This window comes from Caulobacter vibrioides OR37 (genome assembly GCF_000372645.1).
GTDB lineage: Bacteria > Pseudomonadota > Alphaproteobacteria > Caulobacterales > Caulobacteraceae > Caulobacter > Caulobacter vibrioides_E.
This window is the reverse complement of record NZ_APMP01000021.1, coordinates 1-54,601: the sequence shown is the minus strand read 5'-3', so window position 1 is coordinate 54,601 and position 54,601 is coordinate 1. Positions and strand designations below refer to the sequence as shown.

The 54,601-nt window shown below is 68.5% G+C and carries 57 protein-coding genes and 2 pseudogenes (1 of these 59 cut by a window edge); 36 read left to right on the top strand and 23 right to left on the bottom strand.

Annotation, left to right across the window (positions count from 1 at the left end):
• Window positions 1-90, bottom strand: partial view of a hypothetical protein gene (locus OR37_RS14830; protein ID WP_131368830.1) — the beginning only. The gene continues 273 nt to the left of window position 1, outside the view; the window shows 90 of its 363 coding nt (coding positions 1-90); the start codon lies at window positions 88-90; the stop codon falls past the left edge of the window.
• A gap of 34 nt (window positions 91-124) precedes the next feature.
• On the opposite strand from OR37_RS14830, the gene OR37_RS14825 reads away from it, so the two are divergent.
• Complete coding sequence (locus OR37_RS14825; RefSeq protein ID WP_004621533.1) at window positions 125-1,048, top strand: DMT family transporter; 924 nt, start codon at window positions 125-127, stop codon at window positions 1,046-1,048.
• Window positions 1,049-1,055: 7 nt separating this feature from the next.
• Here OR37_RS14825 and OR37_RS14820 read toward each other — a convergent pair whose 3' ends face one another.
• Complete coding sequence (locus OR37_RS14820) at window positions 1,056-1,409, bottom strand: darcynin family protein (RefSeq protein WP_004621530.1); 354 nt, start codon at window positions 1,407-1,409, stop codon at window positions 1,056-1,058.
• A 62-nt stretch (window positions 1,410-1,471) separates the two neighbouring features.
• Here OR37_RS14820 and OR37_RS14815 point away from each other — a divergent pair, with 62 nt between their 5' ends.
• The 7 genes from OR37_RS14815 to OR37_RS14785 all read left to right on the top strand — a co-directional run bounded on the left by OR37_RS14815 (window position 1,472) and on the right by OR37_RS14785 (window position 8,670).
• A complete protein-coding gene (locus OR37_RS14815) occupies window positions 1,472-2,146 on the top strand; it encodes a TetR/AcrR family transcriptional regulator (protein ID WP_004621528.1) in 675 nt (224 codons plus the stop codon).
• A 93-nt stretch (window positions 2,147-2,239) separates the two neighbouring features.
• Window positions 2,240-2,638, top strand: a complete 399-nt coding sequence (locus tag OR37_RS14810; protein ID WP_004621527.1) for a hypothetical protein — start codon at window positions 2,240-2,242, stop codon at window positions 2,636-2,638.
• A gap of 358 nt (window positions 2,639-2,996) precedes the next feature.
• Complete coding sequence (ptsP, locus tag OR37_RS14805) at window positions 2,997-5,261, top strand: phosphoenolpyruvate--protein phosphotransferase (RefSeq protein ID WP_004621525.1); 2,265 nt, start codon at window positions 2,997-2,999, stop codon at window positions 5,259-5,261.
• A 158-nt stretch (window positions 5,262-5,419) separates the two neighbouring features.
• Entirely contained in the window at window positions 5,420-6,517 is a 1,098-nt protein-coding gene (locus tag OR37_RS14800) for a helix-turn-helix domain-containing protein (protein ID WP_004621522.1), read from the top strand.
• A gap of 86 nt (window positions 6,518-6,603) precedes the next feature.
• Complete coding sequence (gene ispG / locus OR37_RS14795; protein WP_004621520.1) at window positions 6,604-7,758, top strand: flavodoxin-dependent (E)-4-hydroxy-3-methylbut-2-enyl-diphosphate synthase; 1,155 nt, start codon at window positions 6,604-6,606, stop codon at window positions 7,756-7,758.
• Between the two features lie 10 nt (window positions 7,759-7,768).
• Window positions 7,769-8,176, top strand: coding sequence for a hypothetical protein (locus tag OR37_RS14790; RefSeq protein WP_004621518.1), 408 nt, complete (start codon window positions 7,769-7,771; stop codon window positions 8,174-8,176).
• Window positions 8,177-8,220: 44 nt separating this feature from the next.
• A complete protein-coding gene (locus tag OR37_RS14785) occupies window positions 8,221-8,670 on the top strand; it encodes a MaoC family dehydratase (RefSeq protein ID WP_004621516.1) in 450 nt (149 codons plus the stop codon).
• An 8-nt stretch (window positions 8,671-8,678) separates the two neighbouring features.
• On the opposite strand, the gene OR37_RS14780 is transcribed toward OR37_RS14785, so the two are convergent.
• The 5 genes from OR37_RS14780 to OR37_RS14760 all read right to left on the bottom strand — a co-directional run bounded on the left by OR37_RS14780 (window position 8,679) and on the right by OR37_RS14760 (window position 12,851).
• A complete protein-coding gene (locus tag OR37_RS14780; RefSeq protein WP_004621514.1) occupies window positions 8,679-9,446 on the bottom strand; it encodes a pseudouridine synthase in 768 nt (255 codons plus the stop codon).
• A gap of 58 nt (window positions 9,447-9,504) precedes the next feature.
• Window positions 9,505-10,575, bottom strand: coding sequence for a peptide chain release factor 1 (prfA, locus tag OR37_RS14775; protein WP_035017480.1), 1,071 nt, complete (start codon window positions 10,573-10,575; stop codon window positions 9,505-9,507).
• A 189-nt stretch (window positions 10,576-10,764) separates the two neighbouring features.
• Window positions 10,765-11,601 (bottom strand): serine aminopeptidase domain-containing protein, encoded by an 837-nt coding sequence (locus OR37_RS14770; protein ID WP_004621509.1) that lies wholly within the window; start codon window positions 11,599-11,601, stop codon window positions 10,765-10,767.
• Between the two features lie 61 nt (window positions 11,602-11,662).
• Complete coding sequence (locus OR37_RS14765) at window positions 11,663-12,136, bottom strand: hypothetical protein (RefSeq protein WP_004621507.1); 474 nt, start codon at window positions 12,134-12,136, stop codon at window positions 11,663-11,665.
• Between the two features lie 37 nt (window positions 12,137-12,173).
• On the bottom strand, window positions 12,174-12,851 hold the full coding sequence (locus OR37_RS14760) for a LysE family translocator (RefSeq protein WP_235046584.1): 678 nt from the start codon (window positions 12,849-12,851) through the stop codon (window positions 12,174-12,176).
• Between the two features lie 53 nt (window positions 12,852-12,904).
• Between OR37_RS14760 and OR37_RS14755 the strand changes: the two genes are divergently transcribed.
• Entirely contained in the window at window positions 12,905-14,287 is a 1,383-nt protein-coding gene (locus tag OR37_RS14755) for an aminotransferase-like domain-containing protein (protein WP_004621503.1), read from the top strand.
• A gap of 11 nt (window positions 14,288-14,298) precedes the next feature.
• Here OR37_RS14755 and OR37_RS14750 read toward each other — a convergent pair whose 3' ends face one another.
• The 3 genes from OR37_RS14750 to OR37_RS14740 form a co-directional block, all read right to left on the bottom strand.
• Complete coding sequence (locus OR37_RS14750; protein ID WP_004621501.1) at window positions 14,299-14,826, bottom strand: AAA family ATPase; 528 nt, start codon at window positions 14,824-14,826, stop codon at window positions 14,299-14,301.
• A gap of 46 nt (window positions 14,827-14,872) precedes the next feature.
• A complete protein-coding gene (locus tag OR37_RS14745; protein WP_004621500.1) occupies window positions 14,873-15,400 on the bottom strand; it encodes a GNAT family N-acetyltransferase in 528 nt (175 codons plus the stop codon).
• 86 nt (window positions 15,401-15,486) lie between these two features.
• Complete coding sequence (locus tag OR37_RS14740) at window positions 15,487-16,701, bottom strand: YihY/virulence factor BrkB family protein (protein ID WP_004621497.1); 1,215 nt, start codon at window positions 16,699-16,701, stop codon at window positions 15,487-15,489.
• A gap of 91 nt (window positions 16,702-16,792) precedes the next feature.
• Here OR37_RS14740 and OR37_RS14735 point away from each other — a divergent pair, with 91 nt between their 5' ends.
• The gene (locus OR37_RS14735; RefSeq protein ID WP_081612957.1) at window positions 16,793-17,554 is read left to right on the top strand and encodes an MOSC domain-containing protein; all 762 of its coding nucleotides are present in this window, start codon (window positions 16,793-16,795) and stop codon (window positions 17,552-17,554) included.
• Between the two features lie 3 nt (window positions 17,555-17,557).
• Here OR37_RS14735 and OR37_RS14730 read toward each other — a convergent pair whose 3' ends face one another.
• Both OR37_RS14730 and OR37_RS14725 read right to left on the bottom strand, forming a co-directional pair.
• A complete protein-coding gene (locus tag OR37_RS14730; protein WP_004621495.1) occupies window positions 17,558-17,848 on the bottom strand; it encodes a type II toxin-antitoxin system RelE/ParE family toxin in 291 nt (96 codons plus the stop codon).
• The gene (locus tag OR37_RS14725; protein WP_035017479.1) at window positions 17,845-18,111 is read right to left on the bottom strand and encodes a type II toxin-antitoxin system ParD family antitoxin; all 267 of its coding nucleotides are present in this window, start codon (window positions 18,109-18,111) and stop codon (window positions 17,845-17,847) included. The genes OR37_RS14730 and OR37_RS14725 overlap by 4 nt, the downstream gene beginning before the upstream one ends.
• Window positions 18,112-18,184: 73 nt before the next feature.
• On the opposite strand from OR37_RS14725, the gene prmC reads away from it, so the two are divergent.
• The 9 genes and pseudogenes from prmC (at window position 18,185) to OR37_RS14685 (ending at window position 26,425) form a co-directional block, all read left to right on the top strand.
• On the top strand, window positions 18,185-19,054 hold the full coding sequence (gene prmC / locus OR37_RS14720) for a peptide chain release factor N(5)-glutamine methyltransferase (RefSeq protein WP_004621491.1): 870 nt from the start codon (window positions 18,185-18,187) through the stop codon (window positions 19,052-19,054).
• 37 nt (window positions 19,055-19,091) lie between these two features.
• Window positions 19,092-19,301: pseudogene (locus OR37_RS22430) on the top strand (hypothetical protein).
• The gene (locus OR37_RS14715) at window positions 19,298-20,377 is read left to right on the top strand and encodes a DUF4167 domain-containing protein (RefSeq protein WP_004621489.1); all 1,080 of its coding nucleotides are present in this window, start codon (window positions 19,298-19,300) and stop codon (window positions 20,375-20,377) included. Before OR37_RS22430 ends, OR37_RS14715 begins: the two are co-directional and overlap by 4 nt.
• Before the next feature lie 300 nt (window positions 20,378-20,677).
• Entirely contained in the window at window positions 20,678-21,232 is a 555-nt protein-coding gene (locus OR37_RS14710) for a hypothetical protein (RefSeq protein WP_131368829.1), read from the top strand.
• A gap of 89 nt (window positions 21,233-21,321) precedes the next feature.
• On the top strand, window positions 21,322-22,089 hold the full coding sequence (locus tag OR37_RS14705) for a M48 family metallopeptidase (RefSeq protein WP_035017475.1): 768 nt from the start codon (window positions 21,322-21,324) through the stop codon (window positions 22,087-22,089).
• A 98-nt stretch (window positions 22,090-22,187) separates the two neighbouring features.
• Window positions 22,188-24,767, top strand: coding sequence for an ATP-dependent chaperone ClpB (gene clpB, locus OR37_RS14700; RefSeq protein ID WP_004621482.1), 2,580 nt, complete (start codon window positions 22,188-22,190; stop codon window positions 24,765-24,767).
• Between the two features lie 217 nt (window positions 24,768-24,984).
• Complete coding sequence (locus OR37_RS14695) at window positions 24,985-25,317, top strand: hypothetical protein (RefSeq protein ID WP_004621481.1); 333 nt, start codon at window positions 24,985-24,987, stop codon at window positions 25,315-25,317.
• Window positions 25,317-25,739, top strand: a complete 423-nt coding sequence (locus OR37_RS14690; protein ID WP_004621478.1) for a hypothetical protein — start codon at window positions 25,317-25,319, stop codon at window positions 25,737-25,739. Before OR37_RS14695 ends, OR37_RS14690 begins: the two co-directional genes overlap by 1 nt.
• Window positions 25,736-26,425, top strand: coding sequence for an HTTM domain-containing protein (locus OR37_RS14685; protein WP_004621476.1), 690 nt, complete (start codon window positions 25,736-25,738; stop codon window positions 26,423-26,425). The genes OR37_RS14690 and OR37_RS14685 overlap by 4 nt, the downstream gene beginning before the upstream one ends.
• 110 nt (window positions 26,426-26,535) lie before the next feature.
• Here OR37_RS14685 and OR37_RS14680 read toward each other — a convergent pair whose 3' ends face one another.
• Together OR37_RS14680 and bla are read right to left on the bottom strand one after the other, a co-directional pair.
• Entirely contained in the window at window positions 26,536-26,883 is a 348-nt protein-coding gene (locus OR37_RS14680; protein WP_035017474.1) for a hypothetical protein, read from the bottom strand.
• A gap of 215 nt (window positions 26,884-27,098) precedes the next feature.
• Complete coding sequence (gene bla, locus OR37_RS14675) at window positions 27,099-27,980, bottom strand: class A beta-lactamase (RefSeq protein WP_004621473.1); 882 nt, start codon at window positions 27,978-27,980, stop codon at window positions 27,099-27,101.
• A 96-nt stretch (window positions 27,981-28,076) separates the two neighbouring features.
• Between bla and OR37_RS14670 the strand changes: the two genes are divergently transcribed.
• Window positions 28,077-28,991 (top strand): LysR family transcriptional regulator, encoded by a 915-nt coding sequence (locus tag OR37_RS14670; protein ID WP_004621472.1) that lies wholly within the window; start codon window positions 28,077-28,079, stop codon window positions 28,989-28,991.
• Between the two features lie 148 nt (window positions 28,992-29,139).
• Window positions 29,140-29,730 (top strand): OmpA family protein, encoded by a 591-nt coding sequence (locus OR37_RS14665; protein WP_004621470.1) that lies wholly within the window; start codon window positions 29,140-29,142, stop codon window positions 29,728-29,730.
• A gap of 222 nt (window positions 29,731-29,952) precedes the next feature.
• Here the strand turns inward: OR37_RS14665 and OR37_RS14660 are convergent, their stop codons facing one another.
• On the bottom strand, window positions 29,953-30,753 hold the full coding sequence (locus OR37_RS14660) for an SDR family NAD(P)-dependent oxidoreductase (protein WP_004621468.1): 801 nt from the start codon (window positions 30,751-30,753) through the stop codon (window positions 29,953-29,955).
• A gap of 102 nt (window positions 30,754-30,855) precedes the next feature.
• On the opposite strand from OR37_RS14660, the gene OR37_RS14655 reads away from it, so the two are divergent.
• Both OR37_RS14655 and OR37_RS14650 read left to right on the top strand, forming a co-directional pair.
• On the top strand, window positions 30,856-31,359 hold the full coding sequence (locus tag OR37_RS14655; protein WP_004621466.1) for a winged helix-turn-helix transcriptional regulator: 504 nt from the start codon (window positions 30,856-30,858) through the stop codon (window positions 31,357-31,359).
• 58 nt (window positions 31,360-31,417) lie between these two features.
• Complete coding sequence (locus tag OR37_RS14650; RefSeq protein ID WP_004621464.1) at window positions 31,418-32,794, top strand: M20/M25/M40 family metallo-hydrolase; 1,377 nt, start codon at window positions 31,418-31,420, stop codon at window positions 32,792-32,794.
• 128 nt (window positions 32,795-32,922) lie between these two features.
• Here OR37_RS14650 and OR37_RS14645 read toward each other — a convergent pair whose 3' ends face one another.
• Window positions 32,923-33,192, bottom strand: a complete 270-nt coding sequence (locus OR37_RS14645) for a GNAT family N-acetyltransferase (RefSeq protein ID WP_004621463.1) — start codon at window positions 33,190-33,192, stop codon at window positions 32,923-32,925.
• Window positions 33,193-33,239: 47 nt separating this feature from the next.
• Window positions 33,240-34,427 carry an acetyl-CoA C-acyltransferase gene (locus OR37_RS14640; protein WP_004621460.1) on the bottom strand — a complete coding sequence of 396 codons (1,188 nt, stop codon included), beginning with the start codon at window positions 34,425-34,427 and terminating at the stop codon, window positions 33,240-33,242.
• A 236-nt stretch (window positions 34,428-34,663) separates the two neighbouring features.
• Here OR37_RS14640 and OR37_RS14635 point away from each other — a divergent pair, with 236 nt between their 5' ends.
• The 3 genes from OR37_RS14635 (at window position 34,664) to OR37_RS14630 (ending at window position 36,209) form a co-directional block, all read left to right on the top strand.
• A complete protein-coding gene (locus tag OR37_RS14635; protein WP_004621459.1) occupies window positions 34,664-35,164 on the top strand; it encodes a winged helix-turn-helix transcriptional regulator in 501 nt (166 codons plus the stop codon).
• Between the two features lie 239 nt (window positions 35,165-35,403).
• The gene (locus OR37_RS21115) at window positions 35,404-35,847 is read left to right on the top strand and encodes a hypothetical protein (RefSeq protein WP_200864141.1); all 444 of its coding nucleotides are present in this window, start codon (window positions 35,404-35,406) and stop codon (window positions 35,845-35,847) included.
• Between the two features lie 71 nt (window positions 35,848-35,918).
• The gene (locus OR37_RS14630; protein WP_004621457.1) at window positions 35,919-36,209 is read left to right on the top strand and encodes a hypothetical protein; all 291 of its coding nucleotides are present in this window, start codon (window positions 35,919-35,921) and stop codon (window positions 36,207-36,209) included.
• A gap of 116 nt (window positions 36,210-36,325) precedes the next feature.
• Here OR37_RS14630 and OR37_RS21860 read toward each other — a convergent pair whose 3' ends face one another.
• The 5 genes from OR37_RS21860 to flgK all read right to left on the bottom strand — a co-directional run bounded on the left by OR37_RS21860 (window position 36,326) and on the right by flgK (window position 41,294).
• Window positions 36,326-36,469 (bottom strand): hypothetical protein, encoded by a 144-nt coding sequence (locus OR37_RS21860; protein WP_004621454.1) that lies wholly within the window; start codon window positions 36,467-36,469, stop codon window positions 36,326-36,328.
• Window positions 36,466-36,915: a hypothetical protein gene (locus OR37_RS14625; RefSeq protein ID WP_004621452.1), complete on the bottom strand. Its 450-nt coding sequence runs from the start codon at window positions 36,913-36,915 to the stop codon at window positions 36,466-36,468. The genes OR37_RS21860 and OR37_RS14625 overlap by 4 nt, the downstream gene beginning before the upstream one ends.
• A 55-nt stretch (window positions 36,916-36,970) precedes the next feature.
• Window positions 36,971-38,191, bottom strand: a complete 1,221-nt coding sequence (gene mnmA / locus OR37_RS14620) for a tRNA 2-thiouridine(34) synthase MnmA (RefSeq protein ID WP_004621450.1) — start codon at window positions 38,189-38,191, stop codon at window positions 36,971-36,973.
• Window positions 38,192-38,258: 67 nt separating this feature from the next.
• Complete coding sequence (locus tag OR37_RS14615; protein ID WP_004621448.1) at window positions 38,259-39,182, bottom strand: flagellin; 924 nt, start codon at window positions 39,180-39,182, stop codon at window positions 38,259-38,261.
• A 3-nt stretch (window positions 39,183-39,185) separates the two neighbouring features.
• Window positions 39,186-41,294, bottom strand: a complete 2,109-nt coding sequence (gene flgK, locus OR37_RS14610; RefSeq protein ID WP_004621446.1) for a flagellar hook-associated protein FlgK — start codon at window positions 41,292-41,294, stop codon at window positions 39,186-39,188.
• Window positions 41,295-41,718: 424 nt separating this feature from the next.
• Between flgK and OR37_RS21995 the strand changes: the two genes are divergently transcribed.
• The 10 genes from OR37_RS21995 to flhA all read left to right on the top strand — a co-directional run bounded on the left by OR37_RS21995 (window position 41,719) and on the right by flhA (window position 54,250).
• Window positions 41,719-43,593: a flagellar hook-length control protein FliK gene (locus OR37_RS21995; RefSeq protein ID WP_035017471.1), complete on the top strand. Its 1,875-nt coding sequence runs from the start codon at window positions 41,719-41,721 to the stop codon at window positions 43,591-43,593.
• A 10-nt stretch (window positions 43,594-43,603) separates the two neighbouring features.
• Window positions 43,604-44,323: a flagellar hook assembly protein FlgD gene (locus tag OR37_RS14600; RefSeq protein ID WP_004621442.1), complete on the top strand. Its 720-nt coding sequence runs from the start codon at window positions 43,604-43,606 to the stop codon at window positions 44,321-44,323.
• A 120-nt stretch (window positions 44,324-44,443) separates the two neighbouring features.
• A complete protein-coding gene (flgE, locus tag OR37_RS14595; protein ID WP_004621441.1) occupies window positions 44,444-46,210 on the top strand; it encodes a flagellar hook protein FlgE in 1,767 nt (588 codons plus the stop codon).
• A gap of 168 nt (window positions 46,211-46,378) precedes the next feature.
• The gene (gene sciP / locus OR37_RS14590; RefSeq protein WP_004621438.1) at window positions 46,379-46,660 is read left to right on the top strand and encodes a CtrA inhibitor SciP; all 282 of its coding nucleotides are present in this window, start codon (window positions 46,379-46,381) and stop codon (window positions 46,658-46,660) included.
• A 270-nt stretch (window positions 46,661-46,930) separates the two neighbouring features.
• Entirely contained in the window at window positions 46,931-48,595 is a 1,665-nt protein-coding gene (fliF, locus tag OR37_RS14585; protein ID WP_004621436.1) for a flagellar basal-body MS-ring/collar protein FliF, read from the top strand.
• Window positions 48,595-49,617 carry a flagellar motor switch protein FliG gene (gene fliG / locus OR37_RS14580; protein WP_004621434.1) on the top strand — a complete coding sequence of 341 codons (1,023 nt, stop codon included), beginning with the start codon at window positions 48,595-48,597 and terminating at the stop codon, window positions 49,615-49,617. Before fliF ends, fliG begins: the two co-directional genes overlap by 1 nt.
• Before the next feature lie 13 nt (window positions 49,618-49,630).
• Window positions 49,631-50,266, top strand: coding sequence for a FliH/SctL family protein (locus tag OR37_RS14575; RefSeq protein ID WP_004621431.1), 636 nt, complete (start codon window positions 49,631-49,633; stop codon window positions 50,264-50,266).
• 15 nt (window positions 50,267-50,281) lie between these two features.
• Entirely contained in the window at window positions 50,282-50,614 is a 333-nt protein-coding gene (fliN, locus tag OR37_RS14570) for a flagellar motor switch protein FliN (protein WP_004621428.1), read from the top strand.
• A 33-nt stretch (window positions 50,615-50,647) separates the two neighbouring features.
• The gene (flbD, locus tag OR37_RS14565; protein ID WP_004621427.1) at window positions 50,648-52,015 is read left to right on the top strand and encodes a sigma-54-dependent transcriptional regulator FlbD; all 1,368 of its coding nucleotides are present in this window, start codon (window positions 50,648-50,650) and stop codon (window positions 52,013-52,015) included.
• Window positions 52,016-52,147: 132 nt separating this feature from the next.
• Window positions 52,148-54,250 (top strand): flagellar biosynthesis protein FlhA, encoded by a 2,103-nt coding sequence (gene flhA / locus OR37_RS14560; RefSeq protein ID WP_004621423.1) that lies wholly within the window; start codon window positions 52,148-52,150, stop codon window positions 54,248-54,250.
• Between the two features lie 68 nt (window positions 54,251-54,318).
• Here the strand turns inward: flhA and OR37_RS22425 are convergent.
• Window positions 54,319-54,453 (bottom strand): annotated as a pseudogene (locus tag OR37_RS22425) (hypothetical protein); the annotation flags it as partial.
• Window positions 54,454-54,601: the final 148 nt, after the last annotated feature.

Genomic DNA, 54,601 nt, shown 5'->3' with positions numbered 1-54,601 from the left:
TTCCGGGCCTGGGTCATACTCGCTCATGGCGCGAGCATAGGCACAGGTCGCGTCGCGAGTCTTCGCCAAACCTCCGGGAGCTTCCGCCAAGCCAGGCTTCGCGCGAGCTGCTAACTCCGGGCCCATGAACACCTCTCGCAACATCCTCCTTGGCCTGCTGTGCGGCCTCGTCGCCGGCGCGTTCTGGGGCGGGGTGTTCCTGGCGCCCAAGCTGCTCTCCGACTTCACCCCGCTGCAGATGACGGCGGGGCGCTACATCGCCTATGGCCTCGTCTCGGTCCTGCTGCTGGCGCCGTCGTGGAAGACCGTGATGGCCAAGACGACCGTCCGGGACTGGCGCGACCTGGTCGCGCTGAGCCTGCTCGGCAACCTGATCTATTATGTCGGGCTGTCGATCGCGGTGAAGAGCGCGGGCGTGGCCCTGGCCTCGCTGATCATCGGCCTCTTGCCGGTCACCATCACCCTGGTCGGCGCGCGGCCGGGGGAGGGGACGCCCGTGCGGCGGCTGCTGGCGCCTCTGGCCCTGATCGTCGCCGGCGGGGCCTGCATCAATCTCGACGCCTTCGCGGCCGCCGGCCGCTCGGGAATGGGGCGAACCCTGATCGGCCTCGCCGGCGCGCTGTTGGCCCTGTCCATGTGGACCGCCTACGCGGTCTGGAATGCCCGGCGCCTGGCCGCGACGCCCCGGTTCAACAGCCACGAGTGGTCGCTGCTGACCGGCGTCGCCACGGGTCTGCTGTCGCTTGTGCTGGTGATCCCGGCCTTCCTGCTGGGCGGAGAGGCCCACGCGCCCGCGGCCTGGGGAGGGTTCTGGGCCGTCGGTTTCGCCGTCGCGATCGGCGCCTCGGTGATCGGCAACGGCCTGTGGAACGCCGCCAGCCGGCTTCTGCCGCTGTCGCTGTCGGGTCAGCTGATCGTATTCGAGACCGTGTTCGCCCTGCTATACGGCTTCCTGCGCGAGGGCCGCTGGCCGCGCCCCCTGGAGAGCGCGGCCATCGTGCTGATCCTGGCCGGCGTGCTGTGGTCGGCCCGCCGGCATCGGGCGTGAGGAGGTCTTACGCCGCCGCGCCGATCAGCTTGGCGTCGTAATGGTCGGCATAGGCGTTCTCGATCGCCGGGATGATGTCGACGATGTGGAAATAGTGGTCCCAGAACGGCGTCTCGCGCAGGCCCTCGACGATCGCGCGATAGGCCGCCTGGTCGGCGGTTTCCCAGACCAGCACGTCCGAGACGCGGGCGTCGTAGAACTCGGCGTCGTAGAAGCGCAGCTTGACCGCCGGCTGGGCCGCCAGCAGCGGATCGATATGGGCGTCGAAGAAGGCGAAGCGGTCTTTCGGCGCCAGGGCCAGCCAGGCGGGCGTGGTCCGCACCAGCATGAAAAGCGTCATGGTTTGAGGTTCGGTGCTCATGGGAGCTGTCTCCGGTCGCGGCCGTCATTGACCGCGCCAAAAATATGAGCTTTTCATCACATATGGCCAACTCGCATCTCGACCGGGGAGGGGAAGATCCCCTGAGCCCCCGCAAACGCCCGCGCCAGAGGCGTTCGGCCGCGACCGTCGAGGTGATCCTGGACGGCGCGGCTCGCATTCTGGAGCGTGAGGGGCTGGAGCGGTTCAACACCAATGTCGTCGCGGCCGTGGCCGGGGTCAGCGTCGGTTCGCTGTACCAGTACTTCCCGGGCAAGGACGCGCTGATGGCCGCCCTGGTGCGCCGTGACGCCGCCCGTTTCGCCGCCGAGGTGGAGGCGGCGGTCGCCGCGCGTCCGGGCGAGGACTGGCGCGAGGCGGTGTCGCGCTTGATCGCGGTCGCCGTGGGACACCAGCTGGACCTGCCGAACCTGGCGCGCATCCTGGACTTCGAGGAGGCGCGCCTGCCGCTGGACGAGGAAACCGAGGCCGCCGAACGGGCGATGCTGGCGGCGATCATCGGGGTCCTGCAGCGCGGCGGAGAGGCTCTGGCGGGCCTGGATCTGGTCGAGGCGGCCGCCGACCTGATCAGCCTCAGTCGGGCCCTGGTCGACGCCGAGGGCCGCAAGAGCGCCCCCGACCGGGAAGGGCTTTCGCGACGTCTGAAGCGGGCCGTGTTCGGTTACCTGACCTGGGAAGCGGGCGCCGAAAGCGGGCTCCCGAACCTAAACCCAACCTGAACGAAGGGTCCCGATCAGGTTCAGGCGGCGAGTCTTAGAACAGACATCAACAGCGCCGCGAACGGGCGACGCCTCTGGAATAGGAGCCCCGCCATGAACACCACTGGTAAGATCACCAAGACCATCGTCGCCGTCGCCATCACCGGCGCGCTGGTCGCCCCGGCCACCGCCGCCTTCGCCGGCGAGAAGACCGACCGCGCCATCGTCGGCGCCCTGATCGGCGGCGTCGCCGGCGCGGCCCTGGGCCACGGCAAGGGCGACGCGGTCGCCATCGGCGCCGTGGCCGGCGCCGCCCTGGGCGCCACGACCGCGCGCGATCACCGTCGCGACTACGGCTACGACTATCGCTACGCCCCGCGCTACGACAACCGCTACGCCTATGACCACTATGGCTACGGCCGCTACGGTCACGACGACGGCCGCTACGGCTACGGCTACGGCCGGGGCTATGACCGTTACGACGCCCGCTACGACTACGGTTATCGCCGCTAGGGCCTGTCCGCTTAGCGCTCGAGTCCTGATCCCTCCCCGAGCGTTCAACCTGCGCCGTCTCCGCCCGGAGGCGGCGCTTTTTCGTTCGCTCGCACCTAATCGCCGTTCGGTTGTCGTCAGCGGCTATCGCGCTGGCGAAATCTGCTGTAGCCCCCATCTTGAGCGCGTCGGCGCCAGGCTTGCGACGGTCAGGCCGCTTCGGCGCACGCTCGGACTTTGAGGGCGAGGTCTGTTCATTTTGATTTGGATGGTTTCATCCAGATCGGACAGGCTCTAGAGGCGGACGTGGTCTTGACCCTCGGCGCGCGACGCCGGGCTAGACCTTCGTCCTTTGGGTTAGGGAGCGCGCTTTAGGCTCATGGCGGCATCCGGCATCGCCGTTCGAGGACCTCGCAGCCTGCTGCGGCAGATACGCGAGGCCATGGCCGGCGGCGGTCCGGCCCAGGCCAAGCTGGACATGGTGGTGCGCACCATCGCCGTCTCGATGGTCGCCGAGGTCTGCTCGATCTATCTGCGCCGCGCCTCCGGCGATCTGGAACTGTTCGCCACCGAGGGTCTGTCGCGCGAGGCCGTCCACGTCACGCGCATGAAGCCGGGCGAGGGCCTGGTCGGCGAGACCATGCGCCTGGGCCGGCCGCTGAACCTGTCCGACGCCGCCAGCCACCCGGCCTTCTCGTACCGCCCGGAAACCGGCGAAGATCCCTACCACGCCTTCCTGGCGGTGCCGCTGCTGCGCGGCGGCCGCGCCATCGGCGTGCTGGTCGTCCAGAACCGCACCGAGCGGATCTATGACGAGGAGGAGGTCGAGGACCTCCAGATCATCGCCATGGTGCTGGCCGAGATGGTCAGCTCCAGCGAGCTCCTGGGCGCCGACGAGCTCAAGGACGTCGAGCTGGCGCCCCACAAGCCCGAGCGGCTGAAGGGGGCGCGCTTCGCCGAGGGCCTGGCCTACGGCGTGGCGGTTCTGCACGAACAGCCGGTCGCGCCCGAGACCCTGCTGTCCGACGACGCCCTGGCCGAGGAGGCCCGGCTCAACTACGCCATCGAGGCGCTGCAGACCCAGATCGACGAGATGCTGGAAGGCCAGCATGGCCTGGTCGGCGCCAGCTACGAGGTCTTGGAGACCTACCGCCTGTTCGCCCACGACCGGGGCTGGAACCGCGGCCTGCAGGAAGCCGTGCGGTCGGGCCTGACCGCCGAGGCCGCCGTCGAGCGCGTGCGTTCCGAGCACCGCGCCCGTCTGGGCCAGGCGCGGGATCCCTATCTGCGCGAGCGCCTGCACGATCTTGAAGACCTGAACGACCGCTTGCTGCGCCACCTGTCGGGCGACGTCCACGCCGTGCGGGTGCTGCCCGACGACGCCATCCTGATCGCCCGGAACCTCGGCCCCGCCGACCTGCTGGAATACGACCGGACCAAGCTGAAGGGCATCCTGCTGGAAGAAGGCAGCGCCGCCAGCCACGCCGGCATCGTGGCCCGGGCGCTCGACATTCCCTGCGTCGGCCGCCTGGCCGGCCTGCGCGACCGGGTCAGCGAGGGCGACCCCGTGGTGGTCGACGCCGAAACCCAGGAAGCCTGGCTGCGGCCGCGCCCGGACGTCGTCAAGGCGCTGAAGGTCCGGATGGAGGTCCGCGCCCAGCGCAAGGCCGAGTTCGCCCGCCTGCGCGACACCCCGCCGATCACCAAGGACGGGGCCAAGATCACCCTCCTGATGAACGCCGGCCTGGCGGTCGATCTCGACATCCTGGCCGAGACGGGCGCCGAGGGCATTGGCCTGTTCCGCACCGAATTCCAGTTCATGGTGGCCGAGGAGCTGCCGCGCCTGGAAGCTCAGACCGCGCTCTACGAAAAGGTGCTGGAGGCCGCCAACGGGATGCCGGTCACCTTCCGCACGCTCGATCTCGGCGGCGACAAGCTGTTGCCGTACATGGAGCTGGAGCGCGAGGACAATCCGGCCCTGGGTTGGCGCGCCGTGCGGATGGGCCTGGACCGTCCGGCCCTGCTGCGGATGCAGATCCGGGCGCTGGTCAAGGCCGCCGCCGGACGGCCGCTGAAGGTGATGTTCCCGCTGGTCGCCAATGTCGACGAGTTCCGCGCCGCCCGAGCTTTCGTCGATCAGGAAGTCGCATGGGCGCTCAAGCGCGGTCGGCCCGCGCCCTCGCGGCTGGACGTCGGGGCGATGATCGAGGCGCCGTCGCTGCTGTGGCATTTGGACGCGCTGCTGCCGATGACCGATTTCGTCTCGGTCGGCACCAACGACCTGATGCAGTACCTGTTCGCCGCCGACCGGGGCAATCCCAAGGTCTCGGACCGTTACGACCCCCTGTCGCCGGCCGCGCTGCGGGCGCTGAAGACCATTCAGCAGGCTTGCGCCGACACCGGCACGCCGGTGTCCGTCTGCGGAGAAATGGCCGGCCGTCCGCTCGAGGCCTTCGCCCTTGTGGCGCTGGGTTTCGAGGGGCTTTCGATGCCGCCGGCCGGCATCGGTCCCGTCAAGCAGATGGTGCTGAGCTGCGATCGGGAGGCGGCTCGACGCAACGTTGAAGCCCTGTTGAAGGGCTCGGGCGGATCCTTGCGCGGAGAGATCGAAACCTTGGCGCGCAAGCTGTACGTGGCGGTGTGACGAAAGGCTTGGCCGTTAACCAAGCGTCACCGTTTAGTGCATTGAATCCCGTTACTTAGTCTGATATCTCGAAAACTTGTTAAGAACACCGTGCGTCACGGGTGGGGGAGTGCGACGCGCTTCGCGCGCGGCGCGAGTTTTCGGGGTCTCTATTTTTCATGCCGCTGGATACGGGCACCGTGGGGCGCTTGCACTTGGTCGCCGACGCCGACGTCGATGATGCGCCGGTCGCGGCCTATCAGCCCTCGCTGAACGAGGGCTCCGATCTTGGCGTGGCCCTGAAGTCGGCCCGCCAGTTCCGGGGGCTGACCACCCAGGACGTCGCCGACGCGACGCGCATCCGTCAGGCCTATATCGAGGCGCTGGAGGACATGCGGCTCGAGGACCTGCCCTCGCGGCCGTTCACCATCGGCTATGTCCGCGCCTATGCCGGCCTGCTGGGCCTGGACGCCGAGGCGGCCGTGGCCCGCTTCAAGCATGACGCGCCCGACGATGGCGCCGAGTTGCGCGCCCCGGTCGGCGTGCGCCGCGAGCGCGATCCGCGCCTGGCCCTGATTTTCGCCGGCGGCCTGCTGGTGGTCGGCGCCATCCTGCTGTGGAACGTCGCGCAGCACGCGATCACCAAGGTCGAACCGCCGCCGCAGGTGGCGCCGGCCGCCGCCTCGACCCAGGTCGCCCGCGCCGCGAGCGGCAATGGCGGGGGCTCGGTGTCTCTGGGCGCGCCGCTGCCGGCCCCGGTCGAGTCGACCACCCCCGAGCCCTACAAGACTCCCGGTCTGGACGACGCGGCCGCCAATGGCGGGTCGGTCGACGCGGCCAAGGCGGCCGCGAAGGCCCGCGAAGAGGCCGAGGCCAAGGCCGGCGAGGCCAGCCAGCAGGCCCGTCTCGGTTCGCCCTTCAAGCCGAGAGGGCAGATGCTGGGGGCGACCCAGGCCGAGGCCTCGGGCGTGGTGCTTCAGGCGCGCAAGGCCACCTCTCTGACGGTGCGCGGTCCCGACGGCGCGCCGGTGCTGACCCGCTGGCTGTCGTCGGGCGACGCCTATCGCGCGCCGCGCACGCCGGGCCTGACGGTCGACGTGGTCGAGCCCGAGGCCTTCGACGTCTATTATGGCGGCGTGCTGACCGGACGGCTGACCGCGAGCCAGACCGCCCTGGCCAAGCTTATCCCGCCGCCGCCTCCGGCTCCGAAGCCTGTCGCCAGCGCGCCGGCCCAGCCCGTGGCCGCCAAGCCCGCGGTTCCAATTCGCATTCAATAGCGCCGACCTCGGCCGTGGTCGGGGAAATCGACGGGCAGGCCGTGGAAGGCCTTCTATCCGCCTTCGACACCCTCTAAATTGACGTCATGGCCGCAGACCACACGCACGTCCGTCCCTGGCGCATGATCACGCGCCGGCAATCGCGCAAGATCCGCGTCGGCAAGGTCGAGGTGGGCGGCGACGCGCCGATCACCGTCCAGTCGATGACCAACACCCTGACCAGCGACGCCAAGGCGACGCTGGAGCAGATCCGTCAGCTGGAAGAGGCCGGCGCCGACATCGTCCGCGTCAGCTGCCCGGACGTCGAGAGCACGGCGGCGTTCAAGACCATCGCCCGCGAGGCCAAGGTCCCGCTCGTGGCCGACATCCACTTCCACTACAAGCGCGGCATCGAGGCCGCCGAGGCGGGCGCGGCCTGCCTGCGGATCAATCCCGGCAATATCGGCAGCCCCGACCGCGTCCGCGACGTGATCCAGGCCGCTCGCGACCACGGCTGCTCGATGCGGATCGGCGTCAACGCGGGCTCCCTCGAACGCGAACTGCTGGAAAAGTACGGCGAGCCGTGCCCCGAGGCGATGGTCGAGAGCGCCCTGAACCACGCCCGCATCCTGCAGGACCACGACTTCCACGAGTTCAAGATCTCGGTGAAGGCGTCCGATCCTTTCCTGACCGTCGCCGCCTATTACCAGCTGGCCGAAGCGATCGACTGCCCGCTGCATCTGGGCGTCACCGAGGCGGGGGCCACCCGCACCGGCACGGTGAAGTCGTCGATCGGCATTGGCTCGATGCTGTGGGCCGGGATCGGCGACACCATCCGCGTGTCGCTGGCCGCTGACCCGGTCGAGGAGATCAAGGTCGGCTTCGATATCCTGAAGTCGCTGGGCCTGCGTCACCGGGGCGTCAACATCATCGCCTGCCCGTCGTGCGCCCGTCAGGGCTTCAACGTCATCAAGACGGTCGAGACCCTGGAAGAGCGCCTGGCCCACATCGCCACGCCGATGTCGCTGTCGATCATCGGCTGCGTGGTCAACGGGCCGGGCGAGGCGCTGATGACCGACATCGGCTTCACCGGCGGCGGGGCCGGGGCGGGCATGGTCTACATGGCCGGCAAGCCCGACCATAAGCAGTCCAACGACGGCATGATCGACCACATCGTCGAGCTGGTCGAAAAGCGCGCCGCCGAGATCCAGGCCGCTCAGGACAAGGCCGACAAGGACGCCGAGGTCGTGGCGGCCGAATAGGGAGCGCGAAATGCGTCGCTGGGTTTCTGGTCTGATGGCGGTGGGTGTTCTGGCGACGGCCTCCGGCGCCCTGGCCGCCGAGCCGCCCAACCCCACTGGCGAGGCTCAGCTGGCCAAGCTTCTGGAGGGGCGCGTCGCCGGCAAGCCCGTCAGCTGCCTGCGCCTCAGCGACATCCAGGGCAGCGAGATCATCGACGGAACGGCCATCGTCTATCACCTGCCGGGCAACCGCCTTTATGTGAACCGGCCGCGCGGCGGCGCCAGTTCATTGCGCCAGGACGACGTCCTGGTCACCCGGACCTATGGCGGCGATCTCTGCGAGCCCGATGCCGTCGATCTGTTCGACTCGCTGGCGCACTTCCAGCGCGGCTTCGTCAGCCTGGGTCCGTTCGTCCCCTATTCGAAACCCGCCCGCTGACATTTTCTCTGGCCATCGCCGCCCATGACCGCTAACGCCGGCTGATGATCGGACCACACCCCACCGGCGGCTATATCCTGGAAGAACTGTCCGTCGGCATGACGGCCGAAAAGCAGGTCGTCGTCACCGAAGCGCGGATCGCCTTGTTCGCCGAGGCCTCGGACGACTTCAATCCCGTGCATATGGACGAGGCCTACGCGGCCAAGACCGCCTATCGGGGCCGCATCGCCCATGGCCTGCTGTCGGCCTCGTTCGGCTCGGCGGTGGTCGGCACCATCCTGCCGGGGGCGGGGGCGATCTACCTGTCGCAGACCCTGGCCTTCCACAGGCCGGTCCGCATCGACGACGTGGTCACCGCCCGCGTCACCGTGGCGGCCATCGATCCCGAAAGCGCCCGCGTCACCCTAAGCTGCCAGGGCTTCGTCGGCGAGGACCTGATCATGGACGGCGAGGCCATCGTCCGTGTGCCCCGACGTCGGCGGCCGAAGGCCTAGTCTGCGGCTCAGCCCGCGATCAGCGCCGCGCGCTCGGCGCTGGTCAGCGGGCGCCAGCGGCCTTCGGGCATGTCGCCCAGGTCCAGCGGGCCGATGCGAACCCGGAACAGGTCGACGACCTTCAGCTCCACGAGTTCGCACATCCGGCGGATCTGGCGGTTGCGGCCCTCGCGCAGCACGAACTTCAGGCGCTGGTCGGAGATGACCTCGACCTCGGCCGGGCGCAGTTCGCGGCCGTCCAGTTCAAGGCCGAAGCGCAGCAATTCCAGCTTCTCTTCGGTCAAATCGCCCATCACGGCGACGCGATATTCCTTTTCCAGATCCGACTGAGGGCCGATCACCGCCTTGGCCACCACGCCGTCCTGGGACAGCAGCAAGAGGCCGCGCGAGTCCTTGTCCAGCCGTCCGACCGGCGGGATCAGGTCGCCCGAGCGCGGGATCGCCGAGCCGGGCGCGTCGCCCCACAGGTTGGCCCGCGTCAGCAGGCGCGCGGCCGGGACCTGGCCCGGATCCGGCTGGGCCGAGACCACGCCGCGCGGCTTGTGGATCAGATAGGTCGGGGTGGCGTCCAGCTTGGCCGTGGCCCGATCGGCCAGCACCAGGGTCTGGCCAGGCTGGATCTTGCGGCCGACGTCCTCGACCACCTCGCCGTCGATCGACACCAGGCCGTCGGCGATCAGCTGTTCGGCTTCGCGGCGCGAGCACACGCCGCTCTGGGCCAGCCACTTGTTGACCCGCTGGGGCTCGGCCTCGTCATAGGTGCGGGTCCAGGCCATCAGAGCATGATCCCGAAAAGTGGGAACCGGTTTTCGGGCAAGATCATGCTCCAAGCCATCAGCCGAAGCTCTCTTCCAGGCTGGCCAGGCGTTCGGCCTGGTCCTCGGCGATCAGAGGATTGATCACGTCGTCCAGGGCGTCGCCCTCGATGATGCGGGCCAGGTTGTAGAGCGTCAGGTTGATCCGGTGATCGGTCACTCGGCCCTGCGGGAAGTTGTAGGTGCGGATGCGTTCGGAGCGATCGCCGCTGCCGACCTGGCTCTTGCGCGCCTCGGAGCGGGCGCTGTCCAGCGCCTCGCGCTGCATGTCGTAGAGGCGGGCCTTCAGGTTCTTCATGGCCCGGGCGCGGTTCTGGTGCTGCGACTTCTCCGACGAGGTCACCACCACGCCGGTCGGCAAGTGGGTGATCCGCACCGCCGAGTCGGTCTTGTTGACGTGCTGACCGCCCGCGCCCGACGAGCGGTAGGTGTCGATCCGCAGGTCGCTTTCCTTGATGTCGATCTCGACGTCCTCGGCCTCGGGCAGCACCGCGACCGTGGCGGCCGAGGTGTGGATACGGCCTTGCGCCTCGGTGGCCGGCACGCGCTGCACGCGGTGGACGCCGCTTTCGAACTTCAGCCGGCCAAACACGCCCTCGCCGGTGATCGAGGCGACGATTTCCTTGAAGCCGCCCATTTCGCCTTCCGAGATGCTGTCGATCTCGACGCGCCAGCCGTGGTTCTGGGCATAGCGCTGGTACATGCGGAAGAGGTCGCCCGCGAACAGGGCCGCCTCGTCGCCGCCGGTGCCGGCGCGCACTTCCAGGATGGCCGAGGCGTTCTCGTCCTTGTCCTTGGGCGCCAGCATCAGGGCCAGCTCGCGCTCCAGGACCGGCAGCCTTTCGTCCAGGCTCTCGATCTCGTCGCGGACCATGTCGGCCATTTCCGGATCGGCGGCCATGGCGTCCAGCTCGGCGCGCTCGGCGGACAGCTTGGCCAGCCGCTCGACGGCCTCGGCCACCGGCTTCAGCTCGGCGTGCTCCTTGGAGAGCTTGACGATCTCGGCCCCGTCGGTGGCCGCGCCCATGCGCGCCTCCACCTCGCGGAAGCGATCGAGAACCTGGTCGAGGCGGGCCTGGGGCAGTCGCAAGGGAGACGTCGCAAGTTTGGAATGGAACGGGTCGGCTTCTCTAGAGCCTTTCGCGGCCGATGGGAATGTTCGCGACGTCGCGGCGGTCTTCCGATGGGCGCCGAGGCCGGGGACCGCTGACAGGACCTGTCATTGGATCTTATTGAAGAGCGCCTTTCCGCGCCCCCGGCGCCGTGGGGGCGCGCCTTTCTACCGCCTCTCGAACCGCGCCAGGGTCGAGGACTGGGTCGCCAGGGCGGCCTTGGCCGTGGCATCGCCCAAGGCCTCGGCCCGCAGGTAGGTCACGCTCAGCGCCGCGGCTTCGGCGAAGGCGGGGCCAGGGTCGCGGCCGTGGGCCAGACCGTGGTCCACGCCCTGGCCCACCCACAGATACTTCTCGCCCGCGGGGCTGGCCTCAAAGGGGCGCAGATGGTCATGCCAGTCGTCGAAACTGCCCGGCAGGACATCCTTGTCGCCGGTGATCATCAGCAGCGGCGTCGCCAAGGTCTCATAGGCCTTCGGGCCGATCAGGCCGGGAATGACGCCCGCGCTGGAAAAGCAGAGCACCGCCTTGGTGTTCGGATCGCGCGCGTGCAGCAGGCCCTCCAGCGCGCCGCCCCGGATCAGCGACATCAGCGAGCCATAGGAGTGGCCGGCCGAGACGATCGGCAGGCCCGGCGCGGTCTTGGCGGCCCAGGCGGTGGCGGCCGCGAGATCCGCGAGGCGCAACGGAAAGGCCGCGCGCAGGTCGTAGTCGGCGTGCTTGGGGTGGCTCAGCGAGTCGACATGCACCGGCGCGACCACCAGGAAGCCGGCCTTGGTCCAAGCCTCGAACAAGCCCTGATAGCTGGTCGTGGCGCTGCCGGCGCCGTGGGAGAAGATCACCACGCCCCGGGCCGCGTCCGGCCGCGCGAGGGTGAGGTCCACATCGCGTCCGCCGACCTGCATCGTGGTCGTCGCGGTGGTCGCGCCAGCCAAGGCCGGCGTCGCGGCCAAGGCGAGGGCGGCGGCCAACACGCGTCGGCGGCTTGGGGAAAATTCAGTCACGGGAGCTCCCCTTGGTTTTCTCGCCAAGGTTTCGCGTTTGGCGGCCGCTGTCCAGACGTTCTCAGAACGCCGGCTTGACCTCGATCGACACCAGCTGGCGCGGCGCGCGCGAGGGGCGAAGGTCGCCGTCGACCACCAGGCGATAGGGGCCCTCGCGGTCGTCCAGCTTGTGGCCGTTGACCGTGTCGGCGACCACCACCGGATTGGCGCGGTAGACGGGGTCGGTTTCGGCCAGGGACAGCACGCTGAAGAAGCCGTCCTGGGCGCGGGCCACCACCACCTGGTTCAGGTATCGGCCCATTAGCCGCTCGCCATGCACGACGCCGGCCTGGGCCAGCACCGCGTCCAGCCGGGCGCCCTCGTAGACGACGCTGGCGCCCTTGACCTGGATCGTCGCCTTGGCGCGGGGCAGGGCCGCCAAGTCCTTCGGGCTCAGCGTCACGCTGTCGCGGCCGGCGACGATGACCTTGAGGTCCTGGGCCTGGGCGGCGGTGGCCAGCAGCAGCGTGGCGGCGAGGGCGAGCAGGGGGCGCATGGGGATCTCCTTGCGCCGACCCTGGCCCGCGCGCCCTTTATCGCGCAAGGGCTATCCGCGCGGGCTCGGCGACCGGCTTGCCCTCGGTCAGCAGCGGGTACAGCGACGCGACCAGCAGCACGGCCATGGTGATGTTGAACGTCCGCAGCACCGCCGGCCGGTCCAGGAAGGGGCGCAGGCCCTGGCCAAAGCCCGCCCAGGCCGCGCTGCACGGCGCGCCGACCAGCATGAAGGTCCCGGCCAGCAACGGCACGATGGTCCAGCCGCCGCCCTCGGGCGCATAGGTCGTCACCGCGCCCAGCGCCATGGCCCAGGCCTTGGGATTGACCCACTGGAACGCGGCCGCCTGAAGGAAGGTCATCGGCCTGCCCAGGTCCTTGTCGCTGATCTTGGTCGAGGTCCCGATCTTCCAGGCCAGCCACAGCATGTAGGCCGCCCCGATCCAGCGCAGCGCCTCGTGCAGCACCGGATAGGCGCGAAAGACGCCGCCCAGGCCAAAGCCCATGGCCAGCACCATGACGCCGAGGCCGCAGCTGATTCCCAGGATGTGCAGCACGGTGCGGCGAAAGCCGAAGTTCGCGCCCGACGCCAGCAGCATCATGTTGTTCGGTCCCGGCGTACCGGCCGTGGCGAAACAGAACAGGACGTAGGCAAGAAGCAATCCCGGGGTCATCACGGCCTCCATGTCGTGTAGTGTCACCGTGATGATTTTCATTGTATCGAGAGTCAAACTGCATATTGTTATCGTGACAATATAGGAGATATTCCGTGCCTCCGGCCTGGACCCCTGCCATCCCCGAGGGCGCGGCGCCGCTGTACGAGCGGTTGGTGGCGGCGCTGCGGGCCGATATCGCCTCGGGCGCCTTGGCGGCCGGCGCGCGGCTTCCACCTCAGCGGGACCTGGCCTACCGCCTGGGCGTCGGCCTGGGCACCGTGACCCGCGCCTATGTCGAGGCCGAGAAGGCCGGGCTGGTCAGCGCCCATGTCGGTCGAGGCAGCTTCGTCAACGCCCCGGCCGCCCACCGCGCGCGCGACCGCGAAGGGCCGGCGAACCTGGCCCAGAACATCGCCCCGACCGGGCCGGCCGCGACGCGTTTGCCCGAGGCCCTGGCCCGGCTGCGCCGGCGCCCCGACCTGCTGGAAAACCTGGCCTACGCGCCGCCGGCGGGACACGAGGTTCAGCGGCGGGCGGGCGCGGCGTGGATCGCGCGGACCGGCGGCTTCCAGGACGTGGATTGGCGGCGTCTGGTCTGTTGCGGCGGCGCCCAGCAGGCCCTGGCGCTGTCCCTGGGGGCGGTGACGCGGCCGGGCGACACGGTGCTGGTCGAGGCCGCCACCTATAACGGCCAGAAGGCCTTGGCCGCGCATCACGGCTGGCGGCTGAAGGGCGTCGCCATGGACGACGAGGGACTGGACCCCGAGGCTCTGGCGGCGGCCGTGCGCGAAACCGGAGCGCGGGTCTTGTCGATCCTGCCGACCCTGCAGAACCCCACGGGCCGGATCATGAGCCTGGCCCGCCGCGAGGCCATAGCCGCCATCGCTCGGGAGCACGACCTGACGATCGTCGAGGACGACCTCTACGCGGCCTACGCCCCGGGCGCGCCGCCGCCGTTCGCCCTGATCGCGCCGGAACGGACGTTCCATGTCGCCGGCGTGTCCAAGATCCTGGGGCCGGGCCTGAGAGCCGGCTTTCTGATCGCCCCGACGCCGGCGCTGTTCGAGCGGGTGCTGAGCGCGGTGCGGGCCCTGACCTACGCCCCCTCGGGCTTTGGCGGACTGATCGCCACCCAGTGGATCGAGGATGGCGCCGCCGACCAGATCCTGGCCGAGGTCTTGGACGAAAGCGCCGCCCGCCAGGCCCTCGCGCTGGAGATCCTGGGGCGCGCCGTCGAGGCGCCGCGCACGCCCTACGCGCCGCATCTGTGGCTGCCGATGGGCGAACTGGACGCCGAACGCGTGGCCGGCCGGGCGCTACGCGGCGGCGTCGAGGTGACGCCGCCGGCCGCGCCGGCGGTGGATCCCCGGCTGGAAAGCGGCGTGCGGGTCTGCCTGGGCGCGGCGCCCGATCGCGAGACCCTGAAAGGCGCGCTCGAGGTCGTCGCCGGCGCGCTGTCCAGCGAGGTCGCCGAGCGCTCCCGAGCGGTGGTTTAGGGAGGCTTGCGCTAGGGTGGAGTCTCCAGAATGCTCGCCACCCTTCGCGCCACCGATCCCGCCTCGATCGCATGGAGCGCGTAGCCCAGCTCCCGATAGGTCGCTTCGTGCAGGGCCTCGAAGCGGATGGCGTCCTCCAGACTGATCCGGCGCGCGGCCGTTGGCGTGACGAACCCCAGTCCTCGCACCAGGAACGCCCGCCGCTGGTAGACGCCTTGCTCCGCGATGCGCTCAAGTTCCTGGCGAAGCAGAGGCGAGACCGGATGATCGAGGAACCGCGCCAGGGCCAGGGCGCAGATCGGCGAGCGGTCGAAGAAGATCGGGTCGCCGACCGCGCGGGCCTGACGCTGGATCTGCAGGCGGACGATCGCGTCGATAAAGCCCGGATCGGTCCAGGGCTCGGCCACGCCCTCGGCCTGGGCCAGGGCGATGACGTCGGTGGCGGCCTCCTCGACCACCGTGTGGCCCGCGCGTTCGAGCGCGCGCAGCAGCACGGTTTTGCCCGCGCCCGGAGCGCCGGTCAGGATGTAGCGATGCATGGGAGTTCCTCGCCGAAGGCGGCGTGTCCCCCGGACCTTAGCGCCTCTACAGCGCCTTTTCCAGGATGACGAAATGCAGGTCGTCGCGCTGGGGAACGCCGAAGCGTTCGTCGCCATAGGGGAAGGGCTCGGTGGCGCCGGTCAGGCGGTAGCCGCGGCGCTCGTACCAGGCGATCAGGGTGTCGCGGACCGAGATGACGGTCATCTCCATGGTCTTGCCGCCGCGCGCGCGGGCATGGGCCTCGGCGGCCTCCAGGAGGGCGCGGCCGATGCCGCCGGCCTGGCGCAAGGGCGAGACGGTGACCATGCCCACATACCAGGCGTCGCCCTCCGACGGTTGCAGCCAGACGCAGGCGTGGGGCTTGTCGCCCTCGGCGTCGCGCAGGGTCAGCAGCGTCGAGCCCGGATGGGCGGCGAGGTCGGCGCGCAGGGATGCTTCGTCGGTGCGCTGGCCGCCCAGCAGAGAACTCTCGCTGGTCCAGCCCTTTTCCGCCAGCTCCCCGCGATAGGCCGAGTTCACCAGCGCGGCGAGATCGGCCAGTTCGTGATCCTGACAGGGGGCGAGCAGCGGCATGGACGGGCCTTCGATGGCGAGGGACGAAAGCTAGAAAGGGCATCCACGCGTCACAAGCCGATTCCCGGCGTCAATCCGAACAATGATCAGCGCCGGATCCGCTTCCAAGCCCCGCGAGCCATGCGCCGGACGCCGCCGGTCTCGCGCTGGATCATCTCCCAGGGATGAAAGGCCACGCCCACCGTGTCGGCCATCGCCGCCCCGCGCGCGCCCATCGGCTGGGGCGGACCGGTGGTGGTGTCGACGGCGGTCTGATGTTCGATCTCGGCGTTCAGCTCCGCGCCGACCAGGATGGCCATGATCGAGAACCACACCCAGACCATGAAGGCGATCACGGCGCCGAGCGCGCCATAGGTGACGTCATAATGGGCGATCTGGCTGAGATAGACCGAAAAGCCCAGCGATCCGCCCAGCCAGGCGGTCGCCGCGAAGGCCGCGCCGATCCAGATCCATCGCCAGCGCGCCTTGGTCCGGCTGGGTCCGAAGCGATAGAGCAAGGCGAAGGCCGTGGCGGTCATGGCCAGCACCCCCATCCAGCGCACGGGGGCCAGGATCGGCTCCAGCACCGACAGCCGCGCCAGCTTCAGCGCCAGCGGCGTCGCGATCAGCGCACCCGCCGCCACGACCGCATAGGCCAGGGCGCTGAAGGTGAAGCCATAGGTCATCGGGATGCGCCGCGTCAGCGGCCGTTTCTCGTCCTCGTCATAGGCGATGTTCAGGCCGTCGAAGAGGGCGCGCATGCTGGCGTTGGCGCTCCACACCGACAGCAGCAGCGAGGCGGCGAAGGCGACGCCCAGCTTGCCGCTCTTCTGCTCGGCCAGGCGGGTCATCTGGTCGCCGACGATCTGGATGACGCTGGGCGGAAAGACCCCGGCCATGCCGCGCAGCTGCTTCTCCACCTCGCCGATGTCCGCGAACAGGCCATAGAGGGAGACGAAGGCGCCGATCGCGGGGATCAGCGCCAGCAGGGTGTAGAAGGTCACGCCGCCGGCCACGGCGGGCAGGCGATCGGCGCCGATCTCGGCGACGGTGCGCCACAGGATGTCTCGCCAGCCGAGCAACGGGATCTTGGTCGGGCGGTCGGCGGCGCGGCCCCGCCCCGGCTCGGCCGCGTCGAACGCGTCGGGCGGCAGGGCGCGGTCCTCGGAAAGGCCGGGCAAGGGCGCCTTGAGCTCGTCCCGGGCGGGCCGAGGCCGAGGCAGGGCGAAGGGCGCGGCGGCCAGCAGCACGATCCACGGCGTCAGATGGTACGGACGCGACTTCAGCCACGAAAGGATCGGACGCTTGGGCGCGTCGGCCATGGTTCGCCCTCCAGGCCTGGAAAAACCCGGACGTCCGCGCTCCGTTCCGCCAAGCCTTGCCATGGCGGCGGTCAGCGCCGATGTTCCGGCCATGCACGCCCGGATCGCCTCGCTGTATCGCCACCCCGTCAAGGGGTTCACGCCCGAGCGCCTCAAGGCCGCCGAGCTCGCGGCGGGGCTGTGCTTTCCGTGTGACCGCCTGTTCGCCGTCGAGGATGGCCCCAGCGGCTTCGATCCCGCCGCGCCGAACCACCTTTCGAAGATGAAGTTCGCGGTGCTGGCCAAGATCCCGGCCGTCGCCAAGGCCCGCACCGCCTATGACGAAGCCCGCGGCGTGTTCAGCGCCCGCGCCGAGGGCCGTCCCGATTTCGCCGGCGACCTGAGGACGGCCGAGGGACGCGCCGGCTTCGAGGCCTGGCTCGCCGACCTGCTGGGCGAGGCCGTCTCGGGGCCGCTGAAGGTGATCGAGGGGCCTGGCGCGCACCGGTTCATGGACAGCCGCTCCGGCTATGTCTCGATCGTCAACCTGGCCAGTGTCCGCGATCTATCTCAGCGCGTCGGCCGTCCTCTGGATCCGCTGCGCTTTCGCGCCAATCTCTATGTCGAGGGCTGGCCGGCCTGGGTCGAGAACGACTGGACCGGCAGGCGCATGACGATCGGCGCCGCCAGGGCCGAGGTCCTCAAGCCCATCGTCCGCTGCGCCGCCACCCATGTCGATCCGACCACGGCCGAGCGGGATGTCGAGGTGGTCAAGGCGCTGTTCGACCACTACGGCCACATGTTCTGCGGCGTCTATGTGAACGTCACCGAGGGCGGCGCGGTGGCCGAGGGCGATGTGGCGGCGGTGGATTAGGCCTCAGCCGAGATGGGCTCTGGCGTTCATGCTTTGGTGCAGCACACGGACGATCTCGACCCCGACGCCGATGCGATAGAAGATCACATGCGAGCCTGCGGTTCGTCGCCGATAGCCGGGACGAAGGCTGTCGTCCGGCCATCCCAGGTCAGGACGTTCGGCGATCATCTCGATCACGGCTTGGATCTCGCGCAAATAGTCCGCGGCGCGCCAGGAGCCCCAACGATGTTTCGAATAGCTCCAGATGTCGTCGAGGTCGGCTTTGGCGCGACGCGATAGCCGATAGGGTTTCATTCCTCGTGGAAACCCGGGGGCGCTGAAGCCCGCGCTTTTTCGTCGATGAAGGCGTCAAAATCGAAATCGTCGATGAAGCCGCTTTCCTCGCCCTCGACCAGGGCGGCCCGCAGGGCCGCTAGTTTGGCTTCATTCTCCTCCAGCAGGCGAAGACCGGCCCTGATCACCTCGCTGGCCGAGCCATAGCGCCCCGCCGCGAGCTGATCGTCGATGAAGGTCTGGAAGTGATCGCCCAGGGTGACGGAGGTGTTCTTACTGGCCATGTCGTCGAAAATACCAAAAACTGGTACCTCTTTCAATCTCGCCTCCTTCCGCTTAACCCGCTAAATCCCCGCCATGACCCTGACCCTCGTCAAAGCCTGGACCGCCGCCAAGGATCGTCTGAAGGACGCCGGCATCGATCAGCCGTCGATCGACGCGCGCCTGATGCTGGAGGTGGCCGCCGGCGTCACCCGCACCGAGATCGTCACCGATCCCTATCGCGAACTGACCGCCGAGCAGGTCGCCACGCTGAACGACTATCTGGACCGCCGCGCCAAGCGCGAGCCGGTCAGTCACATCATCGGCCGCAAGGGCTTCTGGAAGATCCTGCTGCAGGTGAACAAGAACGTGCTGACGCCGCGTCCCGAGACGGAGGTGATCGTCGACGAGGTGCTGAAGGCCTTCCCCGAGGCCATGCCGTTCTCGATGCTGGACCTGGGCGTGGGCTCGGGCACGATCCTGCTGGCGGTGCTGGCCGAGCGGCCGGCGGCCAAGGGGCTGGGGGTCGACGCCTCCGACGAGGCTCTGGCCGTGGCGCGCGACAACGCCGCCAACCTGAACCTCGACGGCCGCGCCGCCCTGCTGCGCGGCGACTGGACGGCCGGGCTGGGCGACGCCAGTTTCGACCTGGTCGTCTCCAACCCGCCCTATATCCCGACGGCGGTGATCGAGACCCTGGAGCCCGAGGTTCGCGACCACGAGCCGCGTCTGGCGCTCGACGGCGGGGCCGATGGCCTGGACGCCTACCGCTTGCTGGCGCCGGAAATCCTGCGGGTGCTGAAGCCCGCCGGCATGTTCGCGGTCGAGATCGGCCACGATCAGTCCAAGGCCGTCGAGGCGCTGTTCCGCGACGCGGGCGCCGGCGAGGTGCGGACGGTCAAGGATCTGTCGACCTACGACCGCGTGGTCGTCGGGGTGAAAAATCCCTTGGAAACCGGGGCGTGAACCGCTAGACGAGTCTTGTCTCCTTCCAAATCGCCGGGTGACGGGAAAAGCGGGCGTCGCAGACGCTTGCGAGGCTCCCCCGGCAGGCGCGCCCGGTCCGCCGGTCGCCGCGCCGAAAGACAGGGCGGGGGCTCTACGGAAACCCGTGTCTCTGAAACCTAACCAGGGTTCGACCCGCCCAGAGACCAACAAGGCCGGACGCGCCAGCGCAAGACTGACCTCCGGACAGGTTCAGAAGAGAACATGAGAGATTTCAAGGGCATGAAGCGCCAGCGCGGTCGCAATAATCGCGGCGGAAGCGGTGGCAAGCCTCAGCAGCACAACGCCAACCGCGCGTTCGACTCGAACGGGCCCGAAGGCGTGAAGGTGCGCGGCGCCGCCCAGAGCGTCTACGAGAAGTACCAGCAGTTGGCCCGCGACGCGTCGTCGTCCGGCGACCGCGTGCTGGCCGAGAACTATCTGCAGCACGCCGAGCACTATTTCCGCGTCCTGCGCGCCATTCAGCCGAATCGTCCGGTGGCCGACATCGTCGGCAAGGACGTCTACGCCGCCTACGAGATCGACTTCGAGGCCGAGCCCGAAGAGGTCGAGGCCGTCGAGACGCCGGCCGCGGCCGACGGGCAGGGCGAAGGCGCGGAGGGCGGCGAGGGCGGCGAACAACGCCGGGACCGGTTCGAGGGCCGCGACCGCGATCGTAACCGTGACCGCGACCGCAACTTCGATAACCGCGACCGTGATCGCAACCGCGACAACCGCGACGGCGAAGGCCGCCGCGACCGCTGGCGCGACCGCGACGACCGCGACCGCAATCGGGATGACCGCCCCCGTGATGACCGTCCGCGTGACGACCGTCCTCGCGAGGAGCGTTTCCGGGATCGTGACGACCGTCCGCGTGATGATCGTCCGCGCGAGGAGCGTCCCGCCGCCGAGGGCGACCAGCCGCAGGCCGAGGGCGAATACCGCGAGGGTCGTCGCCGCCGGGACCGCAATCGTGACCGCGACCGTGACTGGCAGCCGCGCGGCGACCGCGATCCGATGGCCGTGATCGAGCCGGAAGCCGCGCCCCTGCCGTCGTCCGGCGAAGCGTCGAGCGGCGAGGGCTCGCCCGTTCTGCGCGGTCAGGACGGCGCCATCAGCCATGCGCCAGCCTTCCTGGGTCGCAAGGCCGAACGCGCGGCCGAACCCGCCGCGCCGGCCGCCGAGGCGCCGGCGCCCGCCGCCGAGGCGACCGAAGAGGTCAAGAAACCCCGCCGCCGCCGCGCCCCGCGCAGCTTCGAGGCCGGCGAAAGCGCTCCGGCCGGTTCGGAGCCCGAAGAGGCCTGATCGGCGCAGCATCGCCTTAGATCAAAGGGAGTCGCTTCGGCGGCTCCCTTTTTCGTTGGGCCCTAGAGCCTTATCCGCTCGAATGGAATCATTCGAGCGGAAAAATAAGGCTCTAAATCAGACATTTAGAGCGTGATAACCGCCGAAACCGCTTACACTTTCGGCTATCACGCTCTAGGGGGCGCCTTATGGCCCCGCTTGCGCCCGAGTTTCGCCACCGACCTTGGCGCTAGTATCGCGACCTGGGGTTTAGAGGGGCGGGCGGTGGGCGGCGGACGGGCGCGGCGACGGCTTATGGTCGTGATCGTGGCTTCGGGAGGCTTTCACCTCCTGCTGCTCGCGGCGTTCATCGTCGACCTGGATGGAAGACCTGTCGCCCCCAATCCACCGCCGATGCTGGTCTGGCTGGAGAAGCCGTCCGCGCGCTCGCCAGCCGCTTGGCCGTCACGGCGAGGTCCGGCCAGGACGTCCGTGGCGCGGCGCCCGAGCGATGTCGCGCCGACCGCGCCTTCGGATGCGCCCTCGATCCCAGCCGGCCCCGCGTCCGCCGAAAGCGCCGCGGCGACTCCCGCCGCGCCGGCCCTTCCGCGTGGTCTGGGCGGCTGCCGGCTGGCCGATCTCGAGCGCCTGCCGCGTGACGAACGCGAGCGTTGCGAGGAGCGCCTGGCCCAGGGAACCGGCGGGGCGGGCGTCGGGCCGAACCTCCAGCTTGGCGGGCGCGGGTCGCGAGACGTCAGGCCCTATCTGACGCGCCCACCCAAGGACGGCTGCAAGCCGGTCGGGAGCGTCAAGAACAATGGTCCCCTGGGGGAGACGAGCGTCACCATGGCCGTCGGCTGCGCGCGATCCTTCTAGCCGACCCCAAGGGCGGGGAGGGGCGGTTGCGCCCCGCGCCGCCGCCGCCGATAACGACATTGTCGAGTTTGGAGCACAGCGCCGAGCCCATGGTTGTTCTTCGCCGTCCGATCCTGCCGCTGCTGCTCGCCGCCACGACGGTGCTGGGCGGCTGCGCGTACAACGCCGATCTGGGCCGAGACCAGCTGCTGATCGTCAAGGACGAGAACCTGGCGGCCGATGGCGAAAAGGCCTGGGCCGATACGCTGCGCACCACCTACACCTCCAAGGAGCCGCGCCGGAACGCCCGGGTGCGCGCCGTTGGCCAGAGGGTGATCACGGCGGCGGGTCTGGGGGATCGGCCGTGGGACTACGCGGTGTTCCTGGACGAGAGTCCCAACGCCTTCGTGCTGCCCGGCGGCCATGTCGGCGTGACGGTGGGGCTGCTGGACATGGTCGACAACGACGACCAGCTGGCCGCCGTGATCGGTCACGAGGCCGGCCACGTCGTCGCCCACCACGCCGCCGAGCGGGCCTCTCAGGAAACGACGTCCAAGATCCTGCTGGGGATCGCCGGCGCGGCGGCGGGCGGCAGCGACTTCGGCAAGCTGCTGAAGGACCACGGCGACCAGGCGGCCAAGTACGGCGTGCTGCTGCCCTTCTCGCGCAAGCAGGAGCTGGAGGCCGATCGCCTGGGCGTCGATTTCATGCAGCGCGCCGGCTATCGCCCGCGCGAAGCCGTGCAGCTCTGGCGCAAGATGCAGGCGCTGGACGCGGGCCAGGGCCATGCCTCGGGCGGGGAGCTGAGCTCCACCCATCCGTCGGACGCCCTGCGGATTTCCGAGCTGGAACGTTATCTGGCCAGTCGCGGCTGGTAGGCCCTTGTGTGGCGGATCGGCCACACCTAAATGCCCCTTCGGAGCGCGTTGTGCTTGCTCAAGGCAGCGCGCCCAGATCCGCCTAGGAAGGGGACATCATGAATATCGATCTCTATTCGGATCGCGCCAAGCAAGCGATCCAATCGGCCCAGAGCCTGGCCCTCGCGCGGGGCCATCAGCAATTCGCGCCCGAACACCTGCTCAAGGTCCTGCTCGAGGAGAAGGACGGGCTTTCCCGCGCCCTGGTTCAGAGCGCCGGCGGTCGTCCGGACCAGCTGGACGGCGGCGTCGAGACGCTGCTCTCCAAGACCCCGCGCGTCGATGGGGCCGGCGGCCAGCTCTACATGAAGCCCGACACGGCCCGGGTGTTCGCCGAGGCCGAAAAGAGCGCCAAGGCGGCCGGCGACGCCTTCGTCACCACCGAACGCCTGCTGATCGCCATCGCCAAGGAAGGCGCGGAGGCGGCGAAGTTGTTCAAGGAGGCCGGGGTTTCGCCCAAGGGGCTGGAAGACGCCGCGACCGCCATGCGCAAGGGCCGCACCGCCGACAGCGCCAACGCCGAGGAAGGCTATGAGGCGCTGAAGCGCTACGCCCGCGACCTGACCGCGGCCGCCAAGGACGGCAAGCTGGATCCGGTGATCGGCCGCGACGAGGAAATCCGCCGCACGATCCAGGTCCTGTCGCGCCGCACCAAGAACAACCCCGTCCTGATCGGCGAGCCCGGCGTCGGCAAGACCGCCATCGTCGAGGGCCTGGCGCTGCGCATCATCAATGGCGACGTGCCCGAAAGCCTGAAGGACAAGCGGCTGCTGTCGCTGGACATGGGCAGCCTGATCGCCGGCGCGAAGTATCGCGGCGAGTTCGAGGAGCGCCTGAAGGCGGTCCTGGGCGAGGTTACGGCCGCCGAGGGCTCGATCATCCTGTTCATCGACGAGATGCACACCCTGGTCGGGGCCGGGAAGTCCGACGGCGCCATGGACGCCTCCAACCTGCTCAAGCCCGCCCTGGCGCGCGGCGAGCTGCACTGCGTCGGCGCCACCACGCTGGACGAGTACCGCAAGCACGTCGAGAAGGACGCGGCCCTGGCCCGTCGTTTCCAGCCGGTGTTCGTGCAGGAGCCGACGGTCGAGGACACCATCTCGATCCTGCGCGGCCTGAAGGAGAAGTACGAGGTCCACCACGGCGTGCGGATCAGCGACAGCGCCATCGTCGCCGCCGCGACCCTGAGCAACCGCTACATCGCCGACCGCTTCCTGCCCGACAAGGCCATCGACCTCGTGGACGAGGCCTCCAGCCGCGTGCGGATGGCGATCGATAGCAAGCCCGAGGAACTCGACGAGATCGACCGCCGCCTGGTGCAGTTGAAGATCGAGCGCGAGGCGCTGGCCAAGGAAACCGACGCCGCCTCCAAGCAGCGCCTGGAGAACCTGGAGGTCGAGATCGACGACCTGCAGTTCCGCAGCGACGAGATGACCGCCAAGTGGAAGGCCGAGAAGGAGAAGGTCGGCGGCGCGGCGCAAGCCCGCGAAGCCCTCGACCGCCTGCGCGCCGACCTCGCCAACGCCCAGCGCGCCGGCGACTTCGCCCGCGCCGGCCAGATCCAGTACGGCGAGATCCCGGCCCTGGAAAAGCGTCTGGCCGACGCCGAGGCCGGCGAGGGTTCGGCCCTGACGCCGGAAGTCGTCGACGCCGAGCAGATCGCCGCCGTGGTCAGCCGCTGGACCGGCGTGCCGGTCGAGAAGATGCTGGAGGGCGAGCGCGAGAAGCTCTTGAAGATGGAGGACGAGCTGCGCGGTCGCGTGGTGGGCCAGGACGAGGCCTTGCAGGCCGTGTCCGACGCCGTCCGCCGCGCCCGCGCCGGCCTGCAGGATCCGTCGCGCCCCATCGGTTCGTTCCTGTTCCTGGGCCCGACGGGCGTGGGCAAGACCGAGCTGACCAAGAGCCTGGCCGAGTTCCTGTTCGCCGACGAGCACGCCATCACCCGGATGGACATGTCGGAGTACATGGAAAAGCACTCGGTCAGCCGCCTGATCGGCGCGCCTCCCGGCTATGTCGGCTATGACGAGGGCGGGGCGCTGACCGAGGCCGTCCGTCGACGTCCGTACCAGGTCGTGCTGTTCGACGAGATCGAGAAGGCTCACCCGGACGTCTTCAACGTGCTCTTGCAGGTGCTGGACGACGGTCGCCTGACCGACGGCCAGGGGCGCACGGTCGACTTCCGCAACACGCTGATCATCATGACCAGCAACCTCGGCGCCGAATTCCTGGCCAACCAGGAAGAAGGCGAGGATGTGGAAGCCGTCCGGCCGCTGGTGATGAACACGGTGCGCGGTCACTTCCGTCCCGAGTTCCTCAACCGGATCGACGAGATCATCCTGTTCAAGCGCCTGAACCGCGCCAACATGGGCGACATCGTCAAGATCCAGCTGCAGCGCGTCGACAAGCTGCTGGCCGACCGCCGCATGGCCCTGGCGCTGGACGCCGAGGCCCTGAACTGGATCGCCGACAAGGGCTACGACCCGGTCTACGGGGCGCGCCCGCTCAAGCGCGTGATCCAGAAGGAACTGGTCGACCCGATCGCGCGCAAGCTGCTGGCCGGCGAGATCGAGGACGGCGGCGTGATCGCCGTCGGGGTCACGGATGGCGGCCTGTCGTTCGGGAAAGCGGTGCTGCAGTAGGTGTTCAAAGCCCCTCTCCCCTTGCGGGAGAGGGTGGCCCCGGCGAAAGCCGGGGTCGGGTGAGGGGCTGAGGATAATATCCGCCGCGACGGGCCTTTCCGCTGGTCGCGGCGGTTTTCGTATGAGCGACCCCTCATCCGTCGCTTTCAGCGACACCTTCTCCCGCAAGGGGAGAAGGGGGAGGCTTTTCTCACCGCCCTTCGCGGTATCTCCCCGCATGGCCAAAACCACCAAACTGATCGTCGAGTTCGACATCGAGGTCGATGGAGACCCCTATGTCTGGCGGCTGCATCGCCTGCCGCAATGGTCCTACGACCCGTCCGAGCGCCACGGCAAGGTGCTGGCCGTCCGCCACAAGGAAGGCCAGCGCGAGGCGCTGATCGAGTTTCCGCCCGGCCCTAAGCCCAAGTTCAGCGCTCCGCCGCTGAAGTCCTCGCAGATCCCGGCCCGCCAGGTCTCCACGGCGATTTCCGCCGCCATCGAGGCGGGCTGGGAGCCGCTGTCGCGCGGCAAACCCGTCGTGATTTATGTGGACGAAGAAGGCGGTTGATGAACAACCCGCTGCGACTCCTGGCGCCGGCCCTGATCCCGTCGTGGAACTTCTTCGACGTGATCGCGCCGTCGCCGCGTGTCGAATACGCGCTGAGCGAAACCGCGACGACCGCGCCGGCCGCCTGGACCGAGTTTCGGCCGCGTCCCGCGCGCGTCTCGATCCTGACGATGCTGATGCGGCTTTTCTGGAACCCGCGCTGGAACCAGAGCCTGTTCGTCACCGCCTGCGCCGAGCGCCTGGTCGATCAGCCCACGGCCCACAGCGAGGATGAAATCTTCCGCCGGCTCGCCGTCGACCTGCCCGATGACGCGGCCGGTTGGCTGGCCTTCCGCCTGGCCTTCGTCAGTCGCCAGGGCGAGACGATCGAGCGCGAGGTGCTGTTCCAGGCCGCGCCGCGTCGGCTGGAGACCTTGCGGTGATCACCCTGACCGGCGCCGCGCGCCTGACCGAGCTGATGCTGGCCCTGGCTCTGCTGCAACAGAGCCTCGAGCACCTGCGCGGGCTTCGCGACGAGCGGATGCTGTTCGCGGCGCGGATCGCGCTATGCCTGCTGGTGCTGGCCGGCGTCGCGCGGCCCTGGCCGCTGGTGGGGATGGCCGGGCTATCGCTGCTGATCCTGCAACGCTTCCAGGGCCCCTATAACGGCGGCAGCGACCGCATGGGCCTGCTGGTCCTGTGGAGCCTGGCCCTGGCCGAGCTGATGCCCAGCCGCCCCTTGCAGGAGCTGTTCTTCGGCTATCTGGGCGCGCAGCTGATGCTGTCCTATTTCGTCTCCGGCGCGGTGAAGGTCGTCAATCCCGACTGGCGGTCGGGCCGGGCGCTGTCGGACGTGTTCCGGTTCTCGGCCTATCCCGTCAGCGAGGGCTTGCGAGCCTGGGCCCAGCGCCCTCGGGTGCTGCTGGTCATGTCGTGGGCGGTGATGGCGTTCGAGCTGGCCTTTCCGCTGACCCTGCTGTGGCGACCCGCCCTGATCGCCGGCCTGGTCGTGGCCGCGACCTTCCACCTGGCCAACGCCTGCCTGTTTGGCCTGAACCGCTTCTTCTGGACCTGGCTCTGCGCCTATCCGGCGATCCTGTGGCTGCAGGGACGGGTGGTGGGCGCCTAGAGCGCGTTAGGTTTAAGTGTGTGCGGTTAAACCGCTCGAACGCGCTCTAAATGTTTGAATCTAGAGACTGTTTATCCGCTTCAAATGATTCCATTTGAAGCGGACAGGCTCTAGCGCCCCAGCTTCGCCAGGGCCGCGCGCATCGCCACGGCCTGGGCCGCGGGCGGCTTGCCCGCGGCGGTGGCCGCCTTTTCCACGTCGTCCAGGACCTCGTCAATCAGGCTGACGGGCCGGGCGATCGGCGCCTTCGCCGCCGGGACCAGCGCCGCCACCTTGCGGACCGCCGCCGCCATCTGGCCGCATAGCCGCGCCGTGTCGCGGGCCTTGGCGATGGCGACGGGATCATCGCCGGCCTCGATCACGGCCCATGCCGCGTCGAGAGCGGCCATCATCCGGGCCTGGAGGGCGGCGCACCAGGCGCTGGGGGAACGGGCGCTGGAAGATTGGATCTGGCTCATGGAAGTAGAGCATGAGGCCGCGTCGGGGAGCGGGGATAAGAAATGTGTGTTTTTATATAAGTAATTGTTTTAAAACGTCTATGATCTGAAAAGTACGGGATTGGAAGCGTCCCTCTCCTTGCGGAGAGGGCGCCCCGCGACGCGGGTCGGGCGATGGGGCGCTCGGCGCGTCCGGCGCGACTCCTCATTCCGGCCCTGTGGATAACTTTTCGCCGTTACGCCCCGAACCCCACCGTCACAACCGCCCGCGCCACGTCGGCCAGCACGGCGTCGCGCCCTTCGTCGTCGAGCTTGGCGCCGGTCAGGTAGGTCGTGATCAGAAGCGGCGCGCGCCCGGGCGGCCAGATCACGGCGATGTCGTTGGTGGTGTGGCGGCCGTCGCTGCCGGTCTTGTCGCCGATCTTCCAGGTCTTGGGCAGGCCGGCCCGCAGTCGGGCGTCGCCGGTCTGGTTGGCGACCAGCCAGCCGACCAGCCGCGCGCGCGACTCCGCCGTCAGCGCGTCGCCGACCGTCAAGGTCCGCAGCGTTTCCAGCATCGCCTTGGGGCTGGTCGTGTCGCGTAGGTCGCCGGGTCTGGCCGCGGTGTTCAGCGCGGGCTCGATGCGGTCCAGGCGAGTGACGGGGTCGCCCAGGGCGCGGGCGAAGCGCGTGACGCTGACCGGACCGTCCACGGCGTCCAGCAGCAGGTTGGCGGCCGTGTTGTCGCTGAGCGTGATCACGGCCTGGCACAGGTTGGCGATCGTCATGCCGGGGCCGACGTGCTTCTTGGTCTCCGGCGAGTAGTCGACCAGGACCTCGGGGCCATATTGGACGCGGCGGTCCAGGCGTTCGCGCTTCTGGTCGACCCGGCGCAGCACGAGGCCCGCCAGCAGCATCTTGAAGGTGCTGCACATCAGGAAGCGCTCGTCGCCCCGCGCGGCGAAGCGGCGTCCGTCCTGGGTGTCCAGCACCGCCACCCCCAGCCGGCCGCCGCCGCGCTTTTCCAGGGCGTTAATACGTAGGCTAAGGGAATCCGCGAGCGGCGCCGCGCGCGAGAGGACGGGCAGGGCGGCGGGCGCGGCCGCCAGGGCCGCCAGAAGGGTTCTGCGATCGAGCATTCGGGGTCTCCTTGCTCGCGAAACCTGCCGGGGACTGGCCTTGGCCGCAAACGACGATACCTTGGCCGAGCCCCTAGCTGAATTTGGGTCTCCATCATGAGCCGCGCTCAACTGCCCCTGAACGCCCTGCGCGCCTTCGAGGCCTCGGCCCGCCATCTGTCGTTCACGCGCGCCGCCATCGAACTGTGCGTGACCCAGGCCGCCGTCAGCCATCAGGTGAAGGGGCTGGAGGCGCGGCTAGGCGCGCCGCTGTTTCGTCGGTTGCCCCGGGGATTGGCCCTGACCGACGAAGGCCTGGCCTTGCTGCCGTCGGTCCGGGAGTCGTTCGACGTGCTAGGCGACGTGCTGGCCCGTTTCGAGGGCGGTCGGGTCATGGAGGTGCTGAGCGTCGGGGTGGTGGGCACCTTCGCGGTCGGTTGGCTTTTGCCGCGCCTTCCCCGATTTCGCGCCGCCCATCCGTTCGTCGATCTGCGGCTCTTCACCAACAACAACCGCACCGATCTGGCCGGGGAGGGGCTGGATTGCGCGGTGCGCTTCGGCGACGGGGCCTGGCACGGCACCGAGGCCGCGCCGCTGTTCGAGGCGCCGATGAGCCCGCTGTGCGCGCCCGCCATCGCCGAGCGGCTGGAGGAGCCGGCGACCCTGTTCCGCGAGACCCTGCTGCGCAGCTATCGCGCGGCGGACTGGCCCGACTGGTTCGCCGCCGCCGGCCTGTCGCCGCCGCCGATCCGAGGCCCGGTCTTCGACAGCTCCTGGGTGATGGTCGAGGCGGCGATGCAGGGGATGGGCGTGGCCCTGGCGCCGCCGATGATGTTCGCGCGCGATTTGCAACAAGGACGCCTCGTCCGGCCGTTCGCCGCCGAGGTCAGCGCGGGCCGCTACTGGCTGACCTGGCTGAAGTCCAAGGCCCCGAGTCCGGCCCTGCGCGCCTTCCAGGACTGGCTGTCCGAGGTCGCCAACGAAGAAAATTTTTCACGGAACCAAAGTCCGGCCGCCGCGCTCGCGCGCTAAATAGAAGTCGCATATTTCTCTGCTGCATCAAGGCCATGGCTTGGCCGCGAAGCGCCGGAATCGCGCCCATCTTTGGACAAGTTCGGCTGTCCGATTTGCAACGGCGAGCGTTGCAGGACGTCTCGCTTTCACGACGGACGAGACAAACATGATAGCCAACACGAAGACCATGATGGTCGCCGCCGCCCTGGTGATGGGCGGCCTCTCGGTCAGCGGGTGCGCGACCAAGAGCTATGTCAACAAGCAGGTTGGTCAGGTCGATGCGCGGGTCAGCGCGCACGACACCCAGATCGGCCAGCAGCAACAGCAGCTGGGTGAGCTGGACAAGACGGCGAAGGATGCGCTCGATCGCGCCACCGCCGCCGGCAAGCTGGCCGAGGGCAAGTTCCAGTATGCCCTGGTGCTGAGCGACGACTCGGTGAAGTTCCCGACCAACGCCTCCACCCTGTCGCCGGAAGCCGAACAGCGCCTGGGCGAATTCGCGGAGAAGCTGAAAGCCGACAACAAGAACGTCTACCTGGAAATCCAGGGCCACACCGACAACAAGGGCGGCAAGGCCTATAACGACGAGCTGGGCGGCAAGCGCGCCGAGGCGGTGCGTAAGTATCTCAGCATGCACGGCGTGGCGCTGAACCGCATGGCCACGATCTCCTATGGCCAGGACGCCCCCGTGGCGCCGAACAACACGCGCGAGGGCCGGGCTCAGAACCGCCGCGTCGTGGTGATGGTGCTCAGCTAGCTTTGGTTCCAGGAGGGCTTCCATCGGCCCGCATCAACCCGATGGCAGCCCTCCAGGGCGGACCCGCCGGCGCGGGAGTGAGCGCCGCGCCGGCGAGTTTGCGCGCGACTAGAGCCCTTTCCGATCTGATTGATCCAATCAGATCGGATAAAAAGGGCTCGAAATCAAAAGTTTAGAGCATTTTTCGATCCGATAACCGTTTCACACTTATCGGAAAATGCTCTAGACGGCCTTGAACCGCGCCGCCGGCGTGTTGCGCGAGAGATTGGGATAGAGCTTGGCCTTGGCGGCCAGGGCGGCGTTCCAGTCGGCCGCATCGGGCAGGGACGGGATCGTCACCAACTCACCTTGATCGAAGCCCGCGAGCGCCGCGTCGACCAGGTCGTCGACCTCCATGAGCGTGTTCGGATCGATGGCGTTGATGTCCGAGCCCGAACGCTCCCAGATCTCGGTGCGCGTGGCGCCGGGCAGCACGGCCTGAAGGCGGACGGCCGACTGGGCGAACTGCGCGCGCAGGCCCTGAGTCAGGTACGTGACGAAGGCCTTGGTCGCGCCATAGACCGGCATCCCCAGCTCCGGGATCAGCCCGACCACCGAGGCCAGGTTGACGATCGCGCCCCTATCGCGCGGCACGAAGTTACGCGCCGCCGCGGCCGCCAGGCGGGTCACGGCGACGACGTTGAGTTGGATCATCCTTTCGAAGGCGTCGGGATCGTTGGCCACGAAGTCATTGGAGCCCGCCACGCCAGCGTTGTTGACCAGGACGGTGATCGCGGCGTCGGTCGCCAGGCGCTGCTCGACTCTCTTTAGATCGGCCTTGTCGGTCAGGTCCGCCTTGAGGACCTCGACCTTGACGCCGGTCTCGGCGCGAAGCCGTTCGGCCAGGGCGTTCAGGCGGGCCTCGTCGCGGGCCACCAGGATCAGGTCGTGGCCGCGCTTGGCCAGGCGATCGGCATAGACCGCGCCGATGCCGGTCGACGCGCCGGTGATCAGGGCGGCGCCTTGGCTGGTGTTGTCGCTCATGGTGTGGTTCCTGAAAGGGTTGGCCGAGGCCCCAGCGGTCCGGCGTGTCCTCTAGCTATGGGGTAACTTGCTTTTCGCAAGTGACGGCCCACATCTTTTGTCATGAGCAAATCTGAACGCCCTTCGACCCAATGTCCGGTCGGCCGCACGCTGGAGCGGGTGGGCGACTACTGGACCCTGCTGATCCTGCGCGACGCGTTTCAGGGCCTGACGCGCTTCGACCAGTTCGAGAAGAGCCTGGGGGTCGCGCCCAACATTCTGACGAAGCGGCTGGCCGGCCTCGTCGAAAGCGGATTTCTGGAGAAGCACGCCTATAATGAGCGGCCGCCGCGCTACGAATACCGGCTGACGGACCGGGGCCGCGACTTCGCGCCGGTGCTGACGGCGATGCTGGCCTTCGGCAACCGCCAGCTCGCCCCGGAGGGCGTGTGCGGCCAGCTGGTCGACCGCGACACGGGCCTGGCCGCCGAACCGATCATGGTCGACCGGATCAGCGGCAAGCCGATCACCGCGGAGGCCTTCGCCTACGCGGCTGGACCGGCGGCGGGATCCGAAGTGCTGGATCGGGTGGCGTTCATCGCGGCGAAGCAGGCCAGCGCGCGATAGGGGTTGTTCCGAAGCGGCGGGAACGGCAACGTCCGACCGCTGCTTTTTCGGAGTCTCGATGCGCCTGCCGTTGATCCTCGCCGCTGGCCTCATGGCCGCCGGCGTTTCCCACGCCGAAACCCCGGCGCCCAGCAACGACCAGCCGACGCTGCGCGCCATCGCCGCCGACGTCGATCCCAAGGCGCTGGAAGGCACGATCCGCGCGCTGGTCGGCTTTGGCACGCGGCACACCCTGTCGGACGTGACCTCCGACAAGCGCGGCATCGGCGCGGCCCGCCGCTGGACCAAGGCGCGCTTCGAGGCGATCTCCAAGGACTGCGGCGGTTGCCTGACCCTGGAGACGCCGTCCCAGACCTTCACCGGCAAGCGCGCGCCGAACGGCGTCGTGGTCGAGGACGTGCTGGCGGTCCAGAAGGGGACCACCGACCCAAGCCGCGTGATCATCATCGCCGGCCATATCGACAGCCGGGTCACCGACGTCATGGACTTCACCAGCGACGCGCCGGGCGCCAATGACGACGGCTCGGGCGTGGCGGCGGTGATCGAGGCGGCGCGGGTGCTGTCCAAGCACAAATTCCCGGCCACCCTGGTGTTCGCGGTGCTGTCGGGCGAGGAGCAGGGCCTCTATGGCGGCAAGGTGCTGGCCGACCACGCCAAGGCCCAGGGCTGGAAGGTCGAGGCCGATCTCAACAACGACATCATCGGCAACAGCCACGGCCAGAGCGGCGTGATGGACAACACCCATGTCCGCGTCTTCTCGGAAGGGACCAAGGCCGTCGAGACCCCGGAACAGGCCAATGGCCGGCGCTACAACGGCGGCGAGGTCGACAGCCCGTCGCGCAACCTGGCGCGCTATCTGGACGGCTTGGCCGATCGCTATCTGACCAATCTGGACGTCACGATGGTCTACCGCACCGACCGCTACGGCCGGGGCGGCGACCAGGTGCCGCTGCTGGAGGCCGGCTATCCGGCGGTGCGCGTCACCGAGGCGGTCGAGAACTACGATCGTCAGCACCAGACCCTGCGCACCGAGAACGGCAAGGCCTATGGCGACACCATCGAGGGGGTGGACTTCGCCTACCTGGCCCAGGTCACGCGGCTGAACGCCATCGCCATGGCCAGCCTCGCCTCGGCCCCGCCGCCGCCGTCGGGCGTCAAGATCGAGGGCGCGGTCAGCCCCGACACCAAGGTCTCGTGGACGCCGACGCCGGGCGCGGTCGGGCATCGCGTGTGGTGGCGCGGCACGACCGACCCGACCTGGCGCTTCAGCCGCTGGGTCCCGGGCGCGGCGACCACCACGCTCAAGGACGTGGTGATCGACGACTTCTTCTTCGGCGTCTCGTCGGTCAGCGCCGACGGCTGGGAGAGCCCGGTGGTGTTCCCGGGGGCGGCGGGCAGCTTCGAGAGCGCGGCGCCGGCGACGGCTCCGAAGTAAGCGCCCCCTCCGTCACGTCGCGTTCCGCGCCGCGCCACCTCCCCCGCGTCGCGGGTGAGGAGAGTCTCATCCTCCCCCGTGCAACGGGGGAGGGGGACCGCGAAGCGGTGGAGGGGGCGCTTGCGATGCTAAGCAATCAGATCCGGATCGTTCCGCTTGAGCCACGCCGCCGCGTAGGAGCAGAGCGGGGTGATCCGCATCCCTTCCGCGCGCGCGGTCTCGGCGACCTTGCTCATCAGACGTCCAGCCGCGCCCGTGCCGCGCAGCGCCATGTCGGCCTCGACGTGCGGGATGACCAGCCGATGCCCCGACCGCTGATAGTCGGCCACGGCCAGCAGGCCGTCGACCTCCAGCTCGTAGCGGCTGAGTTCGGGATTATGGCGGAAGGTCTCGGTCATGACGGGTGAACGCGTCTCGCGGGCGATCTGATCCTCGCCAGATGGGCCTAGACCAGCTCGATCGCCATCGCCGTGGCCTCGCCGCCGCCGATGCACAGGCTCGCCAGCCCCTTCTTGCCGCCGCGCGCCTGAAGCGCCGAGATCAGGGTGCAAAGGATTCGCGCGCCCGACGCGCCGATCGGGTGGCCGAGGGCGCAGGCGCCGCCGTTGACGTTCAGCTTGTCTTCCGGAATGCCCAACGCCTGTTGGGCGTACATGGCCACGACCGCGAAGGCCTCGTTGACCTCGAACAGGTCGACGTCCTCGACCGACCAGCCGGCCTTGCTGAGCGCCTTGCGCATGGCCGGGGCCGGCGCGGTGGCGAACTGGGCCGGCTCCTGGGCGTGGGCGGCGTGGCTGACCACGCGGGCGACGATCGGCAGGCCCAAGGCCTCGGCGACGCTTTGGCGCGTCATGACCAGGGCGGCGGCGCCGTCGCTGATCGAGCTGCTGTTGGCGGCGGTGATCCCGCCGTCGCGGCTGAAGGCCGGACGCAAGGTGGGGATCTTGGCCGGATCGGCCTTCAGCGGCTGTTCGTCGGTGTCGATGACCTCGGTCCCCTTGCGGGTCGTGACGTTGACGGGGGTGATCTCGGCCTTGAACGCGCCGGTCTCGATCGCGCGCTTGGCCTTGGCCAGGCCCTTGGTCGCGTAGTCGTCCATGGCCTCGCGGGTGAACTGGTGCGCCTGAGCCGTGTCCTCGGCGAAGGCGCCCATCAGCTTGCCCGGCGTATAGGCGTCTTCCAGGCCGTCCAGGTACATCGAGTCCCACATCTGATCGTGGCCGATGCGCGCGCCGCCGCGGTGCTTGGACAGCAGGTAGGGCGCGCCGGTCATGCTCTCCATGCCGCCGGCCACGATGAGGTCCGCGCTGCCGGCGGCCAGGGCGTCGTGCGCCATGATCGCGGCCTGCATCCCGCTGCCGCACATCTTGTTGACGGTGGTCGCCTCGACCGAGATCGGCAGGCCCGCGCCCAGCGCCGCCTGGCGGGCCGGGGCCTGGCCCAGACCGGCCGGCAGAACGCAGCCCATGAAGATCTGCTCGATCTTGTCGCCGGCCACGCCCGCGCGCTCCAGGGCCGCCTTCACCGCGGCGGCGCCCAGCTCGGTCGCCTTCACGCCGCCCAACGCGCCCTGGAAGCCGCCCATCGGCGTGCGGGCGTAGGAAACGATGACGACGGGATCGGCGGCGGACATCGGGTAGCTCCCTGAACTTGTTTTCGAGGCGGGATAGGCCCTCATCGGCGCGCGAAGCGCAAGGGGCGGCGCGCGCCAGGAAGAGGACGGCGAGCGGCCGTCGACGGGGGATCGCCGAGGTCGCTCGCCAGTTGGCAATAACCGAGAGAGTCAATTGCGATAAAAAACCTACCCCAGTTCATATTCAAACGCAACGCTCTCTTGCTTTCCCTCGCGGAACGCCTCACCCTCCTCGTATGGGCCGCACAGCTGACTATACGAACGAACGTTGCTCGGTCGCCGCCACGCTGGAAGTCGTGGGCGATCCGTGGACCTTGCTGATCCTCCGCGACGCCTTCGCCGGGGTGAAGCGCTTCGAGCAGTGGCAGGAGCGGCTGGGCGTGGCCCGCAATGTCCTGGCCGCCCGGCTGAAGACCCTGGTCGGCCACGGCGTCATGGAAACGCGGCGCTATTCCGAGCGCCCGCCGCGCCACGAATATTGGCTGACGCAGAAGGGTCTGGCGCTGTCGCCGGTGCTGCTGACCATGGCCGAATGGGGCGACCGCTATGTCTATGGTCGCGACAACTCGCCGATCCTGTTCAGGCACAAGACCTGCGGCTGCGCGTTCCATCCGGTGCTGGCCTGCGAGGCTTGCGGCGAGGTCGTGAGTCGCCGCGACCTCGAACGCGTCCCCCGGGACGCCGAAGGGCCGACCGTCGGCGAGGCCCTGGAGGCCGTGAAGGTCGCGGCCGAGTGAGCTACCGCTTCGGCGACCGCAACCGTCATTCCCGCCACATGGGCGGGAATGACCCGATACCGACAATGGCTGGCGGTGGCTATCCGAGGGTCTGGATTCGGCGCTGATGGCTTCTCACGACTCTAGTCAGACATTGCGCCACGACCGTGCGTCGTGAGATGCGATAACCTATGCTACAGCTCAAAGATGATCGCTGGTCAGGCCTCGTCCACGCATATGGAGCGGCATCGGACGTCCCTATGCTTCTCTGCCGCCTCGAAGAAAACCCGAGGCAGATGGGTGCCAATGATGAGCCGTGGTTCACCCTTTGGTCGAGCCTTTGCCATCAGGGAAATGTCTACAGCGCGTCCTACGCTGCGGTTCCGCACCTCGTCAGGATCGCTCTTTCCGCACCTGGACCAGTTGACTTTAGCTTTTTCCTTCTTCCGGCTTCAGTTGATGTGGCGCGATTAAAGGGGGCTGGACCGGAAGTTCCTGAGTTTCTCAGACAGGCTTATCACGACGCTATTCAGGGTCTCGCCGATTGCGCCGCCGCCCATCTGAGCGAAGCCTGGGGCGAAGACCTGGCGATTGCGGCTACTGCTGCGGTAGCGGTGTCCAAGGGCCATCATCAACTAGCAGAAGCGGTGATGAATCTCGATCACGACTGGATTGCCAAGATCAACAAGGGGGACTGGGACTAAGTATGCGCTGGCTAGCTGCGCTTCTAGCGCTCGTCCCCTCCACTAACATCGCAGCCGGAGAATGGCCGCCCTTGCCCAAGTCAGGCTTCGTCAGTGGCAGGTTGGCGACTGAAGCCGATCTCAAGCGCGGCGACGCCGTTTTTCTCTCTCTGGTGGACGGAAAGCCTTCCGGTTCACCCGCGCCAATTAGCGTCCCGCAGTTTGCCCATCTCATTGTGGACAACGGTGCGCGTCGCGCCGTGGTCGTGATCCAAGCTGAGAAAAACGAGCAAGGGACACTGTTCGGACTGAAGGACGCGAAAGGCAACGAGTACGTCGCCACCGAAGGCGAGGTTGTGCTTTTCGGCTCAAACCATCCCTAAGGACGTCCCCTAACGACCTTCCGTGACCTTCACGATGGCCGCTTCCGGCGGCGGAGATCGTGTCGGCGCATTCCCTTATTTCAGGGCGGGCATGACGGCGCTTTTTCGGCTGCGCCTTAATCCGCCACCCCGCCCCGCAGCGGATCCTCGCCGGTCAGGTCCTTGATGTGCTGTCGCTGGCGGCGGACGCCTTCGGCGGTGACCTTGGCGGGCTTGGGCGGTTCGGGCGGCTTGGGGGACGGCGGCCTTGGCTTGGTCATTTCGCGCCTCGCACCACCCATTGGGCGGCCCCGACGGTCAGAGCGTCTTCCACCAGGCCGGTCGAAGTCTGTCCCCAGCGGCGCAGCGCCCTCATGCGCGCGTCGAAGGTGACGTAGGACGCGGCGACCGCCGCGCCGGCTCCGAGGGCCGCGCCGAGCAGGAGATGCTTGCGCGGCGCCAGGGCCGCGCCCGACAGGCCCCCGGCCAGGAGGCGGGCGGCGATCCCGGCGGGCACGATTCGGTCCGGCGCCGACTTCAGCTTGTCGCCCCAGAGCTCGCCCGCCGCCAGCGCCTTGGAGCCGGCCGAGAACAACGGATGGGCCAGCAGTCGCACGGCTGGATTGGCGTCGGAGAGCTGGCCGCTGCGGGCCGCCTCGCTGACCGTGGCCAGCGGCGTCAGCGCGCGGGAGCCGGCCGAAAGGCCGATAAGCAGGGATCGAAGCATGGGGACCTCCGGGGGGTGTTCCTTGCGGAACCCTGGCGGAGGTCTTTCGATCCAATCAGGCCGGCGCCAAATCCATGGCGCGCACCGCCCGCGCGATGAACCCGCCGCCCAGAACGCGCTCGGGATCGGCCGGATCGTAGAGCACGCAGGCCTGGCCGGGAGCGACGCCTTCCTCGGTCCCGTCGAAGGCCACGGCGACCTCGCCGTCCAGCAGGGTCAGGCGGCCGGGGACCGGCTCGCGGGTCGAGCGGACGCGGGCCAGGACCGGCTGGCCCTCGGCGGCGGCCGTGTCCAGGTCGTCCTGCCCGCCCAGCCAGCTGCCTTCCTTGAGGGTCAGGGCGGCGGTCAGCAGAGCCTCGCGCGGGCCGACGACGACCTGGCGCTTGTCGGCGTCGATGCGGACCACGAACAGCGGATCGCCCACGGCGACGTTCAGGCCCCGGCGCTGGCCGATCGTGTAGCGGGTCACGCCCTCGTGGCGGCCCAGCACGCGGCCGTCCAGGTGCACGATATCGCCGGGCTCCGCGCCTTGCGGGCGGATGCGGTCGATCACCGTCGTGTACTTGCCTTCCGGCACGAAGCAGATGTCCTGGCTGTCGGGCTTGTCGGCGATGGAGAGGCCGAGGCCCGCCGCGACGGCGCGCACGGTCGGCTTGTCCATGCCGCCCAGAGGGAAGCGCAGGAAGTCGAGCTGCTCGCGCGTGGTGGCGAACAGGAAGTAGCTCTGGTCCTTGGCCGGGTCGGCGGCGCGGCGCAGCTGCGGCCGGTTGGCGCCCGCCGGCATCCCGCGCTGGACGTAGTGGCCGGTGGCCATGGCCTCGGCGCCGAGGTCGCGGGCGACGTCCAAGAGGTCGCGGAACTTGACCGTCTGGTTGCAGCGCACGCAGGGGATCGGCGTCTCCCCGCGCAGATAGGCGTCGGCGAAGTCCTCGATGACCTGTTCGCGGAAGCGGCTTTCGTAGTCGAGGACGTAGTGCGGTATGCCGATCCGCTCGGCGGCCATGCGGGCGTCCAGGATGTCCTGGCCGGCGCAGCAAGCGCCCTTGCGCGAGATCGCCGCCCCGTGGTCGTAGAGCTGCAGGGTGACGCCCACCACGTCGTAGCCGGCGCGGGCCAGCAGGGCGGCGGTGACGGTGGAGTCCACGCCGCCGGACATGGCCGCGACGATCCGCGTTCCTTCCGGCAGGCCGACGGCCGCGCGCGCCTGCTCGACCGCCCGCGCGATCAGGGCGTCGGGGTCTTGCGAGGCGGCGGAGGTCGAGGCGTCGGCGGTCATCGCCGCCATATAGCGGCTGAGGAGCGGGTTTGCGAGTTCGCGCCCCTCCCTGTGACGTCGAGGGCGCCTACTTCAGCACGTTCAGCAGCGAGGAGGCCTGCAGGCTGCTGAACACCTGGGCCGAGGCCTGGACGGCCAGCTGGGCGGACTGCAGGCGGGTGATGGCGCTGGCCATGTCGACGTCGGTGATGCCGCCGACCATCGAGGTCAGGGTGTCGGCCTGGTTCGAGAGGTCCGTCTGGGCGCTCTCGAAGCGCTTCTGGGTGACGCCGTTCTGGCCCTGGATGTTGACGACCCCGTTGTAGGCGGTGTCGAAGGTCGACAGGGTGCTCTTCAGGAACTGGGTCTGGGCGTCGGTCAGGTTGCCGGTGAACGGGCCGTTGGCGTCGACATAGGCCTGGATCGACTTGAAGGCGTCGAACACGCCGGTCCCCAGCTTGTCGCCCAGGATGCCGGTATTGGCGTTGGTCTGCTCGTCGATCCGGGCGGTGGCGACATACTGGTCGTTGTTGAACAGCGAGGCCGTCGGCGGCCCGGCGGTCAGGTCGGCCATGGTCGAGGCCGAGGTCGTGGGCGTGTCGGTCTTGGCGCCCGAGAACACATAGAGCCCGTTCGACTTGGTGTTCAGCCCCTGGACCACGTCGCTGAAGCTGGACTGGAGCTGCTGCATCAGGGTCGTGGCGTTGCCGGCGGCCAAGGCGTTGGCGACGGCGTCGCGGGCGCTCTTGGTGGAGTCGGCGACCTTGCCGATGCCGCTGTCCTGGGTGGCCAGCCTGTTGGTCACCTGCTTGTTCTGGTCGATCAGGCCCTCGATGCGGGCCTGCGTGCCGCGCATGGCGGTCAGCATCTCCGCGTCCTTGGAGTAGCCCTTCAGGTCCGTGGCGACCTTCTGGCTCGAGACCTCCTGACCAGCCGTGTTCTGGTTGATCTGAGCCTTCATCAGGTTCGAGGTCATGATGTTGTAGTTCTGGATCGTCGAGACGCGGGTCATGGCTTATCTCAGGATGCCGGTCAGGGTGTCGAACATGTCCTTGGTCGCCTGGATCAGGCGGGCCGAGGCGTTGAAAGCCTGCTGATAGGTGGTGAGGTTGATCAGTTCCTCGTCGAGGTTGACGCCTTCCTCCGACTGTCTCTGGCTCTGCACCTCGCTGCTCACCGCATCGGCGGCGTCCTTGCGGCTGGAGGCGTTGGCCGACTGCCGGGCCACCGATCCCGCGAATTGCGAGGAATAGCGCGAGACGGTCATGGTGGCCGCCGAGGCGTCGCCCGCCGCCGAGAAGTCGAGCGTGGTTTCGCCGGCCTTGGCCAGCGCCAGCGCCCCGCGCCCGTCACCGACCGCCAGGGCCGCGCTGCCGCCGACCGTCTGGGTGGTGTCCAGCTTGGCGAAGGGTATCAGGGCCGGGTTCTGCTCCATCGCCGTGTTCACATAGAACTTCGACCCGCGGGTGCTGCGTTCGGCGGGACCGATCCCGAAGAGCTGGCTGGCCGACGGGCCGCCCGTTCCCCGCTCGGTGGTGTCGGCCACGACCGACATCGTCACCGGCGAGGTGGTGTTGGAGACGAAGCTGATCTGGCCCTTGGCGTTCAGATTGAACTGACCGTACATCCCAACGCCGGTGGCGCGGGAGTTCAGCGCGTCCATCATGTCCTGCATCGTGCCGCCGACGGGCATGTCGACATTGACGTCGCGAATGCGTCCGCCGTCCGAATCCGTCAGGCGAATGGTCATCGTGCCCGTGAAGCCGTTGAGGTCGGTGGGCTGAAGGCCTGTCTCATAGGGCGAATATCCGTCGGTGCGGATGATGTCGTTCAGGCCGAAATACTGGCTGAACCCCTTGCCGATCTTGCTGGACGGGGTGGTCGGATCGTCGGCCACCGCCACGCCCAGGCCGCCATTTCCCGACAGCGACAGGGCGCCGCTTGAGAACCCAGCGGAGCCCTGGCCGCCGAGGGCGGTGTTCAGCTGGGCAATGAAGTTGGCCGGGGTGAAGGTCGGGCCCGCCGCGCCGTTGACCGTCATCGTGCCGGCGTCGAAGTCGACGTCGACGCGGCGCTGGATGACGCCGCTGCTGTCGGTCAGGGCGATCGTGGTCTTGCCCGTGAAGCCGCTGAGCGCCGATTGCGCGTCGAGGCCGGTGTTTCGGCCGGTCAGGACGCTCGGGGCCGGGACAGCCGAGGCGGCGTTGGAGGCCTTGTTGATCGCCTCGGCCGCGCGCGAGGTGAATTCGCCCAGCTGGTCCGACAGATTGGGCAGGTCGGCGTTGCGCAGATCCATCAGGCCCTTGATCTCGCCGCTCGAGATGTTCAGGGGCGTGGGGTTCACCGACCCGGTGGCCAGCTGCACGGTCAGATAACTGTTGGCGGTGGCCGAGGTTTGGTAGGTGATCTTCGCCGCGCCGTCGCCGGCCAGGTTCAGGCCCTCGGTCGAGCGCAGGATGACGCCGCCCGCCGCGCGGGGGCTGACCTGGACGTTCATCAGCTTGGAGAGCTGGTCGATCAGACCGCTCTGGACGTTTTCGGCCCCGGTGGAGTCGGCTCCGGCGACCTTGGCCCGCGTGATATCGCTGTTGAGGCCGTCGATCTGGCTCAAGAGGTCGTTCACCTGGTCGACGTCCGCCGAGACCCGGGTGTCGGCGTCCTTGCCCAGCTTGGAGATCGACGAGGTGATGCGGCTGGATTCGCTCAGGAACGTGTCGACGTTGGACAGGGCCTGGCCGCGGAGCAGCATCGACGACGGCGTGTCCTGAGCGGCCGAGAAGGCCGAGAACACGTTGTCCAGCGTCGTGAAGAAGCTGCTGTCGCTGCTGGGGTCGCCGAATAGCTGCTGGGCGCTGTTCAGCGTGTCGGCCTTGGCCGCCGCCGCGCCGCTGTCGGAGCTGGCGTTCAGCGAGGCCGACTGCAGGAAGCGATCGGTGGCGCGCTTGATGGCGTCGATGCTGACGCCGACGCCCATGCCGTTGGAGATCAGGTTCGACTGGCTGATCGTCTTGCGGACGTAGCCGGCCGTGTTGACGTTGGCGATATTGTCCGACGTGACGCGCAGACCGGTCTGCGCGGCCATCATGCCGGACGTCGCCGTGCTCATGATCGCGCTCAGCGACATGCGGATGCTCCCTTAGACGCGCGCATCGCCCATTCGCGCCCGGCAAACCGCGCAACACGCGGCGCGCCCTTGCCCGGCGAAACTTGCCGGGTCGGGGAGGGGATCAGTCCCCCGATATATGCCAAGCCACTGAAATTCATGGCGATTTGTTCCGGGTGTCGGATATTCGACGAGGAACCATGCGCAAGGAGGGCGCCAACCGAACCCGCGACGCGCCGACGCGGCAAGCCAGGCCCTTCGACGGCGACGCCACCCGGCAAAAAGCGCCACACGGACCAATATTTTTCTTCGTAAACGGGGAATTAAAATCAATTGAATCAGTGTCTTGGTTCGATTTTGGGAGTTGGCCCGACCGTTGCGTAGGGGAACGCCGCACAAAGGCGCGTCCGTCATGGAGCGCCGCCGGAACCGAGCCCGACTGCGAATGACCGCGATCGCCGCACCCCCCGCCGCCCTGCCGCCCGCCCCGACTCCGGTGGCGAGCGTCAAGTCGCCCAGCGACGGCTTCGATACGCTGCTGGCCACGGTCGGCGCCAATCACGACGACAGCGCGCCGCCGCCCCGGGCTCCGGCGCCCTCGCGGGCCGATGCGAACGATGACACCCGCGACTCGAGACCGTCGGACGCGGCCCCCCGCTCGGACTCGAGGAGTGATACGCGCGCCGCCGATCGGGCTTCCGATCGCGCCGACGCGGCCCGCGACGCCAGGAGCGACGCGGCCGCCGACGCCAAGGCCTCGGACAAGGCCTCGGACGCCAAGGACGCCCGCGCCGACGCCGTCCATGATCGAAAGGCGACCCAGGACGCCCAGGGCAAGAACGCCGAAGCCAAGGACGCCAAGGCCAGCGCCGCCGATGACGCGTCCGCCCAGAAGGCCAGCCAGGACGCGGCCGTCGACGGCAAGGACGCCGCGGCCCAGGCCGCCGCCGCCCTGATCGCCGCCATGCAGGTTCCGGCTCAGGTCCCGACCCAGACCGCGCCGCTGGCCGCCGCCGGCGAGGCCAAACCCACGACCGACGGCAAGGCGGCCGACGCGGCCACGGCCTTCGCCGCCGTGATCGACGCCGCCGCCAAGCCGGCGGTCGCTCAGGTCCAGCCGCAAACCCAGCAAGCCGCGCTGGCCGTCGCTCCAGAGGCGACCCAGACCGCGCTGGTCAATGCGCCGACCGGTCAAGCGGCGGACGCCGCCGCCCTTGACGCCCTGGCCAAGCTGGCGGGCCAGGCCGCCGCGACTCCGGCGTCGGCGGCCGACCTGGCCGCGGCTCAGGCCGTCGCGACGCAGGCCCAACAAGCCGCGACGCCGTCCCAGGCGGCCGCGTCTCCGACCAAGACGGCGCAGGGTCCGGCCGCCGCTCCGGTCAAGACCGCGCCGACCGCGCCCGCCCCGACGACCGCGCCGGCGGCGATCGACGTCGCCGTCCAGGCCGCCGCCACCGAAACCGTCCCGGCCGGGACCGCCGACGCGACCACGACCACGGCCGCGATCGAGACCGCGACGCCGGACGCCGCCCAGGCCGCCGTGAAGGCCGCCCCGACCTCGACGACCAAGACCGCCCAGCCCGCCGTCGCCCAACCGGCCCAGGCCCAGACCAAGGCCGCCGACGCCGTCGCGGTCGAGACGGCCGCCGCCGTCACCGCCGTCGCCACCGGCAAGGGCCAGACGACGGTCGAGGGCAAGGCCGCTGACAACGCCGCCGTCGCCTCGATCGACGCCCCGACGGCCGCCGCCGCTCAAGCGGCGCCGACCGTCGACACGAACGTCTTCGCGGCTCCGATCCAGACCGCGCCGCAGACCCAGGCGACCGCCGCGGCCGCCGCGCCCGCCGAGGTCCGGGGCTCGCCCGAGACCGTGGCCGCCCTGTCGGCCGAGATCGTCAAGAAGGCCGACGCCAAGACCACCCGCTTCGACGTCGCCCTGACCCCCGAGGGTCTGGGCAAGGTCAATGTTCGGATCGAGATCGGCCGCGACGGCGCCTTGACCGCGTCGATGCAGTTCGACACCGCCCACGCCGCCCAGGAGCTGAAGGGCAAGTCGTCGGAGCTGCGCCAAGCCCTGTCCGACGCCGGCTTCAACGTGCCCGACAACGGCCTGTCGTTCGACGTCTCCAGTCAGAACGGCGGCCAGGGCTCCAACCCGTTCCTGGCCTTCAACGGCTGGAACGACCAAGGGCGCGGCGGCTTCAGCGGCCGGGCCTTCCAGGCCGCCATGAACGCCGACGACGACATCGCCATCACCCCCGCCGACCTTTTGCCGGGTCTCAAGACGGCCGCCGAGGGCGGTCTGGACATTCGGATCTAGGAGCCCGCGCATGACCGCCGCCATCAACTCGCAGAACACGCAGTCGGTTCTCGACAAGATCAACAACTCGCGCACGTCGCTGGCCAACAACGAGCAGACGTTCCTGAGCCTGCTGACGACCCAGCTGAAGAACCAGGATCCGCTTCAGCCGACCGACACGAACCAGATGACCCAGCAGATCACCTCGATGACCGGGGTGGAGCAGCAGCTGGTCACCAACGATCTGCTGGCCGCGCTGGTCGGCATGAACACGGGCACGGGCCTGTCCGAGGGCGTCGGCATGATGGGCAAGATCGTGACCGCCACGACCGACACCTCGACCCTCCAGAATGGTTCGGCCACCTTCTCGTGGACCCAGCCGGGCGCGTCGACCTCGCTGCAGGTCGATATCAAGAACGCCGCCGGCAAGGTGGTCCGCACGCTGACGCCGGACGACCAGAAGAGCGGCAATCACACCATCACCTGGGACGGCAAGGACGACAGCGGCGCCCAGCTGCCCGACGGCGGCGTCTACACGATCGCCGTCACGGCGAAGGGCGGCGACGGCAAGGACATCAAGGCCACCAACGTCAAGGGCCGCACCACTGGCCTCGTCAGCGCCATCGACAACTCCACCGGCAATCCGATGGTCATCATCGATGGGGTCTCGATCCCCGTCGACAACGTCATCGGCGTTTCCAACACCGCCGCCAATTCCAACAACAGTCAGTCGAACGCCCAAGCCGCCTGACGCCCCCATCGACCGGGCGTCAGAACGACGCCGACGCGGTCCCCGGAAGACGATCTTCCCCCGGACCCAAACGCAAACAGCGCTGAGCCCCCGCACCCCTTTTAGAGCAGGACTTCAGTCATGAGCATCAACAGCGCCATGCTCGCCGGCGTTTCCGGTCTGATCGCCAATTCCTCGGCCCTGGCCGCGATCTCGGACAACATCGCCAACGTCAACACGGTCGGCTACAAGCGCTCGACCGCCAACTTCTCCACCCTGGTCACCTCGGGGAACAAGAACCAATCCTACAGCGCCGGCGGCGTGAAGGCCCAGACGCACCAGTTCATCAGCCAGCAGGGTCTGACTCAGTCGACGACCTCGAACCTGGACCTGTCGATCTCGGGCGCGGGCTTCTTCGTCACCACGGAAAAGCCGGAAAACCTGACGGCCACCGACACGCGGTCCTTCACCCGCGCCGGTTCATTCCAGCTGGACAATCTCGGCTACCTGAAGAACGACGCCGGCCTCTACCTGCAAGGCTGGCTCGCCGACCCGGTCACGGGCGTCATCACGCCCGACCCCTCCGACCTCACTCAGCTGTCGTCGATCAACGTCGGCACCGTCGGCGGCACCGCCGAACAGACAACCCGCGTCGGGGTCAACGCCAACCTGCGTTCCGAACAGCCGGTCGCGGCCGCCGTCTCCTACAAGGTCGGCACCGCCGGATCGCCGTCGAAGACCGGCGTGGCGGATTCGGGCGGCGGCACCCATAGCTATGACGTCGTCTACAGCTCCACCGGCGTGGCCAACCCGGCCGCGTCCGGCAACAACGAATATCAGGTCGACATCAAGGAGAACGGCGTCGTCGTGGCCACCGGCATCGTCGGCTACAACGCCACGACCGGGGCGCTGGCGACCTCGACGCTGAAGCCCAAGGCCGCGGCCGCCGCCTCCGGCTCGCTGACCACGGTCAACATCGATACCGGCACGCCGCCCAAGACCGTCAACCTCTCGGCCCTGGGCATCGTCGGCGGCGCGACCGACGACGCCGACGCCAAGGCCGGCAAGCTTTACGATCCGGCCACCAACTCGATGGCGGATTACGCGCTCGACAACACCAAGGGCGTCAAGCCGGACTTCGAAATCCAGCTGCCGCTGTCCGACTCCAAGGGCGGCCAGCGCACCGTGACCCTGTCGATGTTGAAGGGCCCGGGCCCCAACCAATGGTACGCCGAACTGCGCGCCAAGCCGGGCGACCTGGCCAACAACGCCAACGGCCTGATCAATTCGGGCATCGTGACCTTCACCACCGACGGCAAGCTGCAGAGCACCGGCAACCTGTTCGGCGGCACCAACCCGACCGCCATCACGATCCAGGCCTCGGGCACCGCGCCCGCGACGCCGCCGGCCGTGACCCCCCCGACCTGGGCCGACGGTCTGGGCATCGACACGCAATCCGTCCAGATCGACCTGGCCAGCGCCGCGGGCGGCCTGACCCAGTACAACAGCCAGTCGGTCGTCCAGTCGGTGAACACCAACGGCACGGCCTTCGGCAACCTGACCAGCATCTCGGTCGACGAGCAGGGCTACGTCTCGGCGATCTTCGATAACGGCGTCACCCGCCGGATCGCCCAGGTCGCCGTCGCCACCTTCTCGAACCCGAACGGACTCAAGGCGGTCAACGGCAATGCTTATCGGGTCACCAACGAAAGCGGCACCTATAGCCTCAAGGCTCCGAGCACCGGCGGGGCCGGCGCGCTGGCGCCCTCGACCCTGGAAGCTTCCACCGTCGATCTGTCTACTGAATTCACGGGGCTGATCACCACTCAGCGCGCCTACTCGGCGTCGTCGAAGATCATCACGACCGCCGATCAAATGCTCGAAGAACTGTTGAATATTAAGCGCTGATCATAGCGATTAACGATCTTTAATTCTTGTGTTTCACATCGAGACACTTGTGAGTGCTGGGGATCCATCTTGTTTAGGCCTTTCTTTACTATTGGAATTAAGCCGCTGTTATTAGGCGGCGCCTATAGTGGCCTTCAACAGTGATGGTTGTGGGAAAGGCGTAAAGCCATGTTGCAGCAGCAGCGCACGAACAGCCGGGGTGAAAAGTACGTCATCGGTCCGACCGGTGCGCCTCTGACTCTCTCCGACTTGCCGCCGCCGGAAACCCAGCGTTGGGTGATCCGTCGCAAGGCCGAGGTCGTCGCCGCCGTCCGCGGGGGTCTGCTCTCGCTGGATGAGGCGTGCGATCGTTACAAGCTGACCAACGAGGAGTTCCTCGCCTGGCAGCAATCGATCGAGCGCCACGGGATGGCGGGTCTGCGCACGACGCGGATCCAGCAGTACCGCTAGACGGGCGATCTATGCGCGGGCTTGCCGATCTGGCCGCCCGCGTCCGCTCGAAAAATGTCCTGAAGGCCTCGCGCCTGACGGGTTGAAATCGTTCAGCGGCCGCGTCCGAAAGGGGGCGGCCGCGACGTTTTGGCGCCGCCGCTGACCGCGCTGGCCGCCGAATATAAACGCCTCGTTTACCTTGCACTGGGTAAATCCTGCCTACCGCCGGGCGCTTCTGGTTTGCGCGACGGTCGCCTTCAGGGGCGTTGGGATCAAGGGTGAGGCTTCGTGGAAAGCTTTCTGGGGTCGATCAGGCAGTTTGGCGTCGGGCGTCTGGCCGCGATGCTGGGCGTCGGCGCGGGCGTCGTCGCCGTGCTGGTGGCCCTGGTCATGTTCATGGGCAAGGAGCCCAATGAACTGCTCTATTCCAACCTCGACCTGAAGGAAGCCTCGCAGGTCACCCAGGCCCTGGCTCAGGCCGGCATCAAGTACGAGACCAAGGGCGACGGCTCGACGATCATGGTGCCGCGCGACAAGGTCGCCAGCGCCCGCCTGATGGTCGCCGGCAAGGGCTTGGTCAGCTCCGGCTCCATCGGCTACGAAATCTTCGACAGCAACAACGCGCTGGGCCAGACCGACTTCGTCCAGCAGCTGAACCGCCAGCGCGCCCTGCAGGGCGAGCTGGAGCGCACCATCAAGGCCATGCAGGGAGTCAACGCGGTCCGCGTCCATCTGGTGCTGCCCAAGCGCCAGCTGTTCGAGGCGGACGCCGAACAGCCTTCCGCCGCCGTCACCATCGGCGTCGGCGGCCGCGAGCCGGCGACGGACATGGTGCGCGCGATCCAGAACCTCGTCGCCTCCTCGGTTCCGAACCTGAAGCCCGAGAAGGTCACGGTCATCGACCAGCACGGCAAGACCCTGTCGGCGCCGTCGGATGACAGCCTGGCCGGCAAGGAAGCCCAGGACCGCAAGGCCGAGGTCGAGCAGCGCATCGCCAAGACCGTCAAGGACATGGTCGAAGGCGTGCTGGGCCCGGGCAAGGCGCGCGTCAACGTCACCGCCGACATCAATCTGGATCGCGTCACGACCCAGGAAGAAAAGTTCGATCCGGACGGCCAGGTGGTTCGCTCGGAAAGCACCAACGAGAATTCGTCGTCGGAGACCAAGAACGACGACAGCGGCGGCGCGACCGCCACGTCGAACGTGCCCGGGCAGAACGCCAGCAACGGCTTCCAGCAATTGGGCTCCAAGTCGGGCGCCAACGAGAGCGTCACCAACTACGAGATCTCCAAGTCGGTGAAGACCACCGTGCAGGAGCCGGGCACCGTCAAGAAGGTGGCCGTGGCCGTGGCCATCGACGGCGTGACCGCGCCGGCCGGCAAGGATGGCAAGCCGGGCGCCTACACCCCGCGCACGCCCCAGGAGATCCAGCAGATCGAGGATCTGGTGAAGACGGCCGTGGGTTACGACGCCACGCGCGGCGATCAGGTCAAGGTCACCAACATCAAGTTCCCGACGCCCGAGGAACAGGGTCTGGAGAAGGCGGGCCTGCTGGCGGGCTTCGACAAGAACGACATCATGCGCTTCGCCGAGCTGGGCGTGCTGGGCGTCGTGGCGCTGCTGATCCTGCTGTTCGCGGTTCGCCCGTTCATCAAGAACCTGTCGGAGCCGGCGCCGGGCCAGATCGCCCTGGCGGGGCCGAGCGGTCAGCCGGTGACCCGCGTGATCACTCTTTCCGACGGCACCCAGCAGCAGGTCGTGGTCGACCAGTCGGGCGAGCCGATCGCCATCGCCGGCCCGGTCCCCAGCAGCGAGATCGACTCGCGCATCGATATCGCCAAGATCGAGGGTCAGGTTAAGGCCTCGTCGATCAAGCGCGTGTCGGAATTTGTCGACAAGCATCCGGATGAATCGGTCGCGATCCTCCGTAACTGGCTGCACGAGTCGAACTGATGGCCATGAAAGTCGCCGTCACCGACCTGAAGAATCTCTCGGGACCCGAAAAGGCCGCGATCGTTCTGCTCGCGCTCGGCGAAGAGCACACGCGGATCTGGGAATCCCTGGACGACGAGGAGATCAAGGAAGTCTCCCAGGCCATGGCGGGCCTTGGGACGGTGTCGGCCTCGGTCGTCGAGGAGCTGCTGGTCGAATTCGTCTCGGGCATGAGCTCGACGGGCGCGATCATGGGCTCGTATGAGCAGACCCAGCGCCTGCTGGCCTCGTTCATGCCGCCCGAGAAGGTCGACGCCCTGATGGAGGAGATCCGCGGTCCGGCGGGTCGCACCATGTGGGACAAGCTCGGCAACGTGAACGAGGCCGTGCTCGCCAACTATCTGAAGAACGAATACCCGCAGACCGTCGCGGTGGTCCTGTCGAAGGTGAAGAGCGATCACGCCGCCCGCGTGCTGGCCTGCCTGCCGGAAGACTTCGCCCTGGAATGCGTGACGCGGATGCTGCGCATGGAGCCGGTTCAGCGCGAGATTCTCGACAAGATCGAGATGACCCTGCGCACCGAGTTCATGTCGAACCTGGCGCGCACCTCCAAGCGCGACAGCCACGAGATGATGGCCGAGATCTTCAACAACTTCGATCGCCAGACGGAAGCGCGCTTCATCGCCGCCCTGGAAGAGCGCAACCGCGAGGCCGCCGAACGCATCCGGGCCCTGATGTTCGTGTTCGAGGACCTGTCGAAGCTGGATCCGGGCGGCATCCAGACCCTGCTGCGCGGCACGCCGAAGGAGCAGCTGGCCCTGGCCCTGAAGGGCGCCTCGGACAAGCTGCGCGACATGTTCATGTCCAACATGTCCGAACGCGCGGCCAAGATCATGCGCGAGGACATGGAAAGCATGGGCCCCGTGCGCCTGAAGGACGTCGACGCGGCTCAGGTCGCGATGGTCCAGGTCGCCAAGGACCTGGCCGCGAAGGGCGAGATCATGCTGGCTGGCAGCAGCGGCGACGACGAGCTGATCTACTGAGGCGGATGGAAAGATGGACACGCCCCACCGCAAATTCGGCTTCGACACGGTCTTCGACGATCGCGGCGGCGTGGCCTACGCTCCGCCTCGGGTGAAGAAGAACTTCACCGCCGAGGACGTCGAGGCGGCCCGCGCCGAGGGCTACCAGCAGGGCGAGCGCTCGGCGGTGGTCCAGGCCGAGCGCGAGGCCGCCCAGGCCCTGGCGGACGTCGCCCATGCCGTCCAGCAGGCCTTCAGCGCCCTGTCGGCCGTGGCCCATGAACACCGCGAGGGCTCGGCTCAGCTGGCCCTGGCCTGCGCGCGCAAGATCGCCGACGCGGCTCTGCGCCATTTTCCCGAGGCCCCGATCGTGGCGGCCCTGGAGAGCCTGGCTCGCGAGGTCGAGGCCCAGCCGCGCATCTTCGTTCGCGTTTCTCCGGAGCTGGAGGAACGCACCCAGCAGGCGCTGGAGAACGTCGCGACGCAGATCGGCTATCAGGGCCAGATCGTGGCGCGCGCCGACGGCGCCATGGCGCCCGCGGCCTTCACTTTCGACTGGGGCGACGGCCGCGCGGCCTTCGATCCCCAGGGCGCCGCGGAACGCGTCGCCGAAGCGCTGGAGGCGGCGATCGCCGCCGAAGGCCTCCACGCCGAACCCATGTTTTCCTAGCGAAGGCTGATCCCCATGGCCGAAGACAACCTGACCCTCGACGAATTCGGCGGCGCGATGCTGGCCTCCGAAATGCCCGTCGAGCTGACCGAAAAGACCGCCTCGGACCTGGCGCCGGTCTTCGACGTGCCGGTCAATATCTCGGCCGTGCTGGGGCGCGCCCACATGTCGGTGGCGCAGCTGCTGCAGCTGGGCCAGGGCTCGATCCTGGAGCTGGACCGCAAGGTCGGCGAGGCGATCGACATCTACGTCAACAACCGCCTGGTCGCCCGGGGCGAGGTCGTCGTCGTCGACGAGCGCCTGGGCGTGACCATGACGGAAATCATCAAGGACGGCGACCAGGGCTGACGCCCGGTGGTCGTTCGAGAGGGAGAGTAAGAGATGCGGCTTCTGGTCGTCGGAAAACTGAACGGGCAGCTCTCGGTCGCCGTGAAGATGGCGATGAACGCGGGCGCGAAGGTCTCGCACGTCGAAACGACGGAGCAGGCGACCAACGCGCTGCGGGCGGGGCAGGGCGCCGACCTCCTGATGGTCGACTACACGCTCGACATCGCCGGGATGATCGCCGCCAACGAGGCCGAACGGATGCGGGTGCCGGTGGTGGCCTGCGGCGTCGACGCCGATCCGATGCGCGCGGCCGCCGCGATCAAGGCCGGCGCCAAGGAGTTCATCCCGCTGCCGCCGGACGCCGAGCTGATCGCCGCCGTGCTGGCCGCCGTCACCGACGACGACAAGCCGATGGTCGTCCGCGACCCGGCCATGGAGTCGGTCATCAAGCTGGCCGACCAGGTGGCGCCGTCCGAGGCCTCGATCCTGATCACCGGGGAAAGCGGTTCGGGTAAGGAGGTGATGGCCCGCTACGTCCACGCCAAGTCGCGTCGGGCCAAGGCGCCGTTCATCAGCGTCAACTGCGCCGCCATCCCCGAAAACCTGCTGGAAAGCGAACTGTTCGGCCACGAGAAGGGCGCCTTCACCGGCGCCCTGGCCCGTCGCGTCGGCAAGTTCGAGGAAGCCGACGGCGGCACCCTGCTGCTGGACGAAATCAGCGAAATGGACGTGCGCCTGCAGGCCAAACTGCTGCGCGCCATCCAGGAACGCGAGATCGACCGCGTCGGCGGCTCCAAGCCCGTCAAGGTCAATATCCGCATCCTGGCCACCAGCAACCGCGACCTGGCCCAGGCCGTGAAGGACGGGACGTTCCGCGAAGACCTGCTCTATCGCCTGAACGTCGTGAACCTGCGCCTGCCGCCGCTGCGCGAACGTCCCGCCGACGTGATCAGCCTGTGCGAGTTCTTCGTGAAGAAGTACTCGGCCGCCAACGGCATTCCGGAAAAGCCGATCTCGGCCGAGGCCAAGCGCCGCCTGATCGCCCACCGCTGGCCGGGCAACGTCCGCGAACTGGAAAACGCCATGCACCGCGCGGTGCTGCTGTCGACCGGCGCGGAGATCGAGGAGTTCGCCATCCGTCTGCCCGACGGCCAGCAGATGGCGCCGGCCCCCGACGCCCAGGTCGCGCGCGGCGCCCAGATGGCCGCCGACGCCGTCTCCCGCGCCTTCGTGGGCTCGACGGTGGCCGAGGTCGAGCAGAAGCTGATCATCGACACCCTGGAGCACTGCCTGGGCAACCGCACCCACGCGGCCAACATCCTGGGCATCTCGATCCGCACCCTGCGCAACAAGCTCAAGGAATATTCGGACGCCGGCGTGCCGGTCCCGCCGCCGCAGGGCGGGGTGGGCGCCGCCGCCTAGCGACGGGACATCGCGCCGCCGCGACCATCGGTCCGGCGCCGCGTCGCGCTAATTTTGGTTAACGAGATGGCGGTCGACCGCAAATCGCTTCAAGCGCTGGTCTAGCCTTCCATCCACCGTTCAAGGTTTCGCATGGCTGACGCCGCCGCCTCGACCGCCAGTTCCCTGCCCAGCCCCAAGTCGCTGGTCAACGGGATCCTGCGCGGCGAAATGGGCCTGGCCCTGGGCGTCGTCGGCATCATCGTGCTGCTGATCCTGCCGGTGCCGTCCATCCTGCTGGACCTGCTGCTGGCCGTCTCGCTGACCGGCGCCGTGCTGATCCTGATGACGGCGGTGCTGATCAAGAAGCCGCTGGAGTTCACGTCCTTTCCGACCGTGCTGCTGGTCGCGACGCTCTATCGCCTCGGCCTCAACATCGCCTCGACCCGCCTGATCCTGGGTCACGGCCAAGAGGGCACGGGGGGCGCGGGCGCCGTCATCGAGGCCTTCGGCCATCTGATGATGCAGGGCAACTTCGTCATCGGCGTGATCGTCTTCATCATCCTGGTGGTGGTGAACTTCATGGTCGTCACCAAGGGTTCGGGCCGGATCGCCGAAGTGGCCGCCCGCTTCACCCTGGACTCGATGCCCGGCAAGCAGATGGCGATCGACGCCGACCTGTCGACGGGCCTGATCGACCAGGAAGGGGCCAAGATCCGCCGCAAGGAGCTGGAGCAGGAAAGCACGTTCTTCGGGGCCATGGACGGCGCCAGCAAGTTCGTGAAGGGCGACGCGATCGCCGGCCTGATCATCACCGGCATCAACATCGTCGGCGGCATCGTCATCGGCGTGGCCCAGCACCACCTGCCGATCGGCCAGGCGGCCTCGACCTACACCATCATGACCATCGGCGACGGCCTGGTCAGCCAGATTCCGGCCCTGATCATCTCGATCGCCGCCGGCATGGTCGTCTCCAAGGCCGGCGTCGAGGGCTCGGCCGACAAGGCCCTGGTCACCCAGCTGGCCATGAACCCGGTGGGCCTGGGCATGGTCTCGGCCTCGTCCGGCGTCATCGCCCTGATCCCGGGGATGCCGATCATCCCGTTCGCCGCCGTGGCCCTGGCCGCTGGGGCCCTGGCCTACAAGCGCGTGCAGGACGCCAAGAAGCCCAAGCCGATCGACCCGGCGTCGCTCGAGGCGGCGGCCCCGGCCGAGCCCGAGGAAGAGCCGATCAGCGCCTCCCTGGCCATCGACGACGTCAAGATCGAGCTGGGCTATGGCCTCTTGACCCTGATCAACGACCTGGACGGGCGCAAGCTGACCGACCAGATCCGCGCGCTGCGCAAGACCCTGGCCAGCGAGTTCGGCTTTGTGATGCCGCCGGTCCGCATCCTCGACAACATGCGCCTGGCCAACCAGGGCTACGCCATCCGGATCAAGGAGATGGAGGCCGGCGCCGGCGAGGTGCGGCTGGGGATGCTGATGTGCATGGACCCGCGCGGCGGCCAGGTCGAACTGCCCGGCGAGCACGTGCGCGAGCCGGCGTTCGGCCTGCCGGCCACGTGGATCGCCGACGACCTGCGCGAGGAGGCCACCTTCCGGGGCTACACGGTCGTCGATCCGGCCACGGTGCTGACCACGCACCTGACCGAGATCCTCAAGGAGAACATGGCCGACCTCCTGTCCTACGCCGAGGTGCAGAAGCTCCTGAAGGAGCTGCCCGAGGCGCAGAAGAAGCTGGTCGACGACCTGATCCCGGGCACGGCCACCGCCACCACGGTGCAGCGCGTGCTGCAATCGCTGCTGCGCGAACGGGTCTCGATCCGCGACCTGCCGCAGATCCTGGAAGGCATCGGCGAGGCCGCGCCGCATACGGCCTCGGTCACCCAGCTGGTCGAGCAGGTTCGCGCCCGCCTGGCCCGCCAGCTGTGCTGGGCCAATCGCGGCGACGACGGCGCCCTGCCGATCATCACCCTGTCGGCCGACTGGGAGCAGGCCTTCGCCGAGGCGCTGATCGGCCCCGGCGACGACAAGCAGCTGGCCTTGCCGCCCTCGCGCCTGCAGGACTTCATCCGCGGCGTCCGCGACGCCTTCGAACGCGCCGCCCTGGCCGGCGAGGCCGCCGTGCTGCTGACCAGCCCCGGCATCCGCCCCTATGTCCGCTCGATTATCGAACGCTTCCGCGGCCAGACCGTGGTGATGAGCCAGAACGAGATCCACCCCCGCGCGCGGCTGAAGACGGTGGGGATGGTGTAGGGGCGGGGTTAGGTGAACGCTCGGTGATCGGCGCGTCGCTTCACCCCAATCTGACGTTTCCCATAAGCCGACCTCCCCGGCGAACGCCGGGGCCCAGATTCATCAAGAGCGGCTGGGGATGATGCGACATCGCTCCGAGCTCAAGAGTTGGGCTCTCATGGGTTCGACCTGGATCCCGGCATTCGCCGGGAAGATCGGGCTTCTGGATTTAGGCTGGAGACTGGGGGCGACCCTAGTCGGACGCCAACCGGATTCCCTCTCTCATGGAGAGAGGGAGGGGCCCACGCCGCAGGCGTGGGAGGGTGAGAGGGTAGAAAACTCGCCAGACAGGGCAGAGAAGAGAAAGGCGAC

Bases quoted from the DNA above. Each gene is read 5' to 3' on its own strand.
- OR37_RS14825 (WP_004621533.1), top strand. From the start codon at position 125: ATGAACACCTCTCGCAACATCCTCCTTGGCCTGCTGTGCGGCCTCGTC.
- OR37_RS14820 (WP_004621530.1), bottom strand. From the start codon at position 1,409: ATGAGCACCGAACCTCAAACCATGACGCTTTTCATGCTGGTGCGGACC.
- OR37_RS14815 (WP_004621528.1), top strand. From the start codon at position 1,472: ATGGCCAACTCGCATCTCGACCGGGGAGGGGAAGATCCCCTGAGCCCC.
- OR37_RS14810 (WP_004621527.1), top strand. From the start codon at position 2,240: ATGAACACCACTGGTAAGATCACCAAGACCATCGTCGCCGTCGCCATC.
- ptsP (WP_004621525.1), top strand. From the start codon at position 2,997: ATGGCGGCATCCGGCATCGCCGTTCGAGGACCTCGCAGCCTGCTGCGG.
- OR37_RS14800 (WP_004621522.1), top strand. From the start codon at position 5,420: ATGCCGCTGGATACGGGCACCGTGGGGCGCTTGCACTTGGTCGCCGAC.
- ispG (WP_004621520.1), top strand. From the start codon at position 6,604: ATGGCCGCAGACCACACGCACGTCCGTCCCTGGCGCATGATCACGCGC.
- OR37_RS14790 (WP_004621518.1), top strand. From the start codon at position 7,769: ATGCGTCGCTGGGTTTCTGGTCTGATGGCGGTGGGTGTTCTGGCGACG.
- OR37_RS14785 (WP_004621516.1), top strand. From the start codon at position 8,221: ATGATCGGACCACACCCCACCGGCGGCTATATCCTGGAAGAACTGTCC.
- OR37_RS14780 (WP_004621514.1), bottom strand. From the start codon at position 9,446: ATGGCCTGGACCCGCACCTATGACGAGGCCGAGCCCCAGCGGGTCAAC.
- OR37_RS14765 (WP_004621507.1), bottom strand. From the start codon at position 12,136: ATGCGCCCCCTGCTCGCCCTCGCCGCCACGCTGCTGCTGGCCACCGCC.
- OR37_RS14760 (WP_235046584.1), bottom strand. From the start codon at position 12,851: ATGAAAATCATCACGGTGACACTACACGACATGGAGGCCGTGATGACC.
- OR37_RS14750 (WP_004621501.1), bottom strand. From the start codon at position 14,826: ATGCATCGCTACATCCTGACCGGCGCTCCGGGCGCGGGCAAAACCGTG.
- OR37_RS14745 (WP_004621500.1), bottom strand. From the start codon at position 15,400: ATGCCGCTGCTCGCCCCCTGTCAGGATCACGAACTGGCCGATCTCGCC.
- OR37_RS14740 (WP_004621497.1), bottom strand. From the start codon at position 16,701: ATGGCCGACGCGCCCAAGCGTCCGATCCTTTCGTGGCTGAAGTCGCGT.
- OR37_RS14735 (WP_081612957.1), top strand. From the start codon at position 16,793: ATGCACGCCCGGATCGCCTCGCTGTATCGCCACCCCGTCAAGGGGTTC.
- OR37_RS14730 (WP_004621495.1), bottom strand. From the start codon at position 17,848: ATGAAACCCTATCGGCTATCGCGTCGCGCCAAAGCCGACCTCGACGAC.
- OR37_RS14725 (WP_035017479.1), bottom strand. From the start codon at position 18,111: ATGGCCAGTAAGAACACCTCCGTCACCCTGGGCGATCACTTCCAGACC.
- prmC (WP_004621491.1), top strand. From the start codon at position 18,185: ATGACCCTGACCCTCGTCAAAGCCTGGACCGCCGCCAAGGATCGTCTG.
- OR37_RS14715 (WP_004621489.1), top strand. From the start codon at position 19,298: ATGAGAGATTTCAAGGGCATGAAGCGCCAGCGCGGTCGCAATAATCGC.
- OR37_RS14705 (WP_035017475.1), top strand. From the start codon at position 21,322: ATGGTTGTTCTTCGCCGTCCGATCCTGCCGCTGCTGCTCGCCGCCACG.
- clpB (WP_004621482.1), top strand. From the start codon at position 22,188: ATGAATATCGATCTCTATTCGGATCGCGCCAAGCAAGCGATCCAATCG.
- OR37_RS14695 (WP_004621481.1), top strand. From the start codon at position 24,985: ATGGCCAAAACCACCAAACTGATCGTCGAGTTCGACATCGAGGTCGAT.
- OR37_RS14690 (WP_004621478.1), top strand. From the start codon at position 25,317: ATGAACAACCCGCTGCGACTCCTGGCGCCGGCCCTGATCCCGTCGTGG.
- OR37_RS14680 (WP_035017474.1), bottom strand. From the start codon at position 26,883: ATGAGCCAGATCCAATCTTCCAGCGCCCGTTCCCCCAGCGCCTGGTGC.
- bla (WP_004621473.1), bottom strand. From the start codon at position 27,980: ATGCTCGATCGCAGAACCCTTCTGGCGGCCCTGGCGGCCGCGCCCGCC.
- OR37_RS14670 (WP_004621472.1), top strand. From the start codon at position 28,077: ATGAGCCGCGCTCAACTGCCCCTGAACGCCCTGCGCGCCTTCGAGGCC.
- OR37_RS14665 (WP_004621470.1), top strand. From the start codon at position 29,140: ATGATAGCCAACACGAAGACCATGATGGTCGCCGCCGCCCTGGTGATG.
- OR37_RS14660 (WP_004621468.1), bottom strand. From the start codon at position 30,753: ATGAGCGACAACACCAGCCAAGGCGCCGCCCTGATCACCGGCGCGTCG.
- OR37_RS14655 (WP_004621466.1), top strand. From the start codon at position 30,856: ATGAGCAAATCTGAACGCCCTTCGACCCAATGTCCGGTCGGCCGCACG.
- OR37_RS14650 (WP_004621464.1), top strand. From the start codon at position 31,418: ATGCGCCTGCCGTTGATCCTCGCCGCTGGCCTCATGGCCGCCGGCGTT.
- OR37_RS14645 (WP_004621463.1), bottom strand. From the start codon at position 33,192: ATGACCGAGACCTTCCGCCATAATCCCGAACTCAGCCGCTACGAGCTG.
- OR37_RS14640 (WP_004621460.1), bottom strand. From the start codon at position 34,427: ATGTCCGCCGCCGATCCCGTCGTCATCGTTTCCTACGCCCGCACGCCG.
- OR37_RS14635 (WP_004621459.1), top strand. From the start codon at position 34,664: ATGGGCCGCACAGCTGACTATACGAACGAACGTTGCTCGGTCGCCGCC.
- OR37_RS21115 (WP_200864141.1), top strand. From the start codon at position 35,404: ATGCTTCTCTGCCGCCTCGAAGAAAACCCGAGGCAGATGGGTGCCAAT.
- OR37_RS21860 (WP_004621454.1), bottom strand. From the start codon at position 36,469: ATGACCAAGCCAAGGCCGCCGTCCCCCAAGCCGCCCGAACCGCCCAAG.
- OR37_RS14625 (WP_004621452.1), bottom strand. From the start codon at position 36,915: ATGCTTCGATCCCTGCTTATCGGCCTTTCGGCCGGCTCCCGCGCGCTG.
- mnmA (WP_004621450.1), bottom strand. From the start codon at position 38,191: ATGACCGCCGACGCCTCGACCTCCGCCGCCTCGCAAGACCCCGACGCC.
- OR37_RS14615 (WP_004621448.1), bottom strand. From the start codon at position 39,182: ATGACCCGCGTCTCGACGATCCAGAACTACAACATCATGACCTCGAAC.
- flgK (WP_004621446.1), bottom strand. From the start codon at position 41,294: ATGTCGCTGAGCGCGATCATGAGCACGGCGACGTCCGGCATGATGGCC.
- OR37_RS21995 (WP_035017471.1), top strand. From the start codon at position 41,719: ATGACCGCGATCGCCGCACCCCCCGCCGCCCTGCCGCCCGCCCCGACT.
- OR37_RS14600 (WP_004621442.1), top strand. From the start codon at position 43,604: ATGACCGCCGCCATCAACTCGCAGAACACGCAGTCGGTTCTCGACAAG.
- flgE (WP_004621441.1), top strand. From the start codon at position 44,444: ATGAGCATCAACAGCGCCATGCTCGCCGGCGTTTCCGGTCTGATCGCC.
- sciP (WP_004621438.1), top strand. From the start codon at position 46,379: ATGTTGCAGCAGCAGCGCACGAACAGCCGGGGTGAAAAGTACGTCATC.
- fliG (WP_004621434.1), top strand. From the start codon at position 48,595: ATGGCCATGAAAGTCGCCGTCACCGACCTGAAGAATCTCTCGGGACCC.
- OR37_RS14575 (WP_004621431.1), top strand. From the start codon at position 49,631: ATGGACACGCCCCACCGCAAATTCGGCTTCGACACGGTCTTCGACGAT.
- fliN (WP_004621428.1), top strand. From the start codon at position 50,282: ATGGCCGAAGACAACCTGACCCTCGACGAATTCGGCGGCGCGATGCTG.
- flbD (WP_004621427.1), top strand. From the start codon at position 50,648: ATGCGGCTTCTGGTCGTCGGAAAACTGAACGGGCAGCTCTCGGTCGCC.
- flhA (WP_004621423.1), top strand. From the start codon at position 52,148: ATGGCTGACGCCGCCGCCTCGACCGCCAGTTCCCTGCCCAGCCCCAAG.